Source organism: Mesorhizobium sp. M0991 (assembly GCF_040318915.1).
In the GTDB taxonomy this organism is placed as follows: Bacteria; Pseudomonadota; Alphaproteobacteria; order Rhizobiales; family Rhizobiaceae; genus Mesorhizobium.
Genome location: NZ_JAMYNE010000032.1, coordinates 1 through 54,201, shown reverse-complemented (window position 1 = coordinate 54,201; position 54,201 = coordinate 1). Strand labels below are relative to the sequence as shown.

Below are 54,201 nucleotides of genomic sequence, written 5' to 3'. Positions count from 1 at the left end.
CCTGATCAGACCAGATACCGTTCCCGATTCGAAGGCCATCCGTCGAAAGCGCCCGCGTCAACGTGCAGCGAAAATAGCGCTTACCAGCTTCCCGCAGGAATCCCGCGGAACATGGGCATTTTAAGCAGCTGCGGCTGGGTCGGAGAATAGTTGCGCGGCGCGATTGGCGGAGGGAGTGGGATTCGAACCCACGGTGGGCTTGCACCCACGCCGGTTTTCAAGACCGGTGCCTTAAACCGCTCGGCCATCCCTCCAAGGTGATTTTTCAATCACTTAGGATATCGCGAGAGGAGCGGGTTCGAGCAATCGGTACCGGATTGGCACCAGGACGTTCCCCGACCGGTTCGCGCTTCATTCCTCTAAAGCCGCATTCAACACCAAGTCAACCGTGGCGGCCGCAGCTTTCGGCGCGATCCAGGACGGTGAGCAGCGTCATGGCGAGCTGTGTTTGTGCTGGGTGTGGAAAATCGTTTTTAAAACCCGCACGGACTATTAATCGTTGCGCGCTGATATGTTGGGCGCATTAGGCACATGTAAGTAAAATCGTATTCTGGAGTTGATTTTGGCCGTACTTGGCGCTCTCCCGCCCGGTCTCCGCTGTAGACCAATCCGCGAAACCGACTGGGAGGGGGTGGTCGATTGCCTGTGCAGAGGCTTTCCGGCGCGTAACCGGAGTTACTGGATCCAGGCTTTGACCCGTTTGTCGCAGCGGCCTGCGATTGCCGAGTTCCCACAATATGGCTTTGCTTTGGAGCATGCCGGTCGGATCGTCGGCGTTGTGCTCACCCTTTATGCTCGCTACCAAGGGTCGGAGAGCGAGGAAATCCGCTGCAATCTTTCAAGCTGGTCAGTCGATGCAGAATTCCGTCCCTATGGTGCCATGTTGGTTGCGGCGGTTCTCAAGCGGAAGGACGTGACCTACACGAACATTTCGCCGGCACAAGCGACGTTGAAAGCCAACCGGGCGCTTGGCTTTCGGCTCTTCTCCAGTGGACAATTTACCTTCTTGCCGGCTTTAAGTTCGGCGCAGCGGTCAAGTCGCGTGCTCGAAGTGCGTCCCGGTCTTCCGGAATTGGCGATGCTGCCCGAGAGTGAGAGATACATACTCTCGGAACACGTCGCGCTGGGCTGCCTGTCGTTGATCTGCATTTGCGACGGAGCAGCGTTCCCCCTGGTGTTGATGCCGCGCCGAATGTTGCACGGTGTTGTCCGGTGCCATCAGGTCATCTATTGCCGCTCGCTCGCAGATTTGAGCCGTTGCGCCGGTGCGATGGGGCGCTTTCTCTTGCGAAGCGGAATCCTGGTTTGCTTTGTCGACGCCAAGGAGCCGATTCCAGGTTTGGTGGGATGGTACCGGCCCAACAAGGGGCTGAAATACTTCAAGGGTCCCAGACCACCCGCACCTGGAGATCTGACGTTCACCGAGCTTGTGATCTTCGGTCCCTGAATCTGCGCTGGCAGCCAGGCCAAGGCAAGGGCAAAGCGCAGCAATGAATGGCGCTGCTGATCGACAAGCGATGATTTTGATGCCGATCGGCGAGACGGTCCGTGCCACAATCTCGCCCGGTTCCGACCACAATCGGTTAATACGGTGATAAACAATTCCTGCGCACAAAAAGGATTGGGGTAGGGCGTCGCCGGCGTTTCTGGAGTGGGTGCTTTGGCATCGCTGATGTTTATGCTGCGGTGCCTTCGTCGATGCTATAGGGGACAATCAAAATATGCAGACCACGGCGCGCCCGCGTCTTCGTCGCGCTTCCGCTTTCGCGCTGTTTGCCTTGTCGGCAGCCTTTCTTGCGGCATGTGCCGGGCCGCAGCAAAAGGCGATGGTCAACAAGAAACCTCGCTCCAAGGAATATTTTTCCGAAGCCGAGTATGGCGTGAAAGCCAGCCCGCGCGTGATGTTCAAGACGTCTCGGGGACGCGACCAGCTCGGCAAGCCCTATCAGGTGCGCGGCAAGTGGTATTATCCGAAGGAAGACAAACGTTACGCCAAGGTTGGTCTCGCGTCCTGGTACGGTGAGGCGTTCCACGGCCGGTTGACCGCCAACGGCGAAGTCTACGACATGGCAGATCTGACGGCGGCGCATCCGACCATGCCGCTGCCGAGTTATGCGCGTGTCACCAACGTGAAGACCGGCAGCTCGGTGATCGTGCGCGTCAACGATCGCGGACCCTACCATGATGGACGCATCATCGATGTGTCGAAGCGCGCTGCTGAAATGCTCGATTACGCCAATATCGGTACGGCCGAGGTGAAGGTCGAATATGTCGGCCGTGCGCCGCTCGAAGGCAATGACGGGCAGTATCTTATGGCTTCGTATCGTCCAGGCAACAGGGCGCCGGATCCGTCGGACGGCCTGCCCAGCGGTGTCATGGTCGCCATGAATGGGCCGTCGCCAAGCCTGCCGGTGAGCGCTGCTGCCGTGCCATTCCCCGGTCAGCTGACGAATTCCGGGCAGGGATCCGATGCAGGGCCTGCCATGGCGGTGCAAGCATCAGCGTCGGGAGACATCGTACTGCCCGACTTCGGCCCGATCGTGCCGGAGCGTCCGGAGATCAACTTGCCGGCGCAATCGCCATTCACCGTGGCGTCGCTGTCTTACGCCGACGAGCGCGGGCAGCGCGCCTCCAACGCGTTTGCCGGGCTGGATGGCACAGGCATGTCGCCCGCCGAGCTTCTTCAATCGTGGAAGCGGCAAGCTCCTCCAGCTGGGTCGCCCACAGCCTATGTCGCGGCGGGTTCGTTCGAGAATGCCGCCGAAGCCGAGCGGGTGGCGGCGCAGCTTTCCAGCTTCGGCAAGATCGAGATCCAGCGCTCCGAACTCGACGGCAAGGGCTGGTACTCGGTTAACCTCTATGCCGACGGCCGCGGCAGCCTGGACGAGATGCTGCAGGCAGCGTGGTCGCATGGTGCGCCGGACGCGCTTGCTGTACGCAACTGACCTCGGGCTGCCTGGTTTTTTCGTGCGCGATTGATCCGCCAGGCAAAAGCCTGATAGCTTCTGCCAACTTGCAAAAGCGCCGGCTCACTGGTCGAACCTGATGAAATTTTTCCACCCTTTCACCGGGCTTATGACGCTCGGCCTGCTGCTGCTCTCGCTTGTGCCGGCCTCGGCACAGCTTTTCGAGACCAAGGCCGCGCAGGCCTTCATGATCGATGCCGAAACCGGCACGGTGCTGATTTCCAAGGACGCGGACAGGTTGATCCCGCCGGCCTCGCTGGCCAAACTGATGACGATGGAGGTGGTCTTCGACGCCATCAAATCGGGGCGCATGACGCTCGACGACACCTTCGTGGTCAGCGAGAACGCCTGGCGCAAAGGCGGCGCTCCTTCGGGGACATCGACGATGTTCGCGAAACTCAAGTCGACGATCCGGCTGGAAGACCTGATCAAGGGCGTGACCGTGCAGGCGGCCAATGACGGCTGCATTGTCATCGCTGAAGGAATGGCCGGGTCCGAGGCAAACTTCGCGGCGCAGATGACCGAGCGTGCCCGCCAGATCGGCTTGCAAAAATCGACTTTCGTCAATGCCACCGGTCTGCCGGCCGATGGGCAGCAAACGAGCGTTCGCGAACTCGCGCTTCTGGCCCTGCATATCTGGCGCAACTACCCGGATTTCTACCGCTATTACGGCCAGAAGGATTTTGCCTGGAACAAGATTTCCCAGAGGAACCGCAATCCGCTGCTGGCCATGGACATAGGCGCCGACGGGCTCGCGGTCGGCGCCAGCGAGCAATCCGGCTTCGGCATCGTCGGCTCGGTCAGCCACAATGGCACAAGGGTGATCGCGGCGATGAGCGGCCTGGCAAACGACCGCGAGCGTGCTGAGGAAGCGCGAAAGCTGCTCGACTGGGGCGTTCGCTCCTTCGAGAAGACTGAAATATTCGCCAAGGACGAAGTGGTTGGCGAAGCCCAGGTCTTTGGCGGCGCCAAGTCCGGTGTCGCGCTAAAGGCAAAAGGACCGGTGCAGATCTTCCTGCCGATCACCAACCGCGACAAGCTCACCGCCAGGATCGTCTATGACGGACCGGTTGCCGCGCCGGTGGAGGAGGGGCAGCCGGTGGGTGCGCTGCGCGTCTGGATCGGCGATACGCTGAGCCAGGAAACGCCGCTGTTTGCCGCCGAGTCGATCGGTGTCGGCTCGCTGCCGCAGCGCGCGCTCGACGCCGCCAAGGAACTGGCCGTCGGCTGGCTGCGTTAGCACCGTCGCGGTGGACCTTTTTTCCCGCGGGGACTATACGGTCCCCGAAGTATGGACAAAGGCTTTGGCGCGCGGATTTTTCATCACTTTTGAAGGCGGCGAAGGAGCAGGCAAGTCGACGCAGATCGAGCGGCTGGCAAGGAAGATGCGCGCCAAGAAATACGATGTGCTGGTGACGCGTGAGCCGGGTGGCTCGCCGGGCGCGGAGGCGGTCAGACATGTCCTGCTTTCAGGCGCAGCCGAGCCGTTCGGCCCCAAGATGGAAGCGCTGCTTTTCGCCGCCGCGCGTTCCGACCATGTCGAACAGGTCATCCGGCCGGCAGTCGAGCGCGGCTCGGTCGTGCTTTGCGACCGCTTCATCGATTCTTCGCGCGTCTACCAGGGCGTCACCGGCGGCCTCGACCCGGCATTCATGGACGCATTGGAGAAGGTCGCCATCAATGGCATGGTGCCGGACATGACACTGATCTTCGACATCGACCCCGCCGAGGGCCTGAGGCGCGCTACCGCCCGGCGGGGCAGCACTGACGGACCGGACCGCTTCGAGAAGGAAACATTGGCCATCCACCAACGTCGGCGCGAGGCGTTTCTCGCGATCGCCGCAGCTGAACCCGAACGCTGCGTCGTCGTCGATGCGTCAGCCGACCTAGATGCGGTGGAGCATGTCGTTACCGCCACGGTCTTCACGGCTCTCGAGAGGATGATGCCGGCGCAAAGAAGGCAGGCGGCGCCGGCATGATTTTCGAACGCATCGCGCCCGAACAGCACGACACGCTGGACGGGGTGCCCGAGCCATCCGAGACGCCGCGTCTTGTCGGTCACCTGCAGGCGGCCAACATGCTCGCCACTGCTTATCGCTCGGGAAAGCTACCGCACGCACTGATCTTTGCCGGACCGGTTGGCATCGGCAAGGCGACGCTGGCCTTTCACCTGGCGCATCATCTGTTGAAGCACCCGGCCTTCGAGCAGGCGCCGGAAAGCCTTGCCGTTCCAGATCCGGCTTCGTCGCTGTTTCGCCAGATCGCCACCGGGGCACATCCTTCGGTGCTGCATCTTACACGCCCCGCGAACGACAAGACCAAGAGCTTCAAGACGGTGGTCACGGTCGACGAAATCCGCAAGGTCAGCCGTTTTCTGTCGCTGACCTCGCACGACGGCAGCTACCGGGTGGTTATCGTCGATCCCGCCGACGACATGAACACCAATGCTGCCAATGCCTTGCTGAAGAATCTTGAAGAGCCACCCGCGCGCACCTTGTTCATCCTCATCGTCCATGCGCCGGGCAGTCTGCTGCCGACGATCCGGTCGCGCTGCCAGATGGTGCGGTTGGCGCCGCTCGATGCCGAGAGCTTGATGACGGTTCTGGAGGGCATCGAGCCGCCGCCACCGGAGGATCCTGCGGCGCGCGCGGCGCTGGCGCAGCGGGCAGGGGGCAGCGCGCGCAATGCGATCCTGTTGACGCAGTATGGCGGGCTTGAAATCGCCGCCACCCTCGACGCTCTGGTGATGTCCAAGAAGATAGATGTCGCAGGCGCCTACCGTCTTGCCGAGGCGGTCGCCGGCCGCGACCAGGCGATCCCGTTCGAGATATTCAATCGCCGCGCGCTTGATCTGCTGTCGGCCGGCGCCAGCCAGGCCGCGCTCGCCGGCGATCTCGCGCGGGCCAAAACGCTATCGGATACTTGGCACGAGGCTTTGAACGCTATATCTGAAACCGAGACCTACAATCTCGACAAAAAGCAGCACGCCCTGACCATGATCGACCGCCTGAATTCTGCAATGCGAATGTGACGGCCGCTGGCGTGGCTTTGAAGCCCCTGAGTATTGATTCCCAATCAATCGCAGGAACTTCGAAAGCCACCACATTGGCGTCGGATGGCAATTGCCGTTTCGATGCGATATCTCACCGCGACATCTTTCATTCAGACATTCATGACGGCTCATCCATGGCACGCGAAAAATACTACGTCACGACGCCGATTTTCTATCCGAACGGCAAGCCGCATATCGGCCATGCCTACAATGTCATCGCCAGCGACACACTGGCCCGCTTTCAGCGGCTCGATGGCAAGGACGTCTTCTTCGTCTCGGGAACCGACGAGCACGGTTTGAAGATGCAGCAGACGGCGGACGCCGAAGGCCTAACGCCGAAAGCGCTTGCCGATCGCAACTCGGCGATCTTCCGCTCGATGCTCGAAGCGACTGGTTGCTCGAACGACGTTTTCATCCGCACCACCGAAGAGCGTCATTACAAGGCCTGCCAGGCGATCTGGACGCGCATGGCTGAGAATGGCGACATCTACCTCGACCGCTACAGCGGCTGGTATTCGGTGCGGCAGGAAGCCTATTTCGACGAGGCCGAAACCAAGGTCGGTGACGACGGCGTGCGCCGCGAACCGCTCGGCTCGCCTGTCGAATGGACCGAGGAAGAGAGCTATTTCTTCCGCCTTTCCGCCTATCAGGACAGACTGCTCGCGCTCTACGAGAACAGCCCCGAATTCGTCGGACCGGCGGAGCGGCGCAATGAAATCATCAGCTTTGTCAAATCCGGCCTGAAGGATCTGTCGATCTCGCGCACCACATTCAAATGGGGCGTGCCGGTGCCCGGCGATGAGAAGCATGTGATGTATGTCTGGGTCGATGCCCTAACCAACTACATCACCGCGGCCGGTTATCCGGATCCGGCCAATGAGAGATGGTCTTTCTGGCCGGCGAACGTCCACGTCATCGGCAAGGACATCATCCGCTTCCACGCGGTCTACTGGCCGGCATTCCTGATGTCGGCCGGCATCGAATTGCCGAAGCGCGTGTTCGCGCATGGTTTTCTGTTCAACCGTGGCGAGAAAATGTCGAAGTCGGTCGGCAATGTCGTCGACCCGTTCGCGATGATCGAGCACTACGGCCTCGACCAGGTGCGCTATTTCTTCATGCGCGAAGTGCCGTTCGGCCAGGACGGCAGCTACAGCCATGAGGCAATCGTCAACCGCACCAATGCCGACCTCGCCAACGATCTCGGCAATCTGGCGCAGCGCTCGCTGTCGATGATCGCCAAGAACTGCGGCGGCGCGGTGCCTAAGCGCGGCGAATTGAGTAATGCCGACAAAGCGATCCTCGATCAGGCAGATACCGCCCTTGTCACGGCGCGCAGGACGATGGCCGACCAGGGCATCCACCTTGCTCTGGCGGCGATCTTTGGCGTGGTGGCCGAAGCCAACCGCTATTTCGCTGGGCAGGAGCCATGGGCGCTGAAGAAGACCGATCCGGCGCGCATGGAAACGGTGCTGTGGACGACCGCTGAGGTGATCCGGCGTGTCGGGTTGCTGTGCCAGCCCTTCATTCCGCAGTCGGCGGCAAAGCTGCTAGACCTTTTGGCGGTGCCGGCCAGCAGCCGTAATTTCGAGCATGTCGCGGAAGGCCATGCGCTGGTATCCGGCACGGCGCTGCCGGCGCCGGAACCGGTATTTCCACGTTATGTCGAGCAAACGGATACAAGCGCCTGATGCTGGTCGACAGTCACTGCCATCTCGACTTTCCGGATTTCGCCGAAGAGCGGGCGGCCATCGTCGCCCGCGCCCTTACGGCCGGCATCGGCCGAATGGTGACGATCTCGACGAGAGTGAAGCGATTTAGCCAAGTGCTTGAGATTGCCGAGACTTTCGATGAGGTCTATTGCTCGGTGGGCACCCATCCGCACAATGCGGCTGAAGAGCTTGATGTGACTGTCGATGACCTGGTGCGGCTGTCCGCTCATCGAAAAGTGGTGGCGATCGGCGAGGCCGGGCTCGATTATTTCTACGATCATGCGCCGCGCGATGCACAGGCACAGGGATTTCGCACACACATCGCCGCGGCGCGCGTGACCGGTCTGCCGCTGGTCATCCATTCGCGCGACGCCGACGATGACATGGCTGATATCCTCGAAGAAGAAACAGGGAAGGGCGCCTTCCCCTTCATCCTGCACTGTTTTTCGTCCGGACGCAGGCTGGCCGAGATCGGTGTGGCGCTCGGCGGCTACGTTTCCTTTTCCGGCATCCTGACCTTCAAGAACTCCGCCGAGTTGCGCGCCGTCGCCGCCGATGTGCCGCGCGACCGTCTGCTGGTCGAAACCGACGCGCCATACCTTGCGCCGATACCGTTTCGCGGCAAGCGCAATGAGCCTGCCTACGTCGCGCATACAGCCAAGATACTGGCCGAGACGATCGGCGTCCGCGAGGCCGAGATCGCTGGTATCACCACGGATAATTTCTTCCGGCTATTCAGGAAAATGCCGCGCCCGAGCGCGCCGGGCGCCTGACGCATGAGCGACCGGTTGCGTCTTACCGTCCTCGGCTGCGGCTCATCGCCGGGCACGCCACGCATCACCGGCGACTGGGGCAATTGCGATCCCGCGAACCCCCGGAACCGGCGCACGCGCACCGCAGCGCTTGTCGAGCGGATCGCGGCGAATGGCGCCCGGACCACGGTCGTCATCGACACCGGCCCGGATTTCCGCGAGCAGATGCTGCTGGCATCGGTCAAGCGCATCGATGCGGTGGTCTATACACATCCGCATGCCGACCATATCCACGGTATAGACGATTTGCGCGGCTTCGTGCTCGAGCAGCGCCACCGGATCGACATCCATGCCGATCAGGCCACCATGCTGCGCCTACGCGAGGCGTTCCGCTACTGTTTCGAAACACCGAAAGGCAGTTCGTATCCGCCGATCGTCGACGCCCATATCATCGACCACCACAGGCCGGTGGTGATCGAAGGCGAGGGCGGCGCCCTCACCCTCGAACCGCTGCTGCAGCTCCATGGCGACATCACCTCGCTGGGTTTCCGCATCGGCGGGCTGGCTTATTGCCCTGACGTCAGCGACTTTCCGGACGCGACGGCCGAGCGTTTGCGCGGGCTGGACATGCTCGTCATCGACGCGCTGCAATACACCGTCCACCCGAGCCATCTGTCGCTTGGCCAGGCGCTTGGCTGGATCGAAAGACTAGCGCCGAAGAACGCGGTGCTGACGCATATGCATGTTCCGCTCGACTACGCCACGGTAATGGCCCAGACGCCGGCCAACGTCGAGCCTGCTTATGACGGCATGACGATCGAAATCCCTTACGAATCAGCGTGAAGGACCAAGTTTTTACGGCTGGGTTCCCGGGTTGGATCTCGCGAGGTGCTATCTTCACGCCACATCCAACCGGCCACGCCAGTTCCATAATCTATCTTATGCGACTAAAGCCTATAGCATCCGTTGGCGGCGAGATCAGACCGGTCACTCTTAGACATTCGCTATAGCGCTGAGGAGGCAACGGGCATGCTAGGGTTGCGAATCATGAAGACACTCCCGCTGCTTGCAAGTCTTGCCCTCACCCTCGCGTGCGCGCTCACGGGCGCGCGAGCGCAGGACCTTGATCGTGCGCTAGGCGAGAACGACCTGGCTTTCGCCAAACGTGTTGTTGGGTTCGCCGACAATGCTGATCCGCACACCACAGCCGTGAGCTGGAACGGCCTCCAGACACTCTTTGTCGATTACCAGACCGCTGAGGACTATCCGGAACGCCCGCTCGTCGCGCTGCAACGGCTAGCTGACAACAGGTATCGTGCAATCCAGGTCACGCTCGGTGAACAAGAGGGCGACACACCGGACATAGCGCTCGGCCTCGCCAACGCCGACCACGACCCGGCAAAGGAACTGATCGTGATACTTTCCTGGGCTCAGATCCACTACGATGTCGAAGGGACGCTCTACGAAGTTCGCATCTTCGATGATCCCAAGCCGGGCCAGAAGGCGCTGACTCAATTGAAAGCGAGCCGGAAGTTCGATGCCACATGCGACTGCCATTGGCGCGATGGCACAACGAAGCGCTTCCGCTTCAAGACCATCGCGGCGGTCAAGACTGAACTGAAGCGCCTGGGCTATTAGCCGCCGGCGGGGGCTCGCTTCCCGGATGTTGCCCTCGCCACCTCGCCTATGCTGACCGGCAATCGTCACTAGCGCCAGCACCGGCACAGGCTGGGTCGCTCGTCAGAACTCCATATCACCGAAGTCACCGCCATTGTTGGAGCTGGCATCGCCTGCCTGATCGGCTTCGTCCGGCTGCGGCGTCGGCTGTTCGGCTGCCTTGGCTTCGCTGCCACCAAACATGCCGGCGATCGCGTTGCCGAGCAGCACGCCGCCCGCCACGCCCATCGCGGTCTGCGCGGCGCCGGCAAGGAACCCGCCGCCTGCCCGCTGTGGTGTGTCCTGCGGCCCTTCAGTTGCGACGGAGGCGGTGCGCCCTACCCGCGGAACCGAGCCTGAGCGCCTGCCGCCGCTGCGGCCGAAGAAGCCGCTCAGCGGTCCACCGCCGGCCGGCTGCTGCGCCTCCTCTTCCAGTTCTTCGATGCGCGCCTGAGCTGCGTTCAGGGCCTGCTCCTGCATCACAATCGTCTGGGCCATGTAATATGGCGCCCCAGGCTGCTGGGTGATCTGGTCCTGGATGAAGCGCTCTGCTTCGGCATCGCGCGGCGGCGCCTGGCGCTCGACGCTTGCCAACTTCTCGAAGAGCTGTCCGATCGCCTGTTGATCGTTTCTGTCCATGAATCCAACTCCGGTCGTGGTCCGACGTCGGCTATTCGCGCTCGCCGGAGAAGTTCAACAGCAGTTGGAAGATGTTGATGAAGTTCAGATAGAGCGAGAATGCACCGAAGACAGCGAGCTTCTGCTGTGATTCCGCACCGAAGTTTTCCGCATACTGCTCCTTGATAGTCTGGGTATCCCAGGCGGTGAGGCCGATGAAGACGGCGATGCCGATCACCGAGATCGCGAACTGGAGCGCGGTCGAGCCCAGGAAGATATTGACGATGATGGCGATCACCACGCCGATCAGGCCCATGATCAGGAACGACGAGAACTGCGTCAGGTCGCGTTTGGTCGTGTAGCCGTAAAGGCTGGTCGCGCCGAACATGGTGGCGGCGATAAAGAAGGTGCGTGCGATGCTGGTGCCGGTAAAGACTAGGAACACGGAAGCCAGCGACAGGCCCATGACGGCGCAGAATGCCCAAAACATCGCCTGGGCGCCGGCTGCCGACATCGTCTGCATCCGAAACGAGAACAAGAGCACAAAGGCCAGCGGGGCAAGCATCACCACCCATTTCAGTGGGGTGGAGAAGATCGGCACGTAAAGGGCGGGCGTGGAAGCCACCACGAACGCGATCACGCCCGTGACGACGAGGCCAAGGCCCATGTAGTTATAGACGCGCAGCATGTGCCGGCGCAGGCCTTCGTCGTAGACGGCTCCGGCTCGGGCCCCGATATATCCGAGATTGTTCATGTGGTTCTCCTTCTTGAAGGTCGATCAGTAAAGCGTTTTGGCGAGCGCTTCGGCCGTGCGATCGAGACCGCCGACATCGCTGCGTCCGACGACCGCGTAGGCGACCTCGCCGATCTGGAAATAGGCCGAGGAAACTTCGCCCGAGAGAACGACAGTCGGTTTGACGACATCGAATGTTCCGGGTCGGATGGCGAACAGCGAGACCAGCCCCATCTCTTTTGTCTCGACGGCCATCTCGACGCTCGGGCCGAATTGCGATGGATAGATCTGCACGTCACGGACCGTCCAGTCCGCTGGCAGCGATGGCATCACGATCGCAGTCGCGGCGCGGATTTCGTCGGCGTTGTAGCCGGGTGCTTCGGGTTGCGACGACATCGCCTCGCGCACGAGCGTCGTGCGGTGCGCCCGGACCGCGTCCTCCACATAGGCCGGCGGATGGGTCGAAGCGACGACTTCCGTCACCGATATCGGTCCGATGAGCCCGTTCGCAAGCCAGCCGGCAGCGACGAAGACGGCGACTGCCGCCGCTCTCTGCAAAGCACCAAGGACGCGGCCGCGCGCCAATCCCCGTTCCAGCCGCCGTGCGGCATCGGCCGTCGCGGGCCGCGCCATGCCTTTCGATCCGGCAAGCGCCACGCGCAATTCGTCACGCATCCGTAAGTCGGACATCACCCGCGCGGCCGCTTCCGGGCGGGCCGAAAGGAACGCCTCGACCTCGATGCGACGAGCCACGTCCAGCTGATCGTCGACATAGGCGTCGAGATCGGTGTCGGTCACGGGATCGCGCAGTTGGTTCATCATCGACCTCCGACGATCTTCAGATGGCCTTTCGCGCGTGCCGGCACCGCGTCCTCCATCTCGCGCAGGGCCGCACGCGCCCTGCCGATGCGCGAGATCAGCGTCCCCAGCGGCACGCCGCTGACCTCGGCAGCCTCGCTGTAGCTAAGTCCCTCGATGGCGACGAGATGCAGCGCGCAACGTTGCTCTTCCGGCAATCTGAAAAAAGCGTCGCGCACCTGCGCCAGACGGACCGAATGTTCCTGCGGAGCCCGGACATTCGCCTCGGCGAGATAGCCGGCCTGTTCGATGCGCATTGCTTCCGATTTGCGGGATCGCAATCCGTCGATGAACGCGTTGTGGACGATCGACAGCAGCCATACGCGAAGGTTTCCGCCGGAGCGGAAGCTGCCGCGTCGCTCATAGGCACGCACCAGCGCATCATGCACCAGATCCTCTGCATCGGCGCTGTCGCGTGTCAGCGAGCGTGCATAGCGGCGCAGCGAACCGAGCTGTCCCAGAATATCGAAGCGTGGCATCGGCCGTTTCATGTCCTGTTTACGGAGCAGGTCGTGATTTTAATCCCGCTTTCCCCGAATTTATCTTGGGCGGCTCGCCGCGCTCTCTCCTGGGAGATATCGCGCCTGCCCTCGCGCGGCAGATAGTATTGGCCGCCCTCGAGGCAAACCCGACGCCGAGTTGGCGCATATGAAACTGCTGGCAAAGCACGGCTGGTTTGCGTATCACTCCGCCGCCAACGGAACCTTATCGATGTTCGAAAATCTCCAGCCCGCGCCTGCCGACAAGATCCTTGCCTTGATCGGCCTCTATCGCGCTGATCCGCGTCCCGACAAGGTCGATCTTGGGGTGGGCGTCTACAAGGATCGCGAGGGCAAGACGCCGGTGATGCGCGCGGTGCGCGAAGCCGAAAAGCGGCTGCTGCAAGGCCAGGATACCAAGACCTATCTCGGCCTTGCCGGCGATACCGCCTTCAACGCGGCGATGGCCAGGTTGGTGTTCGGCCCAACCGCCGACATGACGCGCATTCGTGCGGCGCAAGCCCCCGGCGGCTCCGGCGCGCTGCGGCTGGTGGCAGAGCTGCTGAAAAGGACCCGCCCCGACGCGACGGTCTGGCTGTCGGATCCGACCTGGCCGAACCACATGCCGGTGTTGCGCGCCGCTGGCCTGCAGATACGCGAATATCCCTATTTCGACGCTGCTTCTGGTGCGGTTCGCTTCGACGACATGCTGAATGCATTGAGAGCCGCGAATCCTGGCGACGTCGTATTGTTGCATGGCTGTTGCCATAACCCGACAGGCGCCAATCTAGACATCTCGCAATGGGCTGCCATTGCAGATCTTGTCGTTGAGCGCGGCCTGCTGCCCTTTGTCGACATCGCCTATCAGGGCTTTGGCGAGGGGCTTGATGCGGATGCCGCCGGCTTGCGCATGCTAGCGGCAAAAGTTCCGGAAATGGTGGTTGCCTCGAGCTGCTCGAAGAACTTTGCCGTCTATCGCGACCGCGTCGGTGCAGCGCTGATCATGGCGAAAGACGGCGCGCAGGCGGATTTGGCGATGGGCCAGATGCTGTCGGCGGCGCGCGCCATGTATTCGATGCCGCCGGACCACGGCGCGGCGGCGGTGCGCATCGTGCTTGAAGACCCCGCATTGCGTTCCGACTGGGAGGCAGAGCTTGAAGAGATGCGGCTGCGCATGCTGCGGCTGCGCGTCCAGTTCGCCGAGGCGCTGCGGCGGCAGTCCAACTCCGACCGTTTCGATTTCGTCGCCAGCCATCGCGGCATGTTTTCCCGGCTTGGCCTGTCGGAAGCGCAAGTCGAGCGGCTGCGCGCCGAGCATGGCATCTACATGGTCGGCGACAGCCGCATCAACGTTGCGGGCCTGCCCGAGGACAGCATGGATGCGCTCGCCAAGGCGATCGTCTCCGTGCTCGACTGACACTTTTGCTAACTAGGATCTTTTTTCGGAAACCGGCTTCCACTTTCGTATCATGGTCTGGCCGCCCATCTGTGGACAAGGCGCCCTCACCGGCTGAAGCCGTTGGCCGCACAGCCGTGTACAGGATAGCGTTCGCCTGATGAAACCCTCGAAAGACATTTCCCGGCTGATCGAGATCATGGCCGCGCTACGAGCACCGGAAACCGGCTGCCCGTGGGATATCGAGCAGGATTTTTCGACAATCGCGCCATACACGATCGAGGAAGCCTACGAAGTGGCGGACGTCATCGCGCGCGGCGACCTGGACGATCTGCGCGATGAACTCGGCGATCTCCTGCTGCAAGTGGTCTACCACGCGCAAATGGCCGAGGAGGCCGGCGAATTTTCATTCGGTGACGTGGTCAAGGCCATCACCACAAAAATGATCCGCCGCCACCCGCATGTTTTCGGCGACGAAAAGGCGCGCAGCGCCGGCATGGCCAAGGGCATGTGGGAAAAGATCAAGGCAGAGGAAAAGGCGGAGAAGCGCAGTGCGCGCCTCGCCCGTGGGCTCGACCCGGAAGACCATGGCAAGGGCTTTCTCGACAGCGTGCCGGTCGCCCTACCCGCGCTGACCCGGGCGCTCAAACTGCAGGAAAAGGCCGCCCGCGTCGGCTTCGACTGGAGCGAGGCGGCACCGATCCTGGAAAAGATTGAGGAGGAGATCGGCGAGTTGCGCGAAGCGCTGGCCAACGGCGACAGCGCGCCGATCAAGGACGAGTTCGGCGACATGCTGTTTGCGGTCGTCAATCTCGGCCGGCACCTCAAAATTGATTCCGAAGCGGCACTCAGCGGCACCAACGAAAAATTCCGGTCGCGCTTCCACTATGTCGAGCAGGCGCTGCAAGCGTCGGGAAACAGCCTCGAAGAGGCGACGCTGGACGAGATGGAAGCGCTCTGGCAGCAGGCAAAAAGCGCGAAGTAAACGCCCCTACCCGTTGTTTTGACGACGCAATCGGCTTTCAATCTCTTGCCGAGCGCTGTGCGTGGCCTTGAGCGCGATGGTCACGCTGCCATCCTCATTGTCATCACGCGAGACGATGTCGCCGTTGCGGTAAAGCCAGTCGACGACGCCGAGTTGGTCGGGCTTGAGCGTGACAGTGAACGTCTCCAGTTCGCCCGACATCATCGTCTCGATGATCGCCTTCAGCGCATCGATGCCCTCGCCGGTTACCGCCGATATGGCGATCGGCGGTGCCTTCTTGCCGTCAGCACCATCGGCAAGCAGCCGCGCCCGGTTGCCTTCGTCGAGCCGGTCGATCTTGTTCCACACTTCGATGACGCGCTTGCTGTCGCGGGCATCGACGCCGAGATCGGCAAGGATGCGCTCGACATCTTCGGCCTGCGCGGCCGTATCGGGATCGGAGATGTCGCGCAGGTGAATGACGAGGTCTGCCTCGACCACTTCCTCCAGCGTCGCCCTGAAGGCCGCGACCAGATGCGTTGGCAGGTCGGAAATGAAGCCGACCGTGTCGGAAAGGATGATCGGCGTTCCGTGCAGCAGGCGCACGCGGCGCAGCGTCGGGTCGAGCGTGGCAAACAGCATGTCTTCCGCCAGCACCCCTGCTCCGGTCAGCCGGTTGAACAGCGTCGACTTGCCGGCGTTGGTGTAGCCGACGATCGCCACCACCGGAAACGGCACCTTCTTGCGCTTGGCGCGGTGCAGGTCGCGGGTGCGGCGCACGGTTTCGAGCTCGTGCTTCAGCTTGGTGATCTTGTCCTGCAGCACACGCCGATCCGACTCGATCTGGGTCTCGCCAGGGCCGCCGAGAAAACCGGCGCCGCCGCGCTGGCGCTCGAGGTGGGTCCAGCTCCGCACAAGGCGGCCCTTCTGGTAGTTGAGATGGGCAAGGTCGACCTGCAGCGTGCCTTCCTTGGTGCGGGCGCGCTCGCCGAAAATCTCCAGGATCAGCCCGGTGCGGTCGAGCACCTTGGCGTTCAACTCTTTTTCGAGGTTGCGCTGCTGTACCGGGGTCAGCGGATGATCGACAATGACCACTTCCGCGTGGCCCTCTTTGACGATCTCGGCGAACTCCGCGACCTTGCCGCTGCCGAGCAAGGTCGCCGGACGTGGATCGTTGACGGTCACCACCGCCGTGTGGACCAGGTCAAGGTCGATGGCGCTGGCGAGGCCGACCGCCTCGTCGCGACGGGCCTCGGCAGAACGGGTCAGGCGCGGGCGATTGGTATCGTCGTCGCCACGCGGCTGCCGGGTAAGCACCGGCACGATGACCACCGCCCGGGTCGGACCGTTGGCCTCTGTCCCGGTCTGGTGTGCTGGTTTTCCGCGAACGCTGCGGTCCGCGTCTTTCTCGCGTGCCAATCAGGCGCCCTGGCTTTCCTCACCATCGAACATCTGAACCGGCTGGCTCGGCATGATCGTGGAAATAGCGTGCTTGTAGACAAGCTGGGAATGGCCGTCGCGACGCAGCAGAACGCAGAAATTGTCGAACGAAGTGACCACGCCGGTCAGCTTCACGCCGTTGATGAGAAAGATGGTGAGTGGGTTTTTGCTCTTGCGAACTGAATTCAGGAACAGGTCCTGAAGATTTTGCGATCGTTCCGCCATTGTTCTTGTCTTTCGCCGATCCCCTTCGGTTTGCAGGCCAATGCGCCAAATTAGCCGGCACATGTCAAGCACGCAAACACCATCTTGCCGTCAGTAACGACAAGCAGAACGAGATATATTGATGTTCATTCCATCTGTGCGGTTATCAGGCTGGACTTTTTTCCGCAACGTCAAAAAAGGCCTGCCGTAATGAAACTGTTATCGAGCCCGGGTGGCCGTTGGAGACGGGAGCGCCATCGATCGCCACCACCGGCATGGCGATCGTGGTGGCGGAGCTGATGAAAACCTCACGCGCGGCCTTGGCTTCGGCAACCGAAAAGCCGCGCTCTTCGATCTTCAGGCCGAGCTTGGCGGCGACATCGAACAGCGTCGTGCGGGTGATGCCACGCAGGATGCCGTGCTCGGCGGGGCGCGTCACCAGCACGCCGTCCCTGGTGATGATCCAGGCATTCGACGATCCACCTTCCTTGACGGTGCCGTCGACATCGACGAACCAGGCCTCCTGAGCGCCGGCTTCCTTGGCTTTCTGCTTGGCCAGCACGTTCGGCAACAGGCCGACCGACTTGATATCGACCCTATCCCAGCGGTTCTCCGGCACCGTGATAACCCGGATCCCGCTCTCGGCCCGCCTCACGGCAGCTGCAGGATCGGCTTTTTTGGCGGTCACCACCAGCGACGGCTTCGTGCCCGCCGGCGGGAAGAAAAACTCGCGGCTGGCGACACCGCGTGTCACCTGGACATAGACCAGGCCGTCGACGACATGGTTGCGGCGCACCACCTCGCGCATGACGAGCGGCAGCACGCCGCGCGTGATCGGCCAATCGATCGAGAGTTCGGTAAGTGAGCGGTTCAATCGGGCGAGATGGCGCGGCATGTCGACGATGAAGCCTCGTGCCACCTCGCAGACCTCGTAGACGCCGTCGGCGAATTGATAGCCACGGTCCTCGATGTGCACGGAAGCTTCGGCGTGAGCGACGTAGCGCCCGTTCACATAGGCAATGCGCGACATGGCTAATCCCTGGAAGAAGTCCCAGCTTTCTTATGCGATTCCAAGACGGCCGTAACGGATAATTGCGTGGGCCACGACTGGTGTGGCTATCAGACGCCCAGCGACTTCAGCTTGCGGTGCAATGCAGAGCGTTCCATGCCGATAAACTCTGCTGTCTTCGAGATGTTGCCGCCAAAACGGTTGATCTGGGCGATCAGATAGTCCTTCTCGAATTGTTCGCGCGCTTCCCGCAGCGGCAGCGCCATTATGTGCTGATCGGATTTGTTTGGAGTGCGCGGCATGACGTCGCCGATCTCGGCAGGCAGGAGATCGGCGGTGATCGGCGCATCGACATCGTCGCCGCGCGCCAGGATCATCAGCCGCTCGACATTGTTTCGCAACTGCCGAACGTTGCCCGGCCAGTTGTGCGCCTGCAATACCGCCAGCGCGTCGTCGCCGATGCGGCGCGGCTTGATGCCGGCCTGGCGAGCGATCTGCTTCATGAAATTGTCGACCAGATAAGGAATGTCCTCGCGACGCTCGGCCAGTCCCGGCACCATGACCGGAACCACGGCCAGGCGATGATAAAGGTCTTCGCGGAAACGGCCGTCGGCGATCATGGCTTCCAGGTTCTGCGAGGTCGACGAGATGATGCGCACGTCGACCTTGACCCGCTTGGTGCCCCCTACCCGCTCGAACTGCTGTTCGACCAGCACGCGCAGGATCTTGTTCTGCGTCTCGCGCGGCATGTCGGCCACTTCATCTATGTAGAGAATGCCGCGATGGGCCTCCTCCAGCGCACCGACCTTGCGTTCGACGCCATTCGATTCGGTGCCGAACAGCTCGATCTCCATACGCTCCGGGGTGATGTTGGCGGCGCTCAGCGTCACAAACGGTGCACTCTTGCGCGCCGAGAGCGCGTGGATGGCGCGCGCGGCCAGTTCCTTGCCCGAGCCGGAGGGGCCAATGATCATGACGCGGCTGTTGGTCGGCGCGACGCGCTCGATGGTCTGGCGCAATTGGCTCATTGCCGACGACATGCCGATGAGGTCGAAAGTCTCGCCGCTGCGCAGCTTGAGATCCGAAACCTCGCGTCTCAATTTGGAGGTTTCGAGCGCCCGTTCGGCAATGAGGATCAGCCTGTCGGCCTTGAATGGCTTTTCGATGAAATCATAGGCGCCGCGGCGGATGGCCGAAACTGCCGTTTCGATATTGCCGTGGCCCGAGATCATCACCACCGGCAGGTTCGGGTGCATCGTCTTGATCTCGTCCAGCAAGGCCAGGCCATCGAGCCGCGAGCCCTGCAGCCAGATGTCGAGGAAGATCAGCCTGGGTGCCCGGTCGGCGACCGCCGCCAGCGCGCTGTCGGCATCAAACGCCGTGCGTGTTTCGTGACCTTCGTCGCTCAGGATACCGGCGACGAGTTCGCGGATGTCTTCCTCGTCATCGACGATGAGAATATCAGACGCCATTACCGACCTTTTCAGTTTCTTTTTCGTGTTCCGTCTTGCCCTCGCCGCGTATCGGAACGGTGGCGGCAACCGGCAGGATGATGCTGATCATTGCGCCCCGCCCATCGTGGAAGTCCGCTGGTGCATCGTGCAATTCGAGTCGCCCGCCATGGTCCTCCACGATCTTCTTGACGATAGCGAGGCCAAGCCCGGTGCCTTTCTCGCGTGTCGTCATGTAAGGCTCGAGCAAGCGCTGCCGGTTTTCGCGGGGCAAGCCCCTGCCGTTGTCGATGACGTCGATTCGAATCGCGCCATTCTGACGCCCGGCTTGAATCCGGATTATGCCGTGCGGACGATCCTCTGCATCAAGTCCGTCGATTGCTTCGGCAGCATTCTTGATGACGTTGCCGAACGCCTGCGCCATCAGGCGGCTGTCGAACGTGCCTTTGAGCGGGTCGTTGCCGAAGACGCGCTCGAAGGTGATGTCGGCGCGGCTCACTTCGACCAAGAACGAGGCCTCGCGCAACGAATCGCGCAGATCGATTGCCTTCATTTCCGGTTTCGGCATGCGGGCGAACGCCGAGAACTCGTCGACCATGCGGCCGATGTCCTCCACTTGCCGGATGATGGTGTCGGTGCATTGATCGAAAACCTCACGGTCCTCGGTGATGACCTTGCCGTAGCGGCGCTTGATGCGCTCGGCCGAAAGCTGGATCGGCGTCAGCGGGTTCTTGATCTCGTGGGCAATGCGCCGCGCCACGTCGGCCCATGCGGAGGAACGCTGTGCCTGGACCAGATCGGTAATGTCGTCGACTGTCACGACATAGGATTTATCCTCCGAACCGTCGTCGCCGGCTTCGATCGTGATCTGCACGTTGAAGGTTCGTTCAGTGCCGGCACGATAGAAGGTGACCTGTTCGCGATAGACCGGCCTGCCCGACTTGCGGCCGATCTCGAAGACGCGGCCGACATGCGGCAGCACGGCGGAAAGGTTCTGCCCAAGCGCTGCCGTGGCGGATATGGCCAGCATCGTTTCGGCCGAACGGTTGACGATGGTGACGATGCCATATGGATCGACGCCGATGACCCCGGCGGTGACGCCGGCAAGCACCGCCTCCGAAAAGCGCCGCCGTTCATCGATCAGATCCTTGGCCGACAGGATCTCGTTGCGCTGCGATTTCAATTCCATCAGCATCTTGTTGAATGTGTCGCCGAGCGAGGCCACGTCGCCATCGGAGGGGCGGACAGGCACGGCCACGTCGAGATTGCCGGTGGCGACCTCATCGGCCGCGCCGATGAGTTGACGAATCGGCCGCACCAAGCGGTCGGCCACCGCAATGCCAGTCCAGATGGCGGACAGGATGATGATCAGCGTCAGCGACAGATAGGGAAGCGCGAAAGCCACTTGCGAGGTGCGGCGGTTGTCTTCGAGACCTCGATATTCGGCGGTGTTGGATTTGACGATCTGCCGTGCCTTGATCACCTCGGGATCGACGAGGCGGATGGTGTAGAGATAGAGGCCGTCGATCTCGCGCAGCTTGACGATGGCACCCATGATGTTGCGGGTGCGCGGTTCTATCAGCACCGGCTTGCCGTCGGCAGCGCTTGCCACGGCGCCCTCAGGCGGCTCCGGCATGGCAAAGTCCGCGTCGGTCTTGGCGCTCATGACGAAGGAACCATCGGGCTTGATGAGTGCTGCGTGCGCCAGCGAGCGTCCCACCGCCTCCTTGTTCATGAGGTCGAGGAAACCGGTACGATCGAGGCCGTAGAGCGTGCGCGAAGCGTCGAGGTCGTAAGCCATCGACAACGTCGTGCCCTGAAGATTTCGTGCGTTTTCCTGCACATAGGCGTCGGCGATCGACAACGACGAATTGACGATCGTCTTGGTGCGGATCTCGAACCAGCGGTCGAGGCCGATGTCGAGCGTGATCGACGCGATGATCGCCACCATGATCGCGGGAATGGCGGCGACCAGTGCAAACATCGCAACGATGCGCACATGCAGGCGCGACGCAGCCTTGCCGTGCCGGCGTGCCATCAGAATGCGATGCACCTCGCGGCCGACCAGCAAGATCAGAAACAGGACGAACGCCGCATTAAGCGCAATCAGCGCCAGCGTCGTCCTCGCGTCGGGCGTGATCGGCGTCGCGCCAACCAGAATGGCGAAGGAGATCGCCGCCGTCACCAGCGCACCGGCAACGGCGATCACACCGGGCAGCGCAAGCAGCCGGCGACCGTCTCGCGCGCCGGTATTGCTGAAAAGCGGTTTACTCAGTGTCGGTGCGTGCAGGGCCATGTCGCCGTCTAGAGCCAGTGATTGCGTCGGATGTATGCAACGCATTGTGGCGATTATGCAACAAGTGTGGCCGAGACGGAAATCTTTCGGTGATCGATCCCCTGGAAAGCGCTCGTAAGGGGTTCGTCTAGATCTGCCTGGAGGACTTGTAGACGTTGACGCCGAGTTCGCGAATCTTCTTGCGCAGCGTGTTGCGGTTGAGCCCCAGCAGTTCGGCAGCCTTGATCTGGTTACCGCGCGTTGCGGTCATCGAGGCGAGGACCAGCGGATATTCGACCTCGGAGAGGATTCGCTGATAGAGCCCGGCCGGCGGCAAGTCGCCGGCAAACGAGGCAAAATAGCGCTGCAGGAAATGCTCCACCGCCTGGCCGATGGAAAGGTCATCGGGAATGAGGTTGCCGCCACCTGGAACGACAGGTCTTTCGCCGGTCTTCAACTCCGCCTCGATGATCTCGGCGGAAATCTCGTCCTGCGAATACAGTGCAGCCAGCCTGCGGATGAGGTTTTCGAGTTCGCGCACGTTACCGGGCCACGGATAGCGCTTCATCAGCTCGATGCCGCCGGTGGAAATGCGCTTGGTCTGCAGGCCTTCACTGGCGCCGAGCTTGAAGAAGTGCCGGACGAGGTCCGGAATGTCCTCCGATCGCTCGCGCAGCGCCGGCAGCCTGAGCGGCACAACGTTCAAGCGGTAGAACAGATCCTCGCGGAAAAGCCCCTGATTGATCAGCGTGCGCAGGTCCTTGTTGGTGGCAGCGACGATGCGCACGTCGGTCTTGATCGGTGTGCGGCCGCCGACCGTGGTGTATTCGCCCTGCTGCAACACACGCAGCAGCCGCGTCTGCGCTTCCATCGGCATGTCGCCGATCTCGTCGAGGAAGAGCGTGCCGCCTTCGGCCTGCTCGAAACGGCCGGTGGAGCGGTTCTGCGCGCCGGTAAAGGCGCCCTTCTCGTGCCCGAACAACTCCGATTCGATCAAGTCGCGCGGGATCGCTGCCATGTTGATGGCGACGAAGGGACCGCCTCGGCGGCGGCCATATTCATGCAGCGCGCGCGCCACCAGTTCCTTACCGGTACCCGACTCTCCGCTGATCATGACCGTCAGGTCGGTCTGCATCATGCGCGCCAGCATGCGGTAGATGTCTTGCATGGCCGCCGAGCGGCCGACCAGCGGCATCGTTTCCGGCGGCTCGTCGGCCCGCGTATCGATCTTCGGCCGCCGCGGCTCGGAAAGTGCGCGGTTGACGATGTTGAGCAGCTCGGTCAGGTCGAACGGTTTCGGCAGATACTCATAGGCCCCGGTTTCGGAGGCACGAATTGCTGTCATGAACGTGTTCTGGGCACTCATGACGATGACCGGCAGTTCCGGTCGCGCCTTCTTGATGCGCGGCAGCATATCGAAGGCGTTCTCGTCAGGCATGACAACGTCGGTGATAACCAGATCGCCCTCGCCCGCCGCAACCCAGCGCCACAGCGTCGAAGCGTTGGAGGTGACACGCACGTCGTGGCCGACGCGCGAAAGCGCTTGGTTGAGGACAGTGCGGATGGCCGCATCGTCGTCGGCGACGAGAATATTGCCGCGAACGGTCATTTGCGGTCTCCTTCACCGTCGTCGTCGGTGCCAAACTGGGTTTCTTTCCACGCCGGCATCAGGATGCGGAAGGTGGTCCCGCGCGGCGTCGATTCGCATTCAATGATGCCACCATGCTCGCCGACGATCTTTGCCACCAGCGCCAGACCGAGACCGGAGCCGTTCGGCTTGGTGGTGATGAAGGGATCGAACAGGATCGGCAGGATATCCTCGGAGACACCCGAACCGTTGTCGCGTACGCAGAATTCCAATGGCAGCGACACGCGATCCTGAGTCCCGGGTACAGAAACGCGAATGCCCGGGCGGAAGGCGGTCGATAGCATGATCTCGCCCTGTGGATCGCTGCCGATCGCCTCGGCGGCATTTTTTACCAGATTGAGGAAGACCTGGATGAGCTGGTCGCGATTGGCAAAAACCGGAGGCAATGATGGATCATAATCCTCCAATATCTTGATCCGCTTGGCAAAACCGTTCTTGGCGATTGCTTTGACATGGTCGAGCACGACATGGATGTTGACAGGGTAGCGGTCGATCGGCCGCTCGTCGGAAAACACCTCCATGCGGTCGACCAGCGAGACAATGCGGTCGGTCTCGTCGGTGATCAGCCTGGTCAGTGCGCGATCCTCGTCGGACGCCGACAGCTCAAGCAGCTGCGCGGCACCACGAATGCCGGACAGCGGGTTCTTGATCTCATGGGCAAGCATCGCGGCGAGGCCGGTGACCGAGCGCGCCGCGCCGCGATGTGTCATCTGCCGGTCGATCTTGTCGGCCATTGAGCGTTCCTGGAACATCACCACGACGGAGCCTGGAAATTCCGTTACCGGCGCGACGTAGAGGTCGACTACCTTCTCGATGCCGAGACGCGGCGACGACACGTCCACCCGGTATTCGTTGACTGGCGCCCGGCGCTCGCGCACCTGGTCGACAAGCGTCAGCAGCGGACTGCCGAAAGGAATGAGCTTGTGCAGCGTGTTGCGGGCGAGCATCGTGGCACTCGAACGGAAAAAATCCTCGGCATCGGCATTGGCGAAGGTGATGAAGCCTTGCGGATCGACCATGATCACCGGCCGACGAATGGTGTTGAGCACAATATGCGCGGCGTCCGCCATATCCGTGCTCTGTGTGACGGTGGCGTTCATGCCGCACTCCGCAGGTTCGCCGCTTCGGGAGCGCTTGAGAACATGTCGCGCAGCAAGGCAATGACATGCCCAGGCTCGAAAGATGTGAGTATGGCCTTGCGCCGGTCGTCGCTTGTGGCGGCGTGGCGGTCGAGATACCAGCCGAGATGCTTGCGCGCCTGGCGCAATCCGCTTTCCACGCCATAGAGCGTCAGCATGTCTTCGTAATGGGCAATGACGTAGTCGCTCAGCGCTTGCGGGCTGTCCGGCATGCCGGATACCGGCTCTGCCCGCGCGGCCGCTACAATGCTGCCGGCAGTCCACGGCGCGCCATAGTGCGCACGGCCGATCATCACCGCGTCGGCGCCGGACTGGTCGAGGATCGACGCAGCCTCTGCCGGCGAGCCGACATCGCCATTGGCAACGACCGGGATCGAGACGGCCTGCTTGACGCGTGCGATGGCGCGCCAGTCGGCTTTGCCCTGATAGAACTGGCAACGTGTGCGGCCGTGCACCGTAACCATCTTCACCCCGGCCTGCTCGGCGCGTCGGGCCAGCATCGGGGCGTTGAGCGCACCTTCGTCCCAGCCGAGCCGCATTTTGACCGTGACCGGCACCTCGACCGCCCCGACTACCGCTTCGATCAGCGACAGCGCGTGGTCGAGGTCTCGCATCAGTGCCGAACCGGCATAGCCGCCCGTCACCTTCTTGGCCGGACAGCCCATGTTGATGTCGATGATGTCAGCACCCTCGCCGGCCGCGATTCGCGCGCCCTCGGCCATGTGCACCGCCTCGCGGCCGGCAAGCTGGACCATGTGGACAGGCAGCCCGGAATGACGGATCCGCAGGCCCGAGCCAGCCCTGCCCTTTGCAAGCTCACCGCTCGCCACCATTTCCGATACAGCCAGCCCGGCGCCATGGGCATGGGCGCGCTGCCGGAACGGCTCGTCGGTGATGCCCGACATCGGCGCGAGAAACACGCGATTGCGGATTCTCACGCCACCCACATCCAGCGGCGAAGCCAATTTGGTCACATCAGGCATGCACAAAAACCAAGCACCTTCGATTGCTGCACATTCTCTAGCCAGAACGACGGCAATGTGCAACGCGCAATGTCGTGACATTAAGGCGCATTTGGGAAAAAAAGGATCGCCGGACCGCATCAATCCTGGGTCTTCTGAAAGCGATACCACTTTTCTGGATCATGCGCTAAGCGTCTCGCCATGAGAGATGTGAGCGAAAAGCATGCTGCCGACGACAAAGTCGCCGTGGTCATCGTTGCTGCCGGCCGCGGCGCGCGCGCCGGACAGGCCAATGGGCCGAAGCAATATCAGCAGATTGGCGGCGGCGCCGTTATTGCACGCACACTCGACGCCTTTCTGACGCATCCGAAGATTGGACCTGTCGTGGTTGCTATCCATGCCGATGACGGCGCGCTTTTCCGTCGCGCCGCCGGCGCAAATGCCGACCGTGTCGTTGCTGTGACCGGTGGTACGTCACGGCAGGAGTCCGTTCGCCTTGGACTGCTGGCGTTGAGAAGCCATGCGCCGGGCCGGGTCCTGATCCATGATGCGGCTCGGCCGTTTGTCGACGCGGAACTGATAGACCGCACGATCGCCGCCATTGGCGAGCGCCAGGGAGCACTGCCTGCCTTGCCCGTTGCCGATACGCTGAAGCGCGAAACGGCCGAAGGCATGATCGGCGAAACCGTGTCCAGGGCCGGGCTTCATGCCGCACAGACACCGCAAGGCTTTCCGTTCTGGCCGATCCTGGCTGCGCACGAAAAGGCTCATCATCTGGGCAAGGCGGATTTCACCGACGATGCGGCAATCGCCGAATGGGCGCACATTCCGGTGAAGATCGTTCCCGGCTCACCGGACAATGTCAAACTGACCTGGGCACGGGATATTGCAATGGCGGATCAGCGGCTTTCCAGCGCCCCACGTTTTCCGGACATCCGAACCGGCAACGGCTACGACGTCCACGCCTTCGAGCCCGGCGACCATGTCACCCTGTGCGGCGTCGCTATCCCGCATGACAAGAAATTGTCCGGCCATTCGGATGCCGATGTCGGTCTGCACGCCTTGACCGACGCCCTGCTCGCCACCTGCGGCGCCGGTGACATCGGCACGCATTTCCCGCCCGCCGACCCGCAATGGAAAGGGGCCGCTTCACGCATCTTCGTCGAACACGCGGCCAAGCTGGTGCGAGAGCGCGGCGGCCGCATCGCCAACGCCGATATCACGCTGATCTGCGAGGCGCCGCGCGTCGGCCCTCATCGAGAGGCCATGACCGAAGCGCTTTCGGCAATGCTGCGAATTTCGCGCGACCGCATCTCTATCAAGGCGACAACCAATGAGAAGCTCGGCTTCGTCGGCCGTGAGGAAGGCATAGCGGCCATCGCGACCGCCAGCGTTGTATTTCCGGGGGATGTCCCTGAATGAGCAATAGCGATCTCGCAGATGCCCTGCTTCAAGCCTGCCAGCAGCGCGGCATCATGCTGGTGACGGCCGAGAGCTGCACCGGCGGCATGATCATCGCCGCGCTGACCGACATTGCCGGCTCTTCCGCGGTGGTCGATCGCGGCTTTGTCACCTATTCCAACAAGGCCAAGACCGAGATGCTCGGCGTCTCGACCGCTACGCTCGAGGCGCACGGCGCGGTCTCGCGAGAGATTGCCGTGGAGATGGCGGCCGGGGCCTTGGCCCATTCGCCGGCCGGGCTCGCCCTGGCGGTGACCGGCATCGCCGGACCGGGCGGCGGCTCGGCGGAAAAACCTGTCGGCCTGGTCTGGTTCGGCGTTGCCGTGGCTGGCCGGCCGGTAGTCAGCGAATGCCAGCTGTTCGCCGACAAGGGCCGGGATTTCATCCGCAGGGAGACGGTCCGGCATGCGCTTGAGCTGGGTCTGCGCGCGCTCGCTGCGGATCAGGCTGCCGATGGCGCGCCGTAGATGATTTCGGCCCGTTTCTCGAACGCCTCGGAGAACATGCGGAAGGCGCGGTCGAACATGGTTCCCATGACCGCACCCAAAATGCGGCTCTTGAACTCATAGTCGATAAAGAAGCAGACGTTGCAACCGCGGCCGTCCCCCGGGTCGAAGCGCCAGACATTGCTCAGATATTTGAACGGGCCGTCGATGTATTTGACGTCGATGGCGTTCTCGTCAGGCTTCAGCAGCACCTGCGTGGTGAAAGTCTCGCGGATCGCCTTGTAGCCAATGCTCATGTCGGCGATGAGCAGCGTGCGTCCGTTGCGTTCCTTGCGCGAGCGAACCGTCAGTGCCTCGCAAAGCGGCAGGAATTGCGGATAGGATTCGACATCGGCGACCAGAGCGAACATCTGTTCAGGCGTATGCGCGACGCGGCGATGGGCTTCGAATTGTGGCATGAAACCAGTTTGTTAGGCGGACTTCCTGAGAAACGCTTCGCGCGCCGCGCGTAGTCTGGCGAAATCGTCGCCGGCATGGTGCGACGAGCGCGTCAGCGGGCTCGACGCCACCAGCAGGAAGCCTTTGGTCTTGCCGATCGTCTCGAAGGACTTGAATTCCTCCGGCGTGACGAAGCGTATCACCGGATGGTGCTTCTTCGACGGCTGCAGGTACTGGCCGATGGTCATGAAGTCGACATTGGCCGAACGCAAATCGTCCATCAGCTGCAGGATCTCGTTCCGCTCCTCGCCGAGGCCAACCATGATGCCGGATTTGGTGAAGATCGACGGATCGAGCTCTTTGACCCGCTGCAACAGCCTGATCGAATGGAAATAGCGGGCGCCCGGCCGGACCGTCAGATAGTTCGACGGCACGGTCTCCAGATTGTGGTTGAAAACGTCGGGCTTGGCAGCCACCACAATCTCCAGCGCGCCTTCCTTGCGCAGGAAGTCGGGCGTCAGGATTTCGATCGTCGTCAGAGGCGTTGCCGCCCTGATCGCACGGATGACCTCGGCAAAGTGCTGAGCTCCGCCATCGGCGAGATCGTCACGGTCGACTGAGGTGATGACGACATGGCTTAGGCCCATTTGCTTGACGGCGTGTGCGACGCGCGCCGGCTCATCGGGATCGAGTGCGGTCGGGATGCCGGTGGCGACATTGCAGAAGGCGCAGGCCCGTGTGCAGATCTCACCCATAATCATGAAGGTGGCGTGCTTCTTTTCCCAGCACTCGCCGATATTGGGGCAGCCCGCCTCTTCGCAAACCGTTACCAGTTTGTGAGACTTAACGATTTCGCGCGTCTCGGCATAGCCTTTAGACATCGGCGCCTTGACGCGGATCCAGTCAGGCTTGCGCAGAACGTCCTGATCCGGCTTGTGCGCCTTTTCGGGATGCCGCAGGCGCGGCGCATTGGCAATCGTGTCGAGGACGGTGACCATGTGAAACCCGGCTCATTGGCAAGCGCCTGTCCGGCGCTCGCTCTACCCACGTCATCTAGGACTTTTCGGCGAAAAGAAAAAGGCCGCGATCACGCATGCCGCGGTGGCCTTTTTCGCATAGCAAGTGCCGACAGAGGTTAGCGGCGCACCAGTCGTCCAACCGCAATCAGAATGCAGGCGCCGATGAAGCCGGTGATCAGATAGGCGATCCAGCCGACACCGAAGATGCCGATGTTCAGGGCCTGCAAGATGGCGTTCAACACGATTGCGCCGACAATGCCGAGAATGATGTTCATGAGGATGCCGGTATTGCTCTTCATGACCATCTCGGCGAGCCACCCCGCCAGGCCACCGATGATGATGGCTGCTACCCAGCCCACGCCGTTCATTTCCATATGCCCTCTCCTTGTATGATGGATGATGCGTGCGAAACGAATTGCTCTGCCGTCGAGTTCCTTTGTGTCTTTCGTGTGAGACTCGCCCAACTAATTTATCATGCATTCAGCGCGCGACCATAGGCGTCGAGTACACTCTCCTTCATCATCTCCGACAGCGTCGGGTGCGGGAAGATCGTGTGCATCAGCTCTTCCTCGGTGGTCTCCAGGTTCATCGCCACGACGAAGCCCTGGATCAGTTCGGTTACTTCTGCGCCAACCATGTGGGCACCCAGCAACTGGCCGGTCTTCTTGTCGAAAATGGTCTTGACGAAGCCTTGGTCCTCGCCGAGCGCAATCGCCTTGCCGTTTGCCGCGAACTGGAAGCGGCCGACGCGGATGTCCTTGCCGTCGGCTTTCGCTTTGGCTTCCGTCAGTCCGACCGAGGCGACTTGCGGATTGCAATAGGTGCAGCCCGGGATCTTCAGCTTGTCGGTGGCATGCACGCCGGGGAAATTGGCGATCTTTTCCACGCACACCACGCCCTCGTGCTCGGCCTTGTGGGCGAGCATCGGCGGTCCGGCGACGTCACCGATGGCATAGATGCCGGGCACGTTGGTCTTGCCGTAGCCGTCGACGACGACGCAACCGCGTTCCGTCTTCACGCCGAGCGTCTCGAGGCCGAGATTCTCGATATTGCCCTGTACGCCGACGGCCGAGATCATCCGATCGGCGGTGATCTTCTCGACCTTGCCGTCCTTCATCTCGACATGCGCGGTGACCGAGTTAGTGCCCTTCTCGACCTTGGTCACCTTGGCTTCTAGGATGATCTTCATGCCTTGCTTTTCGAACTGCTTTTGCGCGAATTTCGAGACTTCGGCGTCCTCGACCGGCATCACTGCCGGCAGCAGTTCGACCACCGTCACCTCCGCGCCCATGGTGCGGTAGAAAGAGGCGAACTCGATGCCGATGGCGCCAGAGCCCATCACCAGCAGCGATTTCGGCATCTCTTTTGGCACCATCGCCTCGAAATAGGTCCAGATCAGCTTGCCGTCCGGCTCGATGCCGGGCAGCGCCCGCGGCCTGGCGCCGGTCGCCAGGATGATGTGCTTGGCGCTGTAGGTGCCCTCGCCCTTGACACCCTTGGGCGCCGGCGGCTGCGGCTCCATCGGCTTCTTCGACGATTTCGACACGACGATTTCGCCGGGTTTCGTCAGTTTGGCTTCGCCCCAGATGACGTCGACCTTGTTCTTCTTCATCAGGAAGCCGACGCCGCCGTTGAGCCGCAGCGAGACCTTTCGCGAGCGATCGACGACGGCGGCTGTGTCGACGCTGATCTTGCCATCGATCTTCAGGCCGTAGTCCTTCAGATGATCCGAATAGTGCATGATCTCGGCCGAGCGCAGCAGCGCCTTGGTCGGAATGCAGCCCCAGTTGAGGCAGATGCCGCCAAGGTGCTCGCGCTCGACGATCGCCGTCTTGAAGCCGAGCTGAGCGGAGCGCACGGCCGTGACATAGCCGCCGGGGCCGGAGCCGATGATGATGACGTCGTAGTTCTCAGCCACGGCTTTCTCCTTCACAATTCCAGCATGAGGCGCACGAGCGGCGCCAGCGCGTGCCCGATGTTCCGCGTATTTTCCGCGTCGAGATGGACGCCGTCGAGCGGCGTCGTTTTGGCCACCGAGCCGGCATCGAAGAAGCCGCAGCCGGCTTCGTCGGCAAGGGCGGAATACTGCGCCGCCAATCGCAGCGAGGCCTCATCGCCGCCGGCGAACATTTCCTTGAATTCGGCATTCTCCGTGCGGCTGACTACGGGCGGTGCGACGATCAGGATCTGCGGCGCCGGCCAATCGAACGGGTAATCGTGGCCGAGCACGATATCGATCAGGCGTTGCATGCCTTGCTTGGCCGCGACCGGATTGCCGTGAATCCACGGCTTCATATCGTTGGCGCCGAGCATGATGATGATCAAATCGATCGGCGCATGCGTCGTCAGGATTGTTGGCAACAGCCTTGCGCCATTGCGGTCCGCCCCGGCCAAGTGATCGTCGAAGGCGGTGGTTCGGCCATTCAGGCCTTCGGCGATGACCTCGACGCCGCTGCCCAATGCCGCCTGCATCACGCTCGGCCAGCGATCTTCCAGCGGATGCCGGCCGAGGTTTGCCGCGTCATAGCCCCAGGTAAGCGAATCGCCGTAGCAGAGGACCGTCTTCATGTGGCTGCCCCGCCGAAACCTGGTTGCGAGCGCCCCAATCGCCAGCGCACAAAAAGCCACTGGACCAGAACCGTAGCGATGCCCGGCAGGACGAGACCGGCGACGATAGGAAGATCGCTCGACCACTGGCGGTTGCCCGGCGGCTGGGAGAAAGTCCAGCCGATCAGAGCAACTCCAATGAGCACAAAAAATGCTACCCCTATGATCGCCGTCAGTTTTGTTGCCCGTCGTGGATCCGACATGAATTGTGCGATGAAGAATGCGAGCGTCGCGAAGATGGTGACGAGAGCCGAGATCATAAATACAAGGATGTACTCCACGTCGGCATTGGTGGCGACGGCGAGCCACTGCACCACCAATCCGCCGGCCAAACCGGAAAGGAAGAAGGCAAAAAGGCTGGTGAAGAATTTCCGCACCGCCCTGTCCCCTTCTCTTAGACCAGCATGCCCATTGGATTTTCGATCATACGCTTGAAGGCGACGAGCAGCTCGGCGCCGAGCGCACCGTCGACTGCGCGGTGATCGGTCGACAGCGTTACCGACATGATTGTCGCGATCTTGATCTCGCCGTTCTTCACCACTGCGCGTTGCTCGCCGGCGCCAACCGCCAGGATCGTCGCATGCGGCGGGTTGATGACGGCAGAAAAATCCTTGACGCCGAACATGCCGAGATTGGACACCGCCGTGGTGCCGCCCTGATATTCTTCCGGTTTCAGCTTGCGGCTGCGGGCGCGGCCGGCAAGGTCCTTCATCTCGTTGGAGATGACGGACAGCGTCTTTTCGTCGGCACGCCGGATGATCGGGGTGATCAGGCCGCCGGGGATCGACACGGCAACGCCGACATCGGCGTGCTTGTGCTTGACCATGGCGTTTTCTGTCCACGACGCATTGGCATCCGGCACCGCCATCAGCGCCAGGGCCAGAGCCTTGATGACCATGTCATTGACGGAAAGCTTGTAGGCCGGCGTTTCGCCTTTCTCAGTCTTCTTCACCGGGGCGGCCGCATTGATCTGCGTGCGCAGCGCCAGAAGTGCGTCGAGCTCGCAGTCGAGCGTCAGATAGAAATGCGGAATGGTGGTCTTGGCCTCGACCAGCCGGCGCGCGATGGTCTTGCGCATATTGTCGTGCGGGACAAGCTCGTAGGAGCCTTCGGCAAATAGTTTGAGCACCTGCTCGTCCGACATCGCCTTGGGTGCCGTGGCCGCAGATGCCGGAGCGCCGGCGGGCGCCGCTTTTGCTGCTGGTGCCGTCTTGGCGCCGCCACTGGAAATTGCGGCATCGACATCGGCCTTTACCACGCGGCCGTGGGGGCCGGAGCCGGTCAGCGCCGCGACATCTATACCGGCTTCGCTGGCAATGCGCCGGGCCAGCGGCGAGGCGAAGATGCGCTCACCGTTTGCATGGCCGTTGGCGACCGGCGCCGCTTCCGCCTTAGGTAAAGCAGGCTCCTGCTTCGGCGCTTCGGGCTTTGGTGTTTCAGCTTTGGAGGCGTCCGCTTTCGGAGCCTCAGCCTTTGCCGGCGCAGCACCGTCACCGCTTTTCGCGGCGGCCGCCGCATCCTCCCCCTCGGCCGCCAGCACCGCGATCAGCGCATTGACCTTGACGCCTTCAGTGCCGGCCGGAACCACCAGCTTGGCAACCGTACCTTCGTCGACGGCTTCGACTTCCATCGTTGCCTTGTCGGTCTCGATCTCGGCAATCACGTCGCCCGGCGAAACCTTGTCGCCTTCCTTGACGAGCCACTTGGAAAGGTTGCCTTCTTCCATCGTAGGCGAAAGCGCCGGCATGGTGATGTTGATTGGCATTTTGTCCTCCCACCCTGCTCAGCGATACGTGACGGCTTTGACCGCCTCGACGACCTCGCCGACATTGGGCAGCGCCAGCTTTTCGAGGTTCGCCGCATAGGGCATCGGCACGTCCTTGCCGGCAATGGTGATGACCGGTGCGTCGAGGAAATCGAAGGCGCGCTGCGAAACCTGATTGGCGATATGGTCGCCGACCGAGTTCTGCGGAAAGCCTTCCTCGACCACCACCAGGCGATTGGTCTTTTTGACCGAGGCGATGATCGTGTCGAAGTCGAGCGGGCGGATGGTGCGCAAGTCGATGATCTCGGCGTCGATGCCCATGCCGCGCAACTCCGCCTCGGCCTTGATCGCGTAGGTCATGCCGATGCCGAACGAGACGATGGTCACGTCCTTGCCGGATTTGTGAATGCGCGCCTTGCCGATCGGCAACACGAAATCATCCATCTTCGGCACGTCGAAGGAGTGGCCGTAAAGGATTTCGTTTTCGAGGAAGATGACCGGGTTCGGGTCGCGGATCGCCGCCTTAAGCAGACCCTTGGCGTCGGCGGCGGTATAAGGCATCACCACCTTCAGGCCGGGAATATGGCTGTACCAGGCGGCATAGCATTGCGAATGCTGCGCGGCGACGCGGGCAGCCGCGCCGTTCGGGCCGCGAAAGACGATCGGGGCGCCCATCTGGCCGCCGGACATATAGAGCGTCTTGGCGGCCGAATTGATGATCTGGTCGATCGCCTGCATGGCGAAGTTGAAGGTCATGAATTCGACGATCGGCTTCAAGCCGGCCATCGCCGCGCCAACACCAACGCCGGCAAAGCCGTGCTCGGTGATTGGCGTGTCGACCACGCGCCGCGGACCGAATTCCTGCAACAGGCCTTGCGTGATCTTGTAGGCGCCCTGGTACTCGGCAACCTCCTCGCCCATGACAAAGACATCGCCGTCGCGGCGCATTTCCTCAGCCATTGCGTCGCGCAATGCTTCACGCACCGTGGTCGAGATCATTTCGGTGCCGGCCGGGATGTCCGGATCGGCGGCAATTTCCAGCTTGGGCGCGGCGGCAACAGGTGCTGCCGCTTCGCTCTTGGTCGGCGCAGCCGCGGGGGCCGGAGCGGCAGCGGGCGCTGCTGCTTGCGCCTCAACAGCCTCCTCGCCGATGCCTTCGCCTGCCTCGTCGATGTCTTCGCCATCGACGGCCAGCACAGCGATCAGTGTGTTGACCTTGACACCCTCAGTGCCGGCAGGAACCACGATCTTGGCAAGCGTGCCGTCGTCCACGGCTTCGACTTCCATCGTTGCCTTGTCGGTCTCGATCTCGGCAATGGCGTCACCGGCCGCGACCTTGTCGCCCTCTTTCTTCAACCACTTGGAAACATTACCCTCTTCCATGGTCGGCGAGAGGGCGGGCATGAGAATTTCGATCGGCATGTCCTTGCCCTCTCGTTAAAGTACGATATCGGTCCAGAGCTCGGACGGATCCGGCTCTGCGTCGTTCTGGGCAAATTCTGCGGCGTCGGCGACGACGTCGCGGACTTCCTTGTCGATGGCCTTGAGCTCGTCCTCGCTTGCCCATTTTTTGTCGAGCAGCCGCGCTTTGACCTGCTCGATCGGGTCACGTTCGGAGCGCATTTTCTGCACTTCTTCCTTGGAGCGGTATTTTGCCGGATCCGACATCGAATGGCCGCGGTAACGATAGGTCTGCATTTCGAGAATGAGCGGCCCGTTGCCGGCGCGGCACCATTCGGCGGCGAGGTCGCCGGCTGCCTTTACGGCGCGCACATCCATGCCGTCGACCTGGATGCCTGGAATCTTGAAGGAGGCGCCGCGGTGCGAAAAATCCGTTTCGGCCGACGAGCGCGAGACCGAGGTGCCCATGGCGTAGCGGTTGTTCTCGATGATGTAGATCACCGGAAGCTTCCACAGCGAGGCCATGTTGAAGCTTTCGTAGACCTGGCCCTGGTTCGCGGCGCCATCGCCGAAATAGGTCAGCGTCACATTGTTGTTGCCGCGATAGCGGTTGGCGAAGGCAATGCCGGTGCCGAGCGACACTTGCGCGCCGACGATGCCGTGGCCGCCGTAAAAATGCTTCTCCTTGGAGAACATGTGCATCGAGCCGCCCTTGCCTCTGGACAGGCCGCTACGGCGCCCGGTCAGTTCGGCCATGACGCCGCGCGGCGACAACTCCATGGCCAGCATATGACCATGGTCGCGATAGGCGGTGATCATCTGGTCGCCATCGATCAGCGCCATCTTCATGCCGGTAACGACCGCTTCCTGGCCGATGTAGAGGTGGCAGAAACCGCCGATGAAGCCCATGCCGTAAAGCTGGCCGGCCTTTTCCTCGAAGCGGCGGATGAGCAGCATGTGCCGGTAGGCGGCAAGCTCCTGGTCCTTGGTGAATTCAACAGGCTTTGGGGTGGAAAGGCCCGGCGTTTTGCCGTCTGATTTGGATTTGGCAGGCGCTTTTCTGGTGGCGGTGGCCATGCATCACTCCCTGTTGGCGTCTCTTGGCGGACAGCGAGGGAGATCAGTTCTCCCACCGATTTGAGGCAGGCTAACATGCAGGGAAGGCTTTCGCCATGCCGAAAACGCATGGCTGTCATGCATCTAAGCAATTAAAATCATTGCAAATATCGCTGATTAACTGAAATCAGGTTACCTTGCGGCCGGCAGCATGATGGTGATCTCGTCGGCGTGTGACAGATTAAGCGCCTTGCGCGCCTGCTCGTCCAGCATGTCCTTCTCCAGCGTGCCCTCATGCATCAGCTGAACGCGGCGCTCTAGATCGATCCGGCGCGCCTTGACGGCATCGAGCCTGCCCTGCAATTCGGCAGTCTCAGCTTCGAGCTGATACTTGGAATAGATGCCGAACTCGCCATGATAGGCATGGAAGCCGAAATAAGTCAGGAACACCACGCAGAGCGAGGGGATGATCAGCCGGCCGGTGTTTCTTTGCTTATGCTGGCGTGTCCACATGGTCCGAATCCTCTACGCCGCCTTTGTCGCCCGATTGTGCTTAATGGACGGTTACGGATTGCTGGATTCGGAGCCAGGAAGCAAAAAAGGGCGGGAATGTCCCCGCCCTCGCCGCCACGGATTTTCTCTCGAAAATCAGCTTTTCACGATCGACTTGCCGGCATATCGCGCCTGCTTGCCGAGCTCCTCTTCGATGCGGATGAGCTGGTTGTACTTGGCCATGCGATCCGAGCGTGACAGCGAGCCCGTCTTGATCTGCCCGCAATTGGTGGCAACGGCGAGGTCGGCGATGGTCGAATCCTCGGTCTCGCCCGAGCGGTGCGACATCACCGCGGTATAGCCGGCCTTGTGCGCGGTCTCGACGGCGTCGAGCGTTTCGGTAAGCGAGCCGATCTGGTTGACCTTGACCAGAATCGAATTGGCGACACCCATGCGGATGCCGTCGCGCAGCCGCGCCGTGTTGGTGACGAACAGATCGTCACCAACCAGCTGCGTTTGCTTGCCGATGAGATCAGTCAGCATTTTCCAACCGTCCCAGTCATCCTCGGCCAGGCCGTCCTCAATGGTGATGATCGGGTAGTCGGCAGCGAGTTTGGCCAGATATTTGGCCTGCGCCTTCGGGTCGCGGGTTTTCCTCTCGCCTTCATAGACGTAGTTGCCATCCTTGAAGAATTCGGTCGCCGCGCAGTCGAGGCCTAGTGCAACCTCCTCGCCAGGCTTGAAGCCAGCCTGCTCGATCGATTCCATGATGAAGTCGAGCGCGGCCGGCGCGCTCTTCAGGTTGGGGGCAAAGCCGCCCTCGTCGCCGACATTGGTGTTGTGGCCGGCGTCCTTCAGCTTCTTTCGCAGCGTATGAAAGATCTCCGAGCCCCAGCGCACGCCGTCGCGCAGTGTCGGCGCGCCGATCGGCAGGATCATGAATTCCTGGAAATCGATCGGGTTGTCGGCATGCGCGCCGCCATTGATGATGTTCATCATAGGCACCGGCAGCACATGGGCCTTGGTACCGCCGACATAACGGTAGAGCGGTAGGCCGGCCGCTTCGGCCGCGGCCTTGGCCACCGCCAGCGACACGCCGAGGATGGCATTGGCGCCGAGCCGGCTCTTGTTGGCCGTACCATCGAGCTCGATCATGGTCTGGTCGATATGGATCTGATTCTCTGCCTCCATGCCGCCGATCGCCTCGAACAGCTCGCCGTTCACCGCCTCGACCGCTGTCAGCACGCCCTTGCCGAGATAGCGGGGGCCGCCATCGCGCAGTTCGACTGCCTCATGCGCGCCGGTCGAGGCGCCGGACGGCACCGCGGCGCGACCCATCGAGCCGTCTTCGAGCACGACGTCGACCTCGACGGTCGGATTTCCGCGGCTGTCCAGGATTTCACGCCCGACAATGTCGATGATGGCCGTCATTGCGATGTCCCCGATTGATCGATTGAAGCGTCGCGCACCTCTTAGCCAAAGCGCCGCAAAACGCAATCGGGGCAGTTGCAAATATTGCCCCGCGCCCATTGCCGCTCTTGGGATTCACGAAGCACAAAGCGCTGTCATCATTTGTCATGCGCCGCATGCCGGTTTCTGGTCTATGGCTGTTGTCGCGCGGGGCGAAACAGGAGGAGTTTCGCCATGTCCCAGTTGAGCGGTATTGTGAGTTTGTTCCTGATTGCGGCTGCGTTCCTGACGTCGTGCGACAATCAGCAACCCCCGCAGGGATCGTCGCCTTTGCCGGCCCTGCAGATTGCGCAGTAGCACCCCGCCACCCACATCGAAAGGCCCCCGATTTCCGGGGGCCTTTTTTTGATTCCAGGAGACTTAGTCAGTGCCAGTAAGGCTCGACCTTGTAGTAGTTGTATGAGGCGTCACGCGCGGCCTCGCCGTCGGCGCCGGTCAGCTCGTTGATCGAATAGGAAGGAGCGGCCATCAGCTGGTCTTTGGTGAACGGCACGACATAGCCGCCCTTGTTCTCGTCATAGTCAAGGCTCGCCCACGGAATGGCGTGGTATTTTTCGCCGATGCCGAGAAATCCGCCAAAACCGATCACGGCAAACATGATTCCGTTCGACAATTTGTCGAGCATGACGTCCTCGATGTCGCCGATATGAGTGCCTTCCGTATTGTAGACCGATGTGCCGATAACCCGCGAAGCGGCGATGGCTTCGGTGTGTCCCGTCTGGGTCGTCATGGTGTGCTCCTCGTCGTCGTTGACATTAGATTTTGACAATGAGGGCCGCGGGCTAAGGTTCCAGGCGGGTTCGAAATTCTTCAAAGTTTTCTTGGCGGCGCTGCTGTGGCGCAACTGCTGGTTCAACCCACGCTTTTGGCGATGCGATCGAACGCCATCAGCCGTTCAAGCAATGCGGGAAGATCCTTTAGCGGCACCATGTTGGGACCGTCGGAAGGCGCGTTGTCGGGGTCCTGGTGCGTCTCGATGAAGACGCCGGCGACGCCAACCGCGACGGCCGCGCGCGCCAGCGTCTCGACAAAGCGCCGGTCGCCTCCAGACGAACCGCCCTGCCCACCCGGCTGCTGCACGGAATGGGTGGCATCGAAAATCACCGGCGCGCCGATCTCGGCCATGATCGGCAGCGCCCGCATGTCGGACACCAGGGTGTTGTAGCCAAAGGATGCGCCGCGCTCGGTGACCAAGACATTGGCGTTGCCGGAGCCGATAATCTTGGCGACGACGTTCTTCATGTCCCACGGCGCGAGGAATTGGCCCTTCTTCACATTGACCACCTTGCCGGTTCTTGCAGCAGCAATCAGCAAATCGGTCTGCCGGCTAAGGAAGGCAGGAATCTGCAGGATATCGGCATGCGGAGCGACGATCGCGCATTGTTCCTCAGTGTGGACGTCGGTCAGGATCGGCAGCGAAAAATTCTTGCGCAAGTCGTCGAAGATCGGCATTGCCGCTTCAAGTCCCGCACCGCGCGTGCCGCCAAGAGACGTGCGATTGGCCTTGTCGTAGCTGGTCTTGTAGACGAGCCCAATGCCGAGCCTTTCGGTCAATTCCTTTAGCGCACCGGCCATGTCGAAAGCGTGCTGCCGCGATTCCAGCTGGCATGGACCGGCGATTAGCGACAGGGGCGCACCGTTGCCGAAAATGACCTTGCCGATCGCAACGGAGGAATTTGGCATCAGTGGATTGAGCTTGTTCATGCGATCTCCCGGAAGATGAAGGCTGAGCCCTGGCCTGGCGCCGGCGGCACGATGATATCACCGCCGCGCATGTGGTGTTCGACGGAATTGGCTGCAAGCAGCTTGGCGACGGCATCGCCGTGCCAAATCGAAAAGACGATCCCAGCAAAGCGGAGTTCAGATGGCACGCCGGCAGGAATGCCGAAGCGTGCCGAATAGGCTGCAGGATCCAGAACGGTCACGACGGCATTCGGCAGCTCATAGACAGTGCCGCCCTGCGCCTTGATCCCGGCTGCGATCGAAATCACATTGCGTTGTTCGAAGGGTTCGCCACTGACTGCCACGATTTCGACAATGCCGGTTGCGCCATTGGCGTGAGCCTGCAACGCAGTGCGGTCGACGTTCGGCGCATTGATCCGCTCGCAGGCGAAGAGAAAAGCGTCCGTTGCCTTGCCTGTAGCCGCGAAGGCCAGTTTGAACGATGCGGTGTCGCTCTTTCCCGCCGCATCGGTGAAGGCGCGCGAAAAGCTGAGCATGTCTCCCGCCGACAATCCGGCTTCCATGTAGCGCGCGTGGTCCGCGGCGGCGCTTTCGGTGCCCAGCGCCACGGCAGAAAATCCTTCATCGCCGTTTTCTTCGCGATAAGTGCGATCACGCGCGACAAAGACATTGCGGTTCGCGATCGCCGTTGCCACGGCCTGTCTGTCGGCGACCGCGAGCGGCTCGAGATAGGTGCCGTCGGGGAGGAAGACACAGCAGTTTTCCGTTCCGAAAGAGTGGATACCTGTCGGCGCAACGGTAAAGCCGAGCAAGGTCAAGCGCGCCCGTGCAACATCGAGGCTCGCGGTCGGCAGCACCAGGTGATCGAGCGGATGAGGGCTTGCGGGGGTGTTCTCGGTCATGTCCCGCGCGGTGTGCCTCATTCCTGAAAATGGTTCAAGGGCTTAGCCGGCGACTCAGCGGCAAGACCACATCAGGGCGCAGGGGACAGCAGCTCGTCAACTTGCAACGATGTCGGCCGAATAACGCAATTCGCGCAGCGGTTTGACCCGGCTGGTCGTCTCTGCATAGAGCGGATGCGCCTTGTAGGCGGCGAGCGCCGCTTCGTCCTCGAACTCGGCGTAGACGACCACATCAATCTCATCCGAGAGCGGGTCGACCTTGGTGTTGAGCGTTACCTCGAAATGACGCGAATGAGGTATCTTGCCAAGCGCCAGGAGACCCGTGCGCACTGCCTCGACATCCGCTTTATGCCGTGCGCTGAAGAAAACGATATGCCGGATCAACCCAGCCTCCTCGACCGTTGGACCGGCGTTCTTTTGTGTCAGCGGGAGCGTGCCGTCAATCGGCAGGTTTGTCGCGTCGGCGAACCGTGGCAACGAAGAGAAACTACACCATGCTGGTTACATAGTGCACGATGCGGGTCACCTCCCTCACCGTCCTGTCGAGGTAGCGGCCTTGGTTGTAAATGCCGTCCCAGATCAGGAAAAAGGTGACGGTCGTGATGACGATGACATAACGCATGACTAAAACTAGCGCATATGGGTGGTTGCAACCATAGCGATTCCGGCCCTGCTGAGACCCTCCCCCGAATTTTAGCGGCCTTTGGTCTGTATGCCGCGCTGCCTGCTGGCCAGAATGGCGCTACCGCTGCAGGGCGCCTTGGAAAGATAACCCCTGTCGGTTTCGACGACCGCTTCAGGAATCATATCATGCGCAAACGGACAATCTCCCTCGTTGCAATTCTTGTCGCTGCAGGCGGCATCTGGCTCAACAACACTTCGCTGCTGTCGAGCCGGCCGGGCGGCACCCCTTCGGTGCTTGCCCATCGCGGCCTGGCTCAGGATTTCGACCGTACCTCGGATCGGAAACATGCACGGCATGCTCGCATGCTGACGCTGCGCCATTCCTTCCTCGAAAACACGATACCCTCGATGGAAGCCGCCTTCGCGCTCGATGCGGACGCGCTCGAACTCGATGTCCATCCCACTACGGACGGCAAGTTCGCCGTCTTCCACGATTGGACGCTGGATTGTCGCACCGACGGCAAGGGTGAAACGCGCAGCCATGCAATGTCCGAATTGAAGACGCTCGATATCGGTTATGGCTACACTGCCGATGGCGGCAAGACCTTACCGTTTCGCGGCAAGAGTGTCGGCATGATGCCGTCGCTAGATGAAGTCTTACAGCGCTTCCCGAACCGGCGCTTCAATATCAACATCAAAAGCAACGATCCCAAGGAAGGCGAGATGCTGGCCGCCTGGCTCGCCACATTGACGCCGGCCGAGCGCGCCAATCTGACGGTCTATGGCGGTGACAGGCCTATAGAAGCAGTGAAGGCAGCGTTGCCGGATATGCACACGCTGAGCCGCGCATCCCTGACGCGCTGCATTCTTCGCTACGCTGCGCTCGGCTGGAGTGGCTACATTCCGCATGCCTGCCGCCAGGGCACTTTGCTCATTCCCGTCAACGTCGCGAAGTGGATGTGGGGCTGGCCCGATCGTTTTCTCGACCGTATGGACAGCGTCGGCAGCCGCGTCTACCTGCTCGGTCCCTATTCCGGTGGCGAGTTTTCACAAGGCCTCGACGACCCCGCCTCGATCGACCAACTGCCGGACGATTATTCCGGTGGGGTTTCGATGGACGCGCTGGATCTGGTCATGCCTGCCGTCAAGCGGCGTTTCGCACCACCTGCTTGAAGAGACACCTGTCTCAAACGGATTGGCCGTATCGGGACAGTATCTTAGCGCTGAGACAGTTTCGAGCCGACGCTCAAATCCTCGCCTCAAAGAGTGACGCGGTATTTTGCAAAGCCTGCTTCGCCCTCGCCCGCCGGCTCGATCTTCAGCGACTTCACCTGCGCAATAAACTCCTTCGCCTTGGCGCCGGTCTCGAACATGACGCTGGTTCCCGGTAGTGGCGCAAACGACCAGTTGGCGTCCGCCGACGGGTTGATGGTTCCTTTACTGATAATGTAGCGCACGATCACGTCGCGGTTGGTGTCGGGCGCTTCGTAGATGATCTTCGAGGCATTGACCTCCGGGAAATTGCCCCCGCCGCCGGCACGGTAGTTGTTGGTGGCGACGACGAATTTCCGCTTGGGATCAATTGGTTTGCCGTCGAATATCAAGTCAATGATGCGGTTCGAGCCGGCATTCACCAGCCCACCCTTCGAATCATATTTCGGTGGCTGCGACAGATCGATCTTGTAGGTGACGCCGTCGATCACGTCGAAATTATAGGATGGGAAGTCGGAGTCGATGAGCGCCTGGTCGGCTATGCCCGGTTCGATCCGGTTGAAGATGCCGGCCGACATTTCCAGCCATTCCTTCACTTCTGCTCCGGTGATTTCGACGGCGCGCACCGTGTTTGGATAGAGGTAGAGATCGGCGACGTTCTTGATGGCGATATCACCCACCGGCACGTCGGTGTAATAGTCGGCGCCGTTGCGCCCTCCCGCCTTGAACGGTGCCGCTGCCGACAGCAGCGGCATATCCTTCCACTCGGTGTTCTTCAGGATGTCCTTCAAGTACCAGGTCTGCGCCTGGCTGACGATCTGCACCGACGGATCGTCGGCGACCAGCGCAAAATAGGAATAGAGCGGCGCAGAGGTTTTGCCGACCGGCCGGCGCACATAGGCAAGCGTCGCCTCGTGGTCCTGTTTGAGCGCGTCGACGATGCGCTGGTCGTCAGCGACCGTCGGCTTGTTCGTCTTGTCGACCCGCTCAAAGATAGGCCTGGCCTCAGAGGTCGCCGAGACGATTTTCCACGTCGATCCGTCGCGCTCCAGCAACAGATCGATCAGCCCCATATGCGAGCCCCAGAAGCCGGCCATGACGGCGGGCTTGCCTTGCAACGTGCCCTTCGCCGTATCGACAGCTTCCAGCGACTGAAAGTCCTTCTTGCCAGGGAAGACCAGATGCTGGTGGCCGGTGAACACCGCATCGATACCTTCGACACCGGCAACGAAGAAGGAGGCATTCTCCATCAGGTCGCTTTGCTTCACGTCGATGCCGGAATGGGAGAGCGCAATGACGATGTCGGCGCCTTCTTCCTTCATCTGCGGCACCCACGCCTTGGCCGCCTCGACGATGTCGCGCGTCTTGACGCTGCCTTCGAGATTTTTCAGATCCCAGACCATGATCTGCGGCGGCACGAAGCCGATGATGCCGATCCTGATCGGTTGCTCGGCGCCCGATCCGTCCTTGATCTTCCTGTCGAGGATGACGTAAGGCTTGAGATAGAGCTTGTCGTCGCGCGGGTTCGCGGCAAGCTCCGTGCCGCGGATCAGGTTCGCGCAGACAAACGGGAAATTGGCACCGGCCAGCACCTTGTCCATGAACGACAGGCCGTAGTTGAACTCGTGGTTGCCGAGCGTCGAGCATTCGTAGCCGAGCAGGTTCATGACCTTCATGACCGGATGCAGATCGCCATCCTTCATCCCCCTCTCGTAGGCGATGTAGTCGCCCATCGGGTTGCCTTGCAGAAGGTCGCCATTATCGATCAGCATCGCGTTGGTTGCTTCCTTGCGCACGGCTTCAATCAATGATGCCGTTCGCGACAGCCCCATCGTGTCGTTAGCTTTGTCGGCGTAGTAATCGTAAGGCAGCACGTTCACGTGGATGTCGGTCGTCTCCATAATCCTCAGATGCGCCTGATTGGCTTGAGCCCGGGCGGAGAACGGGTGCAGCATGATCAGCGCTCCGCTGGCGGCGACGCCGGCGAGGAAATCGCGGCGTGAGACGAGGTGGCGCAATTGAGACATTCGTTTTCTCTTTCTTCCACGACGTGACAAGTCCTGCCCGAAGCAAAGCTTCGCGCCGAAATCCAGCCGAGTCCAGAAGCCGATTCCATCAAGAGGAGGTGACGCGCCGATGAGTGTCCGGCGGCGAACAATCAGCCCTTATCGTCGTCGCCCTGGGTGATCAGCCGCGCGCTGCGCTGACCGGTGAAGTAGATCCATAGCCAACTCAGGGAAACCGCAAGCCGGTTACGAAAGCCGATCAGGAAGTAAATATGTGCCAAGCCCCACAGCCACCAGGCAAGCCGGCCGGTGAGCTTGATCCAGCCGAAATCAATGACCGCGGCGCGCTTGCCGATCGTCGCCAGATCGCCGTCATGCCTGTAGCTGAAAGGGCGCGGTGTCGCGTCACCGGCAAGCCTTGCCTTGATCGTTGCGGCGACGTGCCGTCCCTGCTGCTTGGCGGCGGGCGCGACGCCCGGCACCAGCCGGCCATCCGGCCGCAGGACGTGCGCTGCGTCACCGACGACGAAAATCTCCGGGTTTCCCGGCACACTCAGGTCGGGCTCGACAAGCACCCTGCCTGCGCGGTCCGCTGCCGTGCCGAGCCATTCGGCGGCCGGCGAAGCGGCGACGCCCGCCGCCCAAAGAATTGTCCTGGCCGGCAAATGTGTGTCGCCGAAGACGACACCCTCGGCATCGCAGCGTGTAACTGCCCTGCCGAGTTCGACGGTCACGCCGAGCCGTCCGAGCGCCTTCATTGCATAATCGGAGAGTTCGGGAGCGAAATTCGAGAGGACGCGGTCGCCGGCCTCAATCAGCACCACACGCGTCTGCCGCGTGTCGATGTTGCGGAACTCGCCGCGCAGCGTGTCGTGCGCCAGTTCGGCAATGGTGCCGGCCAGTTCCACGCCGGTCGGCCCGCCGCCGACGACCGCCAGCGTCAGCAATGCCTGGCGCTTAGCGGGATCGGTTTCCCGCTCGGCCTGCTCGAAAGCCAAAAGAATACGCCGTCGAATGGTGGTGGCGTCCTCCAGAGTCTTCAGGCCCGGGGCGAACGGCTCCCATTCGTCATGGCCGAAATAGGCGTGCCGCGCGCCGGTGGCCAGCACCAGAGTGTCGTAAGCGACCGTGCCGCCGTCCTGCAGCAGCACGCGCTTGCCGTCGCGGTCGATTCCGGTCACGGTGGCGAGCAGCGTCGTCACGTCATTGCGCTTGCGCAGGAGATGGCGGATCGGCCAAGCCACTTCGGAGGTGGCCAGCGCCGTCGTCGCGACCTGGTAGAGCAGCGGCTGAAACAGATGGTGATTGCGCCTGTCGATCATGGTGATGCGCACCGGCGCGCCGGCAAGTGCGCGGGTGAACTCGAGGCCGCCGAAGCCGGCGCCTACGACGACGACGTGATGGTTGGCTATGTTCATCTCACTCATCCCTCTCGCCAAGGCTGATGTAAGTATCGTTGTGCAGTGCAGCAATACCTGCGCTGCAACTGCTTGGGACTCGTCTCTTGATGTCGTGAATACGCATGCTGCAGGCTCATTCCCGGATATAGCTTACGTCCCAGATATGACTTGGTTGGAACAGTATATTGCAGGTGAAGCATGGCTAGGAATGAAGACGAAAGCTCAGCGCAATACGCCTCGCCGCCTTGTTTTATGCACGAGCTCGATCCGGAGTTCCAAGCGCCGCTATCCGACTGGACCGATGTAAGGCGCTGGCGCAAGGCCGAGCGCGAGCGGTTGATCGTATCCCGCCTTGCCGTTTCAGCCGACACGCGCGCAGCTATGTCGCAGCGCATTGCCGAAGGGCTAGACGCGGTGATCGGCGACATCGCTGGCCGCATGGTCAGCCTCTACTGGCCGTTTCGCGGCGAGCCGGACCTGCGCCCGTGGATGGAGACCGTTAACGCGCGGGGGGGTCGCACGGCGTTGCCCGTCGTCGTCGAGAAAGACCGGCCGCTTGTCTTTCGCGCCTATACCCACGGAGACCGGCTGGAGAAGGGCGTCTGGAATATCCCGATACCGGCCGAGGGCGATCCGGTGCTGCCCGACATCGTCATTTCGCCGATCGTCGGCATCGATCCCGGGCAGTTTCGCCTGGGTTATGGCGGCGGCTTCTTCGATCGCACGCTTGCCGCGATGCCCTTCAAACCGCTGGTCATCGGCGTCGGCTACGATCTGCAGCGCATCGTCACCATCTACCCACAGCCGCACGACATTCCGATGGACCGTGTGGTGACCGAGGCATTCAACACCTAGGCGAGTTCGGGGCCTAGGCGAGCTCAGGCTTCATTCCCACGGCTGTGCGATCGACGATTTCGCGCAAGGCAAAGGACGAATTGATCTTCGTCACATGCGGCATTGCCGACAGCCACTCCTTGTGGATGCGTTCGTAGTCGACGAGATCCTTAGCCGCTATGCGCAGGATGTAATCATATTCACCCGACATCAGATGGCAGGACAGGACGTTCGGGCAGCGCTTTATCGCCGCCTCGAAATCCGACAACGTCTTCTCGAACTGCCCGGACAGCGATATATGCACGATCGCCGTCATCTGGTGCCCAAGTGCAGCGTTGGACAGCCGGGCGTGATAGCCGCGGATGGTTCCGGATTTCTCCAGATTGTCCAGCCGCCGCGAACAGGCCGACTGCGATAGGCCAACCTTCTCGGCGAGCGCTGCGTTGGGTATCCGCCCGTCCTTCTGCAACGTCTCGAGAATGGCGATATCAATCCTGTCGAGCGGCATTTTTGCGGGTTCCTGCGACAATTCCAATGTTTTGCGCAACGATTATCGAAGAGTGACCTCTCAGGCAAGCGCATTCGCAAACACTTACCGAACGATTCGTGGTTCACTATCTCTAGACAGGGAACAGCCCTAAAAGGGCCGGATCAGGAGAAAAAAGATGCGCGTCGGTTGCCCCCGGGAAATCAAGAACCATGAATACCGCGTCGGCCTGACACCCGGCTCGGTCCGCGAATATGTCGCGCATGGCCATGAAGTGCTTATCGAGACGGGCGCCGGCGCCGGCATCGGCGCCGATGACAACGCGTATCGCGCCGCCGGCGCCACGATCGCCAAGACGGCCGCCGACGTTTTTGGCAAGTCTGACATGATCGTGAAGGTCAAGGAGCCGCAGCCCAACGAATGGGTTCAGCTCCGCGACGGCCAGATCCTCTATACCTATCTGCATCTTGCTCCGGATCCGGAGCAGACCAAGGGCCTGCTGGCCTCTGGCGTGACCGCAATAGCATACGAGACCGTCACCGACGAGCGCGGCGGCCTGCCGCTCTTGGCGCCGATGTCGGAAGTTGCCGGCCGCCTGTCGATCCAGGCGGGCGCCACGGCGCTGCAAAAGGCCAATGGCGGCCGCGGCGTGCTGCTTGGCGGCGTGCCCGGCGTGCTGCCCGGCAAGGTCACTGTGCTCGGCGGCGGCGTCGTCGGCCTGCATGCCGCACGGATGGCTGCCGGCCTTGGCGCCGACGTCACCATCATTGACCGCTCGCTCCCGCGCCTGCGTCAGCTCGATGATATCTTTGGCGGCCGCGTCCACACCCGCTACTCGACCGTCGAGGCGCTGGAGGAAGAGTGTTTTTCGGCTGACATCGTCGTCGGCGCCGTGCTGATCCCGGGGGCAGCAGCGCCCAAGCTGGTGACGCGCGAAATGCTGTCGGGCATGAAGAAAGGCGCCGTGCTGGTCGACGTCGCCATCGACCAGGGCGGCTGCTTCGAGACCTCGCACGCCACCACCCATGCCGAGCCGACCTATGAGGTCGACGGCGTCATCCACTATTGCGTCGCCAACATGCCGGGTGCGGTGCCGGTCACCTCGGCCCACGCGCTCAACAATGCGACGCTGCATTATGGCCTGCAGCTCGCCGACAAGGGCCTCAAGGCGCTGGTAGACGACCACCATCTGCGCAACGGGCTGAACGTCCACAAGGGCAAGGTCACGAATCGCGCAGTGGCCGAAGCGCTCGGTTACGAGCTGGTCGAGCCGAAGGCCGTTCTCGCGGCCTGAGCTGTCCGAATCTGCCTCTCCAGTGCCCGTCGGTTTCGTCCGACGGGTTTTTTCTTATGTGAAAAACTGAAAAGTGTCGGGCGCGCGGAATAACCGGACAACAAAAAAGCGGAGCCAAAGCCCCGCTTCCTCGGTTGTCGAAAATTCCCGCCGGTTCATCCGCGGTCGGTAAATCGATCGACTGTCGCTTTCTACCGCCGATATGCGACGGGAGTACGACAGCCCCAAGCCGGTGCGACCTGTCCGGTTACGCGCGGTCGATCCGGCACTGATAGCAATTGTTGCGCGCCGAGCGGATGTGGACGTAAGCAATGTCGTCGCGTTGGAACAACGTCTCTGCCCGTGCGGCAATGGCGTCGGTCGGAATGACGCCGCCGCTGCCGTAAACGATGCGGTCGTCCTTGCCATAACCGCGCACGATGTAATCGCTGCTTTCGAGCATTTCGGGAAGCAACTTAACCTCGGCAGCGCGTTCGCATTCTTCAGCATGAAGGAAGATCGGCCCGGTTTCGGCATAAGGCTGCAGCTCCGGAAAAGGCCGATAGGCCAGAACAAGATAGGCTTCTTCCGCAGCAACATTCTTCAAGCAATGACGGCAAGGCACGCCGTCGCCGTCTGAAATCTGCCGCTCTGGCTTCAGGCCATAAGCATCCGGCCCGCCGCGCTGAAGTGCGCGGACCGCATCGGTTGGCAAGGCTTTGAATTTTAGCGTCATGGCAAAATCTCCGGTGTCGTCGACCGGAAATTATGCTCGCAAGACAGAGCTTCCCACCCGATTCCTGCCGAAATGGATCAGTCCATCAGCGCGTCGAGACCGCGAACCAGACCTTTGATCTGCTGTACCCTTCTGATGGCGAGCAGCGTGCCCGCCACGTAAGGCGCCGCGGAAGAGCCGGCGTCGTGGCGTATGGTCAACCGCTCGTCTGGCAGACCGAACAGCGCCTCGCAGGACAGGATGTAGGACGGCAGCCGAAGCGCGTGCACTTGCACCCCCTCGCCTGCGCCGACCGCACCCCCGCGTGTGGCCGGCACGCCAGAGACCTCCGAGACCGGCTTTGCCGTTGAGGCCTTGCGGATGTCGGCCAGCGCCTCAGCAAGCTCCCGTGCGGTACCGGAGGGCGCGTCGGGCTTCTTTGCACTGGCATAATCGATGACCTCGACATCCGGCACGTATTTTGCCGCCATAAGTGCAAACCGCTTCATCAGAGTGGCGGTGATGGAAAAATTGCCAGCGGCAACGACGCCGACGCCGTTGGCGCGCGCCGCGGCGTCGATGTCGGCATAGTCGGCAGCACCCAGTCCCGACGTGCCGATCACCGTGTGCCGTCCCTTGTCGATGGCGAGCAGCACATGGTCTTTCACGACATGCGGCTTGGTGAAGTCGACCAGCACGTCCGACGGCGCCTCCAGCGCCTCGGCGAGCGAGGCCGAAACGGTGATACCATTAGCCGGCATGCCAACCAGCAGGCCGGAATCCTGCCCTGCGCCGCTGCGTGACACAGCCCCGGCCAGCTCCATGTCGCCTTGCGCCCCGATCGCCGGAACCAGCGCCTTGCCGACCCAGCCGGTCGCGCCGGCCATTACCACGCGTATTGCCATCATGCGATCCTCCATCACCATCAGTTTTTAGACGATAGCGATATGGAAAGAGCCAAGCTCATTCAAGTCGGGTCCGCCTTTGAGTGTTGATCCAGACCCTGGGACGTTGCAAAGACAAGCTGAAGCTCGGATGAACCGGCCTGAAAATCAGGGCCGCATGACGCTGGCCGCGCGATCGGCAAAAGACATCGGATGTACGACCTCCTTTTTTTGCGCCACTGGCGTAAAGCCGAGTTTTTGATAGAGCGGCAGTGCTGCTGGGTGATCGAGGGTGCAGGTCTGCACCGTCACCCGCCTTGGCCCGTGCGACCATGCCGCGGCGATTGCCGCACCGAGGAACCAGCGACCGATGCCTTGCCCGGTCGCGTGCTCCATCATTCCGAAATAAGCGAGTTCCACTTCCTCCGGCAAATGCGGCTTGAGGTCGAAGAAGCCGGCCGGCGCACCATCCAGATAAAGCACCCTGATGTCGCGGTCCTCGCGGTGGATGCCCGCCGCAAGCTCCTCGTCGCTCAGCCTCAACACATTGACCCAGTGCCATTTGCGGCCGACCCGATCCATCAAATAGCGGTAGAAATGCAGGGGAATGTCTTTGGTCTTGAGCAGCGCGATCTGGCGGTTGTACGGCAGCGGCGGCGAATAGGCAGGCGGCACATGCATTTCGAGAAACGTCACGGTGACGTCGATGTCTTCCAGCGATCCGTCTTCCATCACCGTCAGTCCTTGCCCGTCACGACGGGCGTGTCGGAAAGCCCGCCCCATTCGGTCCATGAACCGTCATAAAGCCTGTTGTCGGCATGGCCAAGCGTCTCCAAAGCTAGCGTGACGGCTGCCGCGGTGACGCCCGACCCGCAGGAGGTGACGACCGGCTTCGACAGGTCGATGCCGGCGTCCTCGATCACTTTACGCAGCCTGTCCTTGGGCAACAATTCGCCGTTATCCGAAAGCGCCGAAAACGGCACGTTGTGCGCGCCCGGCATATGGCCGGAGCGGATGCCGGGGCGCGGCTCCGGCTCGGTGCCGGCAAAACGGCCAGGCGAGCGCGCGTCGGCGATCTGGCTCTCCCTCGTCTCGACGATCCGGCGCATGTCGGCAAGGCTGGCGACGCGGGCGGCATCGAAGTTGGCATAAAACACGCAAGGCGCGATCTTCGTCGGCTCCGCCGTCACCGGCCGTCCGGCGGCTTTCCAACGATCGAAGCCGCCGTCGAGTATATAGACCTGGAACACGCCCATGACGCGAAACAACCACCAGGCGCGCGGTGCAGAAAAGAACCCTGGCCCGTCGTAGACAACAATCGTGTCATCGGCCGAAATACCCATCGCGCCGACATATTGCGCGAAATGCTGCGGCGACGGCAGCGTGTGCGGCAGAGCCGCGTCGGGGTCCGAAACCGCATCCTGGTCGAGGAAGCCGGCGCCTGGAATATGCGCTGCGTCATACTCGGCGCGCGCGTCACGCTTTTGCGCCGGCAGATACCAGGACGCGTCGACAATCGTCAGGCCCGGTTCGCCGAGCCGCTTCTGCAACCAATCGGCATCGATGGTGAAAGGACTGTCGTCGGCCATCTTTCTCTCCTGTCCCGCCTGTCGCAGTCCTATATCAGGCTGGCGGCATAGGACCAAAGCGAATGCGGAAGCGCCGGTTCTCGCGGCCCTTCTTCTCGATCTTGCCGATATGGATCTCGCCGATTTCGCTGGTGCTCTTTACATGGGTGCCGCCGCAAGGCTGGCTGTCGATCGAAGCGTTCTCGCCGATGCAGACCAATCGGATCTTTCCCGTGCCAGCCGGGGGCCGCACATTCTTGGATTTCACCAAGCCCGGATTGGATGCCAGTTCCTCGTCGGAAATGAGCCGGGTGAAGATCGGGTGGTCGGCTCGCACCAGCTCCATCAGTCTGGCCGTCACGTCTTCCTTGGTAAAGCCGGCGTCCGGGATGTCGAAATCGATACGGCTGTCGTCCTCGGAAACCGCGGCGCCGGTGATCGGGAACGGACAGACGACGGTAAGCAGGTGGCAGGCAGAATGCATGCGCATCAGCAACTGCCGCCGCGGCCAGTCGATGGCGAGCCTCATGCGCTCGCCCACCTTTGGAACTGTCTGCTCCGGCGCCGGCACATGGATGATCTCGTCCTTGGTTTCGCCGGTGATCGTAGCGGCAATCGCTATGCCGGTGCCGTCGGCGCGTTCGAGGCTGCCGGTGTCGCCCGGCTGCCCGCCCGATGTGGCGTAAAACACCGTCCGGTCCAGAATGATGCCGCCGCGATCGTTTACTGCGACGACGGTGGCGTCGGCCGTCCCCAGATAGGCGTCGTCACGAAACAGCGCCTCGGTCTTGTGCGCCATCATGCAACCCTTTCGAACGGTACCGAAATCGTGGTCCGTTGCTCCATCCAGCCCGGCACCGGCAGCTTCTTTTCGCGCAGGAATTCAGGATTGAACAGCTTCGACTGGTAGCGCGTGCCGTAGTCGCAAAGCATGGTCACGATGGTGTGGCCGGGGCCTAGCTCGCGCGCCAGGCGAATGGCGCCGGCAATGTTGATGCCCGTCGAACCGCCAACGCAAAGCCCCTCCTCCTGGATCAGGTCGAATACGATCGGCAGTGCGTCCTCGTCGGGGATCTGGAAGGCAAAATCGGGTGTAAAGCCTTGGAGGTTGGCGGTGATCCGCCCCTGCCCGATGCCTTCGGTGATCGAACTGCCCTCGGATTTCAGCTCGCCGCTGGTGTAGAAGGAATAGAGCGCTGCCCCCAGCGGATCGGCCAGCGCGATCTTGACCTGGCTGTTTTTTGCCTTCAGCCCGAAACCGACGCCTGCCAGAGTGCCGCCGGAACCGACCGCCGACACGAAACCATCCACCTTGCCGTCAGTCTGGTTCCAGATTTCTTCGGCCGTGGTGCGGATATGGCCGTCACGGTTGGCGACATTGTCGAACTGGTTGGCCCAGATCGCGCCGTTTGGCTCGGTCTTCGCCATCTGCTCGGCCAGCCGGCCCGACAGCTTCACGTAGTTGTTCGGGTTCTTGTAGGGCACGGCGGGCACTTCGATCAGCTCGGCGCCGAGCAGTTTGATCGTATCCTTCTTCTCCTGGGTCTGGGTGTCGGGAATGACGATTACCGTGCGGTAGCCGAGTGCCTTGGCAACCAGTGTCAATCCGATGCCGGTATTTCCGGCCGTCCCCTCGACGATGACGCCGCCGGGCCGCAGCAGCCCGCGCTGCTCGGCATCGCGGATGATAAACAGGCCGGCGCGGTCCTTGACCGACTGCCCGGGATTCATGAATTCGGCCTTGCCCAGGATCTCGCAGCCGGTTGCTTCCGAGGCCTTGTTGAGGCGGATCAGGGGCGTGTTGCCGATCACGTCGATCACAGAACGGGGCATGGAGATTCCTTTGTGGGTGCGGCGAAACCCTAGAAACCCGAAGCTTCGGTTTCAAGGCAAGAATTTGCCTGGTCCAGTCGCATTTCGCACACTGCAATTCCTGCAGCCAGGAGCGCCCGGCCGGTATTCATTTCAACCATGTACCGAAAAGCACTCTTTTCATTCGATTTCTTCACCGCTAGAGCACAGGCTAAGAAGAGCCGGCGGGGCGCAACATGACACTCTATCGGGCCAATCCGAAGCATGGCGTCGCCTGGATTACGGGCGGCAGCAGCGGTATCGGCCGTTCGCTGGCCAAGGATCTTGCCGCTCAGGGCTATGTCGTCGCGGTGACTGCGCCCGATGACCATCCGATCGATACGCTCATCGTCGAAACGGCGCAGATGGCGGGCCGTGTCGCAGCCTATCCTTGCGACGTGACCGACGAAAAACGCATGGCGAAGACGGTTGCAGCGATCGAGAAAGATCTCGGTCCGATCGTGTTGGCAGTGTTCAACGCTGGAAGCTATATCGCAACGCCGGGCGAGGATCTTGTGGCGCGCAATTTCCGTCGGTCTTTCGAAGTCAATTATTTCGGCATCATCAATGGCCTGGTGCCTGTCATCGAACGCATGCGCGTGCGCTCGCGCGGCCATGTCGTGCTGATCGGTTCGGTTACCGCCTATTTCGGCTGGCCCACCACCGCCGCCTATGGCGGCACCAAGGCGGCAGTCAATATCCTGGCCGAGTCGCTGAAATACGATTTCGACAAGATGAACGTCCGCATCCAGGTGATTAATCCGGGCTTTGTCGACACGCGGCTGACTGAGAAGAACTTCCTGCCGATGCCGGGATTGATGCCGGTCAATCTGGCCTCGCGCCGCATCGCGCAAGGCATCGAATACGGCGGCTTCGAAGTCACTTTCCCACGCCGCCTGAGCTGGACGCTGAAGCTGCTTAGGATGCTGCCGAGGCCGTTCTGCCGATGGGTGATCAGCACGGTCACCCGCTGGAATGCGCGGCCACTGAATTTCGACCGCAAGCCACCGGTCGAATAGGATCGGTGACGGGGCGACGGATCGTGTTTGCGGGTCGCTGGGGCGCCACGTCATCGCCGGCGACGCGCTGTCGCCATCGACCACGGCTTTCCTCGCGCAGCGGATCGTCGTGTGGGTCGAGGCGGTGGTGAAGTGAACCAAAGGCCTCAAGCAAGAGGGGGGCCCCCCCCGACGGCCCGGGGGCCCGTTTAATAGTTTTATAAAAAACCCCGCGGGGGGTACGGGGGTTTTAAAAAAAATAACCAGGCCCCCCACAAGAGTGTGTTTTTTTAGGGGG

General features: G+C 61.7%; 55 protein-coding genes, 1 tRNA gene and 1 pseudogene. 19 read left to right on the top strand and 38 right to left on the bottom strand.

Annotated elements, in window-relative coordinates; translation table 11 throughout:
• Window positions 1-164: 164 nt before the first annotated feature.
• A tRNA-Ser gene (locus NKH70_RS29910) sits at window positions 165-254 on the bottom strand.
• Between the two features lie 437 nt (window positions 255-691).
• Here NKH70_RS29910 and NKH70_RS29905 point away from each other — a divergent pair.
• From NKH70_RS29905 to NKH70_RS29865, 9 genes are all read left to right on the top strand, one after another.
• Entirely contained in the window at window positions 692-1,447 is a 756-nt protein-coding gene (locus tag NKH70_RS29905; protein ID WP_352977229.1) for a hypothetical protein, read from the top strand.
• Between the two features lie 274 nt (window positions 1,448-1,721).
• Window positions 1,722-2,945, top strand: a complete 1,224-nt coding sequence (locus NKH70_RS29900) for a septal ring lytic transglycosylase RlpA family protein (RefSeq protein WP_352977230.1) — start codon at window positions 1,722-1,724, stop codon at window positions 2,943-2,945.
• A 130-nt stretch (window positions 2,946-3,075) separates the two neighbouring features.
• Complete coding sequence (locus NKH70_RS29895; RefSeq protein WP_352977249.1) at window positions 3,076-4,206, top strand: D-alanyl-D-alanine carboxypeptidase family protein; 1,131 nt, start codon at window positions 3,076-3,078, stop codon at window positions 4,204-4,206.
• A gap of 64 nt (window positions 4,207-4,270) precedes the next feature.
• Complete coding sequence (gene tmk, locus NKH70_RS29890) at window positions 4,271-4,945, top strand: dTMP kinase (protein WP_352977231.1); 675 nt, start codon at window positions 4,271-4,273, stop codon at window positions 4,943-4,945.
• The gene (locus NKH70_RS29885; protein WP_353026864.1) at window positions 4,942-5,997 is read left to right on the top strand and encodes a DNA polymerase III subunit delta'; all 1,056 of its coding nucleotides are present in this window, start codon (window positions 4,942-4,944) and stop codon (window positions 5,995-5,997) included. Before tmk ends, NKH70_RS29885 begins: the two co-directional genes overlap by 4 nt.
• Window positions 5,998-6,119: 122 nt before the next feature.
• Complete coding sequence (gene metG / locus NKH70_RS29880; protein ID WP_352977250.1) at window positions 6,120-7,706, top strand: methionine--tRNA ligase; 1,587 nt, start codon at window positions 6,120-6,122, stop codon at window positions 7,704-7,706.
• Window positions 7,706-8,500: a TatD family hydrolase gene (locus tag NKH70_RS29875; RefSeq protein WP_352719487.1), complete on the top strand. Its 795-nt coding sequence runs from the start codon at window positions 7,706-7,708 to the stop codon at window positions 8,498-8,500. The genes metG and NKH70_RS29875 overlap by 1 nt, the downstream gene beginning before the upstream one ends.
• Before the next feature lie 3 nt (window positions 8,501-8,503).
• On the top strand, window positions 8,504-9,322 hold the full coding sequence (locus NKH70_RS29870; RefSeq protein WP_352719488.1) for an MBL fold metallo-hydrolase: 819 nt from the start codon (window positions 8,504-8,506) through the stop codon (window positions 9,320-9,322).
• Between the two features lie 204 nt (window positions 9,323-9,526).
• The gene (locus NKH70_RS29865; protein ID WP_352914698.1) at window positions 9,527-10,117 is read left to right on the top strand and encodes a hypothetical protein; all 591 of its coding nucleotides are present in this window, start codon (window positions 9,527-9,529) and stop codon (window positions 10,115-10,117) included.
• A gap of 102 nt (window positions 10,118-10,219) precedes the next feature.
• Here NKH70_RS29865 and NKH70_RS29860 read toward each other — a convergent pair whose 3' ends face one another.
• The 4 genes from NKH70_RS29860 to NKH70_RS29845 are packed head-to-tail and all read right to left on the bottom strand — an operon-like array spanning window position 10,220 to window position 12,835.
• Window positions 10,220-10,774: a DUF2076 domain-containing protein gene (locus NKH70_RS29860; protein ID WP_352977240.1), complete on the bottom strand. Its 555-nt coding sequence runs from the start codon at window positions 10,772-10,774 to the stop codon at window positions 10,220-10,222.
• Window positions 10,775-10,805: 31 nt separating this feature from the next.
• A complete protein-coding gene (locus NKH70_RS29855; protein ID WP_352914694.1) occupies window positions 10,806-11,507 on the bottom strand; it encodes a Bax inhibitor-1/YccA family protein in 702 nt (233 codons plus the stop codon).
• A 24-nt stretch (window positions 11,508-11,531) separates the two neighbouring features.
• Window positions 11,532-12,305 carry an anti-sigma factor family protein gene (locus NKH70_RS29850; protein WP_352719492.1) on the bottom strand — a complete coding sequence of 258 codons (774 nt, stop codon included), beginning with the start codon at window positions 12,303-12,305 and terminating at the stop codon, window positions 11,532-11,534.
• Window positions 12,305-12,835: a sigma-70 family RNA polymerase sigma factor gene (locus NKH70_RS29845; RefSeq protein WP_502908422.1), complete on the bottom strand. Its 531-nt coding sequence runs from the start codon at window positions 12,833-12,835 to the stop codon at window positions 12,305-12,307. The genes NKH70_RS29850 and NKH70_RS29845 overlap by 1 nt, the downstream gene beginning before the upstream one ends.
• 220 nt (window positions 12,836-13,055) lie before the next feature.
• Here NKH70_RS29845 and NKH70_RS29840 point away from each other — a divergent pair, with 220 nt between their 5' ends.
• Both NKH70_RS29840 and mazG read left to right on the top strand, forming a co-directional pair.
• The gene (locus tag NKH70_RS29840; RefSeq protein WP_352719494.1) at window positions 13,056-14,240 is read left to right on the top strand and encodes an amino acid aminotransferase; all 1,185 of its coding nucleotides are present in this window, start codon (window positions 13,056-13,058) and stop codon (window positions 14,238-14,240) included.
• 139 nt (window positions 14,241-14,379) lie between these two features.
• Window positions 14,380-15,204 carry a nucleoside triphosphate pyrophosphohydrolase gene (gene mazG, locus NKH70_RS29835; RefSeq protein ID WP_353026860.1) on the top strand — a complete coding sequence of 275 codons (825 nt, stop codon included), beginning with the start codon at window positions 14,380-14,382 and terminating at the stop codon, window positions 15,202-15,204.
• A gap of 6 nt (window positions 15,205-15,210) precedes the next feature.
• Here the strand turns inward: mazG and hflX are convergent, their stop codons facing one another.
• From hflX to dusB, 8 genes are all read right to left on the bottom strand, one after another.
• Window positions 15,211-16,602 (bottom strand): GTPase HflX, encoded by a 1,392-nt coding sequence (gene hflX / locus NKH70_RS29830; protein ID WP_352719496.1) that lies wholly within the window; start codon window positions 16,600-16,602, stop codon window positions 15,211-15,213.
• Window positions 16,603-16,848, bottom strand: coding sequence for an RNA chaperone Hfq (hfq, locus tag NKH70_RS29825; protein ID WP_006202172.1), 246 nt, complete (start codon window positions 16,846-16,848; stop codon window positions 16,603-16,605). It lies immediately after the preceding gene.
• Between the two features lie 145 nt (window positions 16,849-16,993).
• On the bottom strand, window positions 16,994-17,857 hold the full coding sequence (locus tag NKH70_RS29820; RefSeq protein WP_352977242.1) for a D-amino-acid transaminase: 864 nt from the start codon (window positions 17,855-17,857) through the stop codon (window positions 16,994-16,996).
• 89 nt (window positions 17,858-17,946) lie between these two features.
• Window positions 17,947-19,308, bottom strand: coding sequence for a nitrogen assimilation response regulator NtrX (ntrX, locus tag NKH70_RS29815; protein ID WP_254817201.1), 1,362 nt, complete (start codon window positions 19,306-19,308; stop codon window positions 17,947-17,949).
• Window positions 19,298-21,583: a sensor histidine kinase NtrY-like gene (locus tag NKH70_RS29810; RefSeq protein ID WP_352719498.1), complete on the bottom strand. Its 2,286-nt coding sequence runs from the start codon at window positions 21,581-21,583 to the stop codon at window positions 19,298-19,300. The genes ntrX and NKH70_RS29810 overlap by 11 nt, the downstream gene beginning before the upstream one ends.
• 127 nt (window positions 21,584-21,710) lie before the next feature.
• Complete coding sequence (ntrC, locus tag NKH70_RS29805; protein WP_352466165.1) at window positions 21,711-23,171, bottom strand: nitrogen regulation protein NR(I); 1,461 nt, start codon at window positions 23,169-23,171, stop codon at window positions 21,711-21,713.
• Window positions 23,168-24,310: a two-component system sensor histidine kinase NtrB gene (locus NKH70_RS29800; protein ID WP_023675075.1), complete on the bottom strand. Its 1,143-nt coding sequence runs from the start codon at window positions 24,308-24,310 to the stop codon at window positions 23,168-23,170. Before NKH70_RS29800 ends, ntrC begins: the two co-directional genes overlap by 4 nt.
• The gene (gene dusB / locus NKH70_RS29795) at window positions 24,307-25,332 is read right to left on the bottom strand and encodes a tRNA dihydrouridine synthase DusB (RefSeq protein ID WP_352914688.1); all 1,026 of its coding nucleotides are present in this window, start codon (window positions 25,330-25,332) and stop codon (window positions 24,307-24,309) included. Before dusB ends, NKH70_RS29800 begins: the two co-directional genes overlap by 4 nt.
• A 180-nt stretch (window positions 25,333-25,512) precedes the next feature.
• Here dusB and NKH70_RS29790 point away from each other — a divergent pair, with 180 nt between their 5' ends.
• Both NKH70_RS29790 and NKH70_RS29785 read left to right on the top strand, forming a co-directional pair.
• Entirely contained in the window at window positions 25,513-26,733 is a 1,221-nt protein-coding gene (locus tag NKH70_RS29790; RefSeq protein WP_352719500.1) for a bifunctional 2-C-methyl-D-erythritol 4-phosphate cytidylyltransferase/2-C-methyl-D-erythritol 2,4-cyclodiphosphate synthase, read from the top strand.
• Window positions 26,730-27,239, top strand: coding sequence for a CinA family protein (locus tag NKH70_RS29785; protein ID WP_352719501.1), 510 nt, complete (start codon window positions 26,730-26,732; stop codon window positions 27,237-27,239). Before NKH70_RS29790 ends, NKH70_RS29785 begins: the two co-directional genes overlap by 4 nt.
• On the opposite strand, the gene NKH70_RS29780 is transcribed toward NKH70_RS29785, so the two are convergent.
• From NKH70_RS29780 to eno, 11 genes are all read right to left on the bottom strand, one after another.
• The gene (locus NKH70_RS29780) at window positions 27,215-27,676 is read right to left on the bottom strand and encodes a type II toxin-antitoxin system RatA family toxin (RefSeq protein WP_292655295.1); all 462 of its coding nucleotides are present in this window, start codon (window positions 27,674-27,676) and stop codon (window positions 27,215-27,217) included. The two genes, NKH70_RS29785 and NKH70_RS29780, sit on opposite strands and share 25 nt — an antisense overlap.
• A 12-nt stretch (window positions 27,677-27,688) precedes the next feature.
• Window positions 27,689-28,654 (bottom strand): lipoyl synthase, encoded by a 966-nt coding sequence (gene lipA, locus NKH70_RS29775; protein ID WP_352719502.1) that lies wholly within the window; start codon window positions 28,652-28,654, stop codon window positions 27,689-27,691.
• 137 nt (window positions 28,655-28,791) lie between these two features.
• Window positions 28,792-29,049, bottom strand: coding sequence for a GlsB/YeaQ/YmgE family stress response membrane protein (locus tag NKH70_RS29770; RefSeq protein WP_292655302.1), 258 nt, complete (start codon window positions 29,047-29,049; stop codon window positions 28,792-28,794).
• Window positions 29,050-29,147: 98 nt separating this feature from the next.
• Window positions 29,148-30,593 carry a dihydrolipoyl dehydrogenase gene (gene lpdA, locus NKH70_RS29765; RefSeq protein WP_352719503.1) on the bottom strand — a complete coding sequence of 482 codons (1,446 nt, stop codon included), beginning with the start codon at window positions 30,591-30,593 and terminating at the stop codon, window positions 29,148-29,150.
• Window positions 30,594-30,604: 11 nt separating this feature from the next.
• A complete protein-coding gene (locus NKH70_RS29760; RefSeq protein WP_352914683.1) occupies window positions 30,605-31,243 on the bottom strand; it encodes an SGNH/GDSL hydrolase family protein in 639 nt (212 codons plus the stop codon).
• On the bottom strand, window positions 31,240-31,659 hold the full coding sequence (locus NKH70_RS29755) for a hypothetical protein (protein WP_352719505.1): 420 nt from the start codon (window positions 31,657-31,659) through the stop codon (window positions 31,240-31,242). Before NKH70_RS29755 ends, NKH70_RS29760 begins: the two co-directional genes overlap by 4 nt.
• A 17-nt stretch (window positions 31,660-31,676) precedes the next feature.
• Complete coding sequence (locus NKH70_RS29750) at window positions 31,677-33,047, bottom strand: pyruvate dehydrogenase complex dihydrolipoamide acetyltransferase (protein ID WP_352466156.1); 1,371 nt, start codon at window positions 33,045-33,047, stop codon at window positions 31,677-31,679.
• Between the two features lie 18 nt (window positions 33,048-33,065).
• Window positions 33,066-34,469, bottom strand: coding sequence for a pyruvate dehydrogenase complex E1 component subunit beta (locus NKH70_RS29745; RefSeq protein ID WP_352466155.1), 1,404 nt, complete (start codon window positions 34,467-34,469; stop codon window positions 33,066-33,068).
• Window positions 34,470-34,484: 15 nt separating this feature from the next.
• Window positions 34,485-35,525, bottom strand: a complete 1,041-nt coding sequence (gene pdhA, locus NKH70_RS29740; RefSeq protein ID WP_352507419.1) for a pyruvate dehydrogenase (acetyl-transferring) E1 component subunit alpha — start codon at window positions 35,523-35,525, stop codon at window positions 34,485-34,487.
• Window positions 35,526-35,696: 171 nt separating this feature from the next.
• Window positions 35,697-36,017, bottom strand: coding sequence for an FtsB family cell division protein (locus NKH70_RS29735; RefSeq protein ID WP_352719506.1), 321 nt, complete (start codon window positions 36,015-36,017; stop codon window positions 35,697-35,699).
• A 135-nt stretch (window positions 36,018-36,152) separates the two neighbouring features.
• Window positions 36,153-37,427 (bottom strand): phosphopyruvate hydratase, encoded by a 1,275-nt coding sequence (gene eno, locus NKH70_RS29730; protein ID WP_352719507.1) that lies wholly within the window; start codon window positions 37,425-37,427, stop codon window positions 36,153-36,155.
• A 213-nt stretch (window positions 37,428-37,640) separates the two neighbouring features.
• On the opposite strand from eno, the gene NKH70_RS29725 reads away from it, so the two are divergent.
• The gene (locus NKH70_RS29725) at window positions 37,641-37,763 is read left to right on the top strand and encodes a hypothetical protein (RefSeq protein ID WP_084642452.1); all 123 of its coding nucleotides are present in this window, start codon (window positions 37,641-37,643) and stop codon (window positions 37,761-37,763) included.
• A gap of 67 nt (window positions 37,764-37,830) precedes the next feature.
• On the opposite strand, the gene NKH70_RS29720 is transcribed toward NKH70_RS29725, so the two are convergent.
• From NKH70_RS29720 to NKH70_RS29700, 5 genes are all read right to left on the bottom strand, one after another.
• The gene (locus NKH70_RS29720; protein WP_023675091.1) at window positions 37,831-38,196 is read right to left on the bottom strand and encodes a PRC-barrel domain-containing protein; all 366 of its coding nucleotides are present in this window, start codon (window positions 38,194-38,196) and stop codon (window positions 37,831-37,833) included.
• A 122-nt stretch (window positions 38,197-38,318) separates the two neighbouring features.
• Complete coding sequence (gene kdsA / locus NKH70_RS29715; protein WP_352719508.1) at window positions 38,319-39,170, bottom strand: 3-deoxy-8-phosphooctulonate synthase; 852 nt, start codon at window positions 39,168-39,170, stop codon at window positions 38,319-38,321.
• The gene (locus tag NKH70_RS29710; RefSeq protein ID WP_352719509.1) at window positions 39,167-40,051 is read right to left on the bottom strand and encodes a VOC family protein; all 885 of its coding nucleotides are present in this window, start codon (window positions 40,049-40,051) and stop codon (window positions 39,167-39,169) included. The genes kdsA and NKH70_RS29710 overlap by 4 nt, the downstream gene beginning before the upstream one ends.
• A gap of 96 nt (window positions 40,052-40,147) precedes the next feature.
• Window positions 40,148-40,435: a Dabb family protein gene (locus tag NKH70_RS29705; protein ID WP_254817185.1), complete on the bottom strand. Its 288-nt coding sequence runs from the start codon at window positions 40,433-40,435 to the stop codon at window positions 40,148-40,150.
• A gap of 103 nt (window positions 40,436-40,538) precedes the next feature.
• Window positions 40,539-40,673 carry a hypothetical protein gene (locus NKH70_RS29700; protein WP_292655342.1) on the bottom strand — a complete coding sequence of 45 codons (135 nt, stop codon included), beginning with the start codon at window positions 40,671-40,673 and terminating at the stop codon, window positions 40,539-40,541.
• A gap of 185 nt (window positions 40,674-40,858) precedes the next feature.
• Between NKH70_RS29700 and NKH70_RS29695 the strand changes: the two genes are divergently transcribed.
• A complete protein-coding gene (locus NKH70_RS29695; RefSeq protein ID WP_502908423.1) occupies window positions 40,859-41,848 on the top strand; it encodes a glycerophosphodiester phosphodiesterase family protein in 990 nt (329 codons plus the stop codon).
• An 86-nt stretch (window positions 41,849-41,934) separates the two neighbouring features.
• Here NKH70_RS29695 and NKH70_RS29690 read toward each other — a convergent pair whose 3' ends face one another.
• Together NKH70_RS29690 and NKH70_RS29685 are read right to left on the bottom strand one after the other, a co-directional pair.
• Window positions 41,935-43,914: a bifunctional 2',3'-cyclic-nucleotide 2'-phosphodiesterase/3'-nucleotidase gene (locus NKH70_RS29690; RefSeq protein WP_352914678.1), complete on the bottom strand. Its 1,980-nt coding sequence runs from the start codon at window positions 43,912-43,914 to the stop codon at window positions 41,935-41,937.
• A 131-nt stretch (window positions 43,915-44,045) separates the two neighbouring features.
• The gene (locus NKH70_RS29685) at window positions 44,046-45,311 is read right to left on the bottom strand and encodes an NAD(P)/FAD-dependent oxidoreductase (protein WP_352719530.1); all 1,266 of its coding nucleotides are present in this window, start codon (window positions 45,309-45,311) and stop codon (window positions 44,046-44,048) included.
• 180 nt (window positions 45,312-45,491) lie between these two features.
• Between NKH70_RS29685 and NKH70_RS29680 the strand changes: the two genes are divergently transcribed.
• A complete protein-coding gene (locus NKH70_RS29680; RefSeq protein ID WP_352719514.1) occupies window positions 45,492-46,148 on the top strand; it encodes a 5-formyltetrahydrofolate cyclo-ligase in 657 nt (218 codons plus the stop codon).
• A 13-nt stretch (window positions 46,149-46,161) separates the two neighbouring features.
• Here the strand turns inward: NKH70_RS29680 and NKH70_RS29675 are convergent, their stop codons facing one another.
• Entirely contained in the window at window positions 46,162-46,635 is a 474-nt protein-coding gene (locus tag NKH70_RS29675) for an Lrp/AsnC family transcriptional regulator (protein ID WP_023675099.1), read from the bottom strand.
• Window positions 46,636-46,792: 157 nt separating this feature from the next.
• Between NKH70_RS29675 and ald the strand changes: the two genes are divergently transcribed.
• Window positions 46,793-47,908: an alanine dehydrogenase gene (gene ald / locus NKH70_RS29670; RefSeq protein ID WP_352914676.1), complete on the top strand. Its 1,116-nt coding sequence runs from the start codon at window positions 46,793-46,795 to the stop codon at window positions 47,906-47,908.
• A gap of 247 nt (window positions 47,909-48,155) precedes the next feature.
• Here ald and NKH70_RS29665 read toward each other — a convergent pair whose 3' ends face one another.
• The 6 genes from NKH70_RS29665 to NKH70_RS29640 all read right to left on the bottom strand — a co-directional run bounded on the left by NKH70_RS29665 (window position 48,156) and on the right by NKH70_RS29640 (window position 52,887).
• Entirely contained in the window at window positions 48,156-48,623 is a 468-nt protein-coding gene (locus tag NKH70_RS29665; RefSeq protein ID WP_352719516.1) for a DUF1203 domain-containing protein, read from the bottom strand.
• Between the two features lie 77 nt (window positions 48,624-48,700).
• Complete coding sequence (gene dapB / locus NKH70_RS29660; protein ID WP_352719532.1) at window positions 48,701-49,507, bottom strand: 4-hydroxy-tetrahydrodipicolinate reductase; 807 nt, start codon at window positions 49,505-49,507, stop codon at window positions 48,701-48,703.
• Between the two features lie 147 nt (window positions 49,508-49,654).
• Window positions 49,655-50,218 (bottom strand): GNAT family N-acetyltransferase, encoded by a 564-nt coding sequence (locus tag NKH70_RS29655; RefSeq protein WP_352719518.1) that lies wholly within the window; start codon window positions 50,216-50,218, stop codon window positions 49,655-49,657.
• 5 nt (window positions 50,219-50,223) lie between these two features.
• Window positions 50,224-51,075, bottom strand: a complete 852-nt coding sequence (gene sseA / locus NKH70_RS29650) for a 3-mercaptopyruvate sulfurtransferase (RefSeq protein WP_352719520.1) — start codon at window positions 51,073-51,075, stop codon at window positions 50,224-50,226.
• A gap of 34 nt (window positions 51,076-51,109) precedes the next feature.
• Entirely contained in the window at window positions 51,110-51,853 is a 744-nt protein-coding gene (locus NKH70_RS29645) for an alanyl-tRNA editing protein (protein WP_352517128.1), read from the bottom strand.
• Entirely contained in the window at window positions 51,853-52,887 is a 1,035-nt protein-coding gene (locus NKH70_RS29640; protein ID WP_353026849.1) for a cysteine synthase A, read from the bottom strand. The genes NKH70_RS29645 and NKH70_RS29640 overlap by 1 nt, the downstream gene beginning before the upstream one ends.
• A 215-nt stretch (window positions 52,888-53,102) precedes the next feature.
• On the opposite strand from NKH70_RS29640, the gene NKH70_RS29635 reads away from it, so the two are divergent.
• Together NKH70_RS29635 and NKH70_RS35875 are read left to right on the top strand one after the other, a co-directional pair.
• Entirely contained in the window at window positions 53,103-53,924 is an 822-nt protein-coding gene (locus NKH70_RS29635) for an SDR family oxidoreductase (RefSeq protein WP_352719522.1), read from the top strand.
• A 31-nt stretch (window positions 53,925-53,955) separates the two neighbouring features.
• Window positions 53,956-54,060, top strand: a pseudogene (locus NKH70_RS35875) (alpha/beta hydrolase); the annotation flags it as partial.
• Between the last annotated feature and the right edge of the window lie 141 nt (window positions 54,061-54,201).

Excerpts from the sequence above, each read along its gene's own strand:
- NKH70_RS29900 (WP_352977230.1), top strand. The coding sequence starts at position 1,722 with ATGCAGACCACGGCGCGCCCGCGTCTTCGTCGCGCTTCCGCTTTCGCG.
- NKH70_RS29895 (WP_352977249.1), top strand. The coding sequence starts at position 3,076 with ATGACGCTCGGCCTGCTGCTGCTCTCGCTTGTGCCGGCCTCGGCACAG.
- NKH70_RS29885 (WP_353026864.1), top strand. The coding sequence starts at position 4,942 with ATGATTTTCGAACGCATCGCGCCCGAACAGCACGACACGCTGGACGGG.
- NKH70_RS29875 (WP_352719487.1), top strand. The coding sequence starts at position 7,706 with ATGCTGGTCGACAGTCACTGCCATCTCGACTTTCCGGATTTCGCCGAA.
- NKH70_RS29870 (WP_352719488.1), top strand. The coding sequence starts at position 8,504 with ATGAGCGACCGGTTGCGTCTTACCGTCCTCGGCTGCGGCTCATCGCCG.
- NKH70_RS29865 (WP_352914698.1), top strand. The coding sequence starts at position 9,527 with ATGAAGACACTCCCGCTGCTTGCAAGTCTTGCCCTCACCCTCGCGTGC.
- NKH70_RS29860 (WP_352977240.1), bottom strand. The coding sequence starts at position 10,774 with ATGGACAGAAACGATCAACAGGCGATCGGACAGCTCTTCGAGAAGTTG.
- NKH70_RS29855 (WP_352914694.1), bottom strand. The coding sequence starts at position 11,507 with ATGAACAATCTCGGATATATCGGGGCCCGAGCCGGAGCCGTCTACGAC.
- NKH70_RS29850 (WP_352719492.1), bottom strand. The coding sequence starts at position 12,305 with ATGAACCAACTGCGCGATCCCGTGACCGACACCGATCTCGACGCCTAT.
- NKH70_RS29845 (WP_502908422.1), bottom strand. The coding sequence starts at position 12,835 with ATGAAACGGCCGATGCCACGCTTCGATATTCTGGGACAGCTCGGTTCG.
- NKH70_RS29840 (WP_352719494.1), top strand. The coding sequence starts at position 13,056 with ATGTTCGAAAATCTCCAGCCCGCGCCTGCCGACAAGATCCTTGCCTTG.
- mazG (WP_353026860.1), top strand. The coding sequence starts at position 14,380 with ATGAAACCCTCGAAAGACATTTCCCGGCTGATCGAGATCATGGCCGCG.
- hfq (WP_006202172.1), bottom strand. The coding sequence starts at position 16,848 with ATGGCGGAACGATCGCAAAATCTTCAGGACCTGTTCCTGAATTCAGTT.
- NKH70_RS29820 (WP_352977242.1), bottom strand. The coding sequence starts at position 17,857 with ATGTCGCGCATTGCCTATGTGAACGGGCGCTACGTCGCTCACGCCGAA.
- ntrX (WP_254817201.1), bottom strand. The coding sequence starts at position 19,308 with ATGGCGTCTGATATTCTCATCGTCGATGACGAGGAAGACATCCGCGAA.
- NKH70_RS29810 (WP_352719498.1), bottom strand. The coding sequence starts at position 21,583 with ATGGCCCTGCACGCACCGACACTGAGTAAACCGCTTTTCAGCAATACC.
- ntrC (WP_352466165.1), bottom strand. The coding sequence starts at position 23,171 with ATGACCGTTCGCGGCAATATTCTCGTCGCCGACGACGATGCGGCCATC.
- NKH70_RS29800 (WP_023675075.1), bottom strand. The coding sequence starts at position 24,310 with ATGAACGCCACCGTCACACAGAGCACGGATATGGCGGACGCCGCGCAT.
- dusB (WP_352914688.1), bottom strand. The coding sequence starts at position 25,332 with ATGCCTGATGTGACCAAATTGGCTTCGCCGCTGGATGTGGGTGGCGTG.
- NKH70_RS29790 (WP_352719500.1), top strand. The coding sequence starts at position 25,513 with ATGAGAGATGTGAGCGAAAAGCATGCTGCCGACGACAAAGTCGCCGTG.
- NKH70_RS29785 (WP_352719501.1), top strand. The coding sequence starts at position 26,730 with ATGAGCAATAGCGATCTCGCAGATGCCCTGCTTCAAGCCTGCCAGCAG.
- NKH70_RS29780 (WP_292655295.1), bottom strand. The coding sequence starts at position 27,676 with ATGCCACAATTCGAAGCCCATCGCCGCGTCGCGCATACGCCTGAACAG.
- lipA (WP_352719502.1), bottom strand. The coding sequence starts at position 28,654 with ATGGTCACCGTCCTCGACACGATTGCCAATGCGCCGCGCCTGCGGCAT.
- NKH70_RS29770 (WP_292655302.1), bottom strand. The coding sequence starts at position 29,049 with ATGGAAATGAACGGCGTGGGCTGGGTAGCAGCCATCATCATCGGTGGC.
- NKH70_RS29760 (WP_352914683.1), bottom strand. The coding sequence starts at position 31,243 with ATGAAGACGGTCCTCTGCTACGGCGATTCGCTTACCTGGGGCTATGAC.
- NKH70_RS29750 (WP_352466156.1), bottom strand. The coding sequence starts at position 33,047 with ATGCCAATCAACATCACCATGCCGGCGCTTTCGCCTACGATGGAAGAA.
- NKH70_RS29745 (WP_352466155.1), bottom strand. The coding sequence starts at position 34,469 with ATGCCGATCGAAATTCTCATGCCCGCCCTCTCGCCGACCATGGAAGAG.
- pdhA (WP_352507419.1), bottom strand. The coding sequence starts at position 35,525 with ATGGCCACCGCCACCAGAAAAGCGCCTGCCAAATCCAAATCAGACGGC.
- NKH70_RS29735 (WP_352719506.1), bottom strand. The coding sequence starts at position 36,017 with ATGTGGACACGCCAGCATAAGCAAAGAAACACCGGCCGGCTGATCATC.
- eno (WP_352719507.1), bottom strand. The coding sequence starts at position 37,427 with ATGACGGCCATCATCGACATTGTCGGGCGTGAAATCCTGGACAGCCGC.
- NKH70_RS29725 (WP_084642452.1), top strand. The coding sequence starts at position 37,641 with ATGTCCCAGTTGAGCGGTATTGTGAGTTTGTTCCTGATTGCGGCTGCG.
- NKH70_RS29720 (WP_023675091.1), bottom strand. The coding sequence starts at position 38,196 with ATGACGACCCAGACGGGACACACCGAAGCCATCGCCGCTTCGCGGGTT.
- kdsA (WP_352719508.1), bottom strand. The coding sequence starts at position 39,170 with ATGAACAAGCTCAATCCACTGATGCCAAATTCCTCCGTTGCGATCGGC.
- NKH70_RS29710 (WP_352719509.1), bottom strand. The coding sequence starts at position 40,051 with ATGACCGAGAACACCCCCGCAAGCCCTCATCCGCTCGATCACCTGGTG.
- NKH70_RS29700 (WP_292655342.1), bottom strand. The coding sequence starts at position 40,673 with ATGCGTTATGTCATCGTCATCACGACCGTCACCTTTTTCCTGATCTGG.
- NKH70_RS29690 (WP_352914678.1), bottom strand. The coding sequence starts at position 43,914 with ATGTCTCAATTGCGCCACCTCGTCTCACGCCGCGATTTCCTCGCCGGC.
- NKH70_RS29685 (WP_352719530.1), bottom strand. The coding sequence starts at position 45,311 with ATGAACATAGCCAACCATCACGTCGTCGTCGTAGGCGCCGGCTTCGGC.
- NKH70_RS29680 (WP_352719514.1), top strand. The coding sequence starts at position 45,492 with ATGGCTAGGAATGAAGACGAAAGCTCAGCGCAATACGCCTCGCCGCCT.
- NKH70_RS29675 (WP_023675099.1), bottom strand. The coding sequence starts at position 46,635 with ATGCCGCTCGACAGGATTGATATCGCCATTCTCGAGACGTTGCAGAAG.
- ald (WP_352914676.1), top strand. The coding sequence starts at position 46,793 with ATGCGCGTCGGTTGCCCCCGGGAAATCAAGAACCATGAATACCGCGTC.
- NKH70_RS29665 (WP_352719516.1), bottom strand. The coding sequence starts at position 48,623 with ATGACGCTAAAATTCAAAGCCTTGCCAACCGATGCGGTCCGCGCACTT.
- dapB (WP_352719532.1), bottom strand. The coding sequence starts at position 49,507 with ATGGCAATACGCGTGGTAATGGCCGGCGCGACCGGCTGGGTCGGCAAG.
- NKH70_RS29655 (WP_352719518.1), bottom strand. The coding sequence starts at position 50,218 with ATGGAAGACGGATCGCTGGAAGACATCGACGTCACCGTGACGTTTCTC.
- sseA (WP_352719520.1), bottom strand. The coding sequence starts at position 51,075 with ATGGCCGACGACAGTCCTTTCACCATCGATGCCGATTGGTTGCAGAAG.
- NKH70_RS29645 (WP_352517128.1), bottom strand. The coding sequence starts at position 51,853 with ATGGCGCACAAGACCGAGGCGCTGTTTCGTGACGACGCCTATCTGGGG.
- NKH70_RS29640 (WP_353026849.1), bottom strand. The coding sequence starts at position 52,887 with ATGCCCCGTTCTGTGATCGACGTGATCGGCAACACGCCCCTGATCCGC.
- NKH70_RS29635 (WP_352719522.1), top strand. The coding sequence starts at position 53,103 with ATGACACTCTATCGGGCCAATCCGAAGCATGGCGTCGCCTGGATTACG.